Here is a 57,671-nt window from a genome sequence, read left to right as displayed (position 1 = left end):
AGCCTTACGCACAGCAGTGTGGCTAGTCTTATAAGACGTTTCACTCATATCAAAGGTTTGCTCACCCGCGCTGCTGCTCGCGATACGAGTAGCTTCAGCTTGTGCATCATTGGCTTGGGCGGTTTTTGCAGCGCTAATGGCGCGCTTGAGTTGGTCAGTCATAGGGGGTCAATACCTAAATTTTAAATAACTATTATTTTAAACAAGTATCTTGGCGCAAATAACAAGCTTGGCAAAGACAGCAAGTTGTAAGAAATAGTATAAAAGTTGTTAAATAGTAGACGACTGGCAGGCTGTGACAGTCAGATATTAAAACGGTGCTTTATAGAACTGTTTATAGTGCTTTGTACTATCATATTGGCGCTGCGGTCTATATCAAAAGTGACATCAGTCGCAGCGCCAATTAAATAACGAATAAAGCTTTATAAAATGAAGATTTAATTATGCGTCATCATTATTATCATAGTCATCAGCAATGTCTAACTGTGATAGAACCGCTAGCATCTCAAGCACAACCATCGCTGCTTCTGAGCCTTTATTACCGGCTTTGGTACCAGAGCGCTCAATCGCTTGCTCGATGCTGTCAGTGGTCAATACACCGTTGGCAACAGGGATATTATAATCAATTGCAACGCTGCTTAAACCTTTGGCAGATTCGCTCGCCACAAAGTCAAAATGCGGCGTGCTACCACGGATAATCGCACCTAACGCAATGATGGCATCAAAGCGATCAGACTCAGCGGCGCGCTGAGCAACGAGTGGCAACTCAAAAGCACCCGGCACGCGAATCACGGTAATGTTGCTACCCAATACGCCATGGCGAAGTAGGGCATCGATTGCGCCATCTACCAATGACTCAACGACAAAACCGTTAAAACGACCGACGACGATACCAATGCGCGCATCTTCATTTTGATGTAAATTGCCATCGATATGGGTAATATCATTGCGCTGCTGTTGTAAATTTGACATAAGAAAATCCTTTGGGTAAGTAGCGTTTAAAACAAAATTTTTATGTAAAATCTCGATTGTTTTCAATAGTTAACTGAAAAAAATAAATAAGTAGCGCTATGATACCATTTTTTGCATAGGCATTGATATTTTAGCAATCTTAAAGACGCATCTGTATGCCTTGCGCGGCCATATATGCTTTGGCCTCTTGCACGGTATATTCGCCAAAGTGAAAAATGCTGGCCGCAAGTACGGCATCGACTCCGCCTTCTAATACGCCTTCTGCTAAATGTTGTAAGTTACCAACGCCGCCCGAAGCAATGACGGGCACATTCACACGGCTGGTAATCTGCTTCATTAAAGCCAAATCATAGCCTTTTTTGGTACCGTCACCATCCATTGAGGTGACCAGCAATTCGCCAGCGCCGAGAGCAGCCATTTTACTTGCCCAAGCAACCGCATCAATACCGGTTGGCTTACGACCACCGTGGGTGAAAATCTCCCAACGCGGCATGATGATGCCATCAACTTCAATATCTTCAACGCGTTTGGCATCGATAGCCACGACGATACATTGATTACCAAATTTCTGTGCCGCCTCCCCAACGAACTCAGGGGTAAATACCGCTGCTGAATTAATCGCTACTTTATCCGCGCCTGCATTGAGCAAATTACGAATATCAGCGATTTTACGCACACCGCCACCAACTGTTAGTGGTACAAACACAGTTTCAGCCATACGCTCAACGGTATGATAAGTGGTGTCGCGCTCATCATTGGTCGCCGTAATGTCTAAAAAAGTAATCTCATCGGCGCCTTGCTCGTTATAGCGCTTAGCGACTTCGACAGGGTCGCCGGCGTCTTTGATGTCGACAAACTGTACGCCTTTGACTACACGGCCATTATCCACATCCAAACAAGGAATGATACGCTTTGCTAACATAGGGGTTTTCGCCTTATAATCAATTCATTCTTTTACGCACTAGTCTAGCAAAATCACCGCCATATCAGGCAGCTTTTCGCAAGATTATTATGCTTTTAACCAAAGTTTGCTCATGCGCGGTACAATCACTGTCATTACCGTCGATATTTATCCTATTTACCTTCTTTTAATTGCCATAAGTGAGATGTCATGTCCGTCTATACCCAGTTAACCGATGACCAGTTTGCCGCTTTTTGCCAGCGTTTTGGCGTCTCATTTGCGCGTGCCATTCCGATTACCCAAGGTATCAAAAACTCTAACTGGTTTATTCAGACGACTGATGATGTAGATGGCGCGCACTCTTATGTATTTACTTTATTTGAAGAGCGTCCACCAGAAGACATCGAAAAAATGGCGGTTATCCTTAATCAACTGGATGGTAAATTGCCAGTCGCTGCGCCGTTAGCATTGCTTGATTTAGGCGCTGATAGCGCAGAAAAAGGCTATGTCATACGCTACGATAATAAAGCGATTACCCTCGTGCCTTGTCTGGCTGGCGCGCATCCACAGCAGACGACGCAAGCGATGTGTCACGAAATTGGCGCCGCTTTAGCCATGCTGCATGAGACCTTACAAGCACTGCAACCTGCGGAAGAATATGGCGTGCCTTTATACCCATGGGCGGAAGTACGCGACCGTGAAATGCAGTTTATGCCGGGTGACGAAGCCAAGCTCATGAGCGATATTTGGCAGTCATATAGCGAATTACCGCTTGCGACGTTGCCAAAAGGCTTATGCCATTTAGACATGTTCGCTGATAATACCTTATGGGACTTATCGTTAAGTAATAGCCAAAAAGGCGCAGCGCGTTTAACGGGATTGTTAGACTTTACCGAAGTCAGCGTCGAGCATTATGTGATGGATATTGCCATTACCATTAATGATTTTTGTACGACTTGGGGCGATGCCGAGCAAGGCGAAACCGTCAATTTTGATCGCAGTAAAATGGCGGCTTTTTTGCAAGGCTATGAGTCAAAACGTCAGCTTGGCGAAGATGAAAAACGCGCTTTACCAGTGATGCTCGCCAAGGCGGCGGTGATTTTTTGGCTATTGCGTTTAAACGTTATCCACTATAACCGTACCGAAGGTCGCACTGGCGATAATATCATGGTCAAAAACCCTGACCTGATGAAACGCTTAGCGGCTTATCATTGGTCACATGTTGAAAAAGAACAAAATACGGTTTTTGTATTGTTAAATAATCAATCAGCGGCGCAAAAAAACACTCAGATAATCGGTATTTTTAGCAATATCACCCAAGCTGAGCAAGCACGTGATAAATTAAGTAATAGCAGTGATTTTGCAATTAAAGAATATACGCTCGACCAATTAGCATAGATTGTTATTGTTCGACCATTCCTGTATCAAAACCATAAAGGCGGATCCCATGACCGATCAAGTTGATAACTGGCACAAACTGGCACGCTACGATACCAATATGCAAGGCGAGCTGCATGCCAATCTGCTGCGTAACAACGGCATTACGGTGTCACTGCAACCGCTGAGTGCCATGCCCGGTATGAATTCTGGGATTGTGCTGTGGATACAAGATATAGATTTGGCGCATGCGCAGCGTATTTTGGCGAATATCGATACCGATGGGGCAACGCCTTATGAGATGTTTGATGAAGTGTCAGAAGCTACTCTAAACCCTCCTTTAAATTCTGCAAAAGACAACAACGGCGGTGAAGTATAAATGTGTCAACTCTTAGGAATGAACTGTAATACCCCAACCGATATTGGTTTTAGTTTTGCAGGCTTTCGTCGTCGCGGCGGCATGACCGACAGCCACGAAGATGGCTTTGGTATTGCGTTTTTTGAGCGCAGTGAATGTGCCAATAATGATAAAACAGCCAACGCTTCGACTGGTTTGCGACTGTTTCATGACAATCATCCGAGCCATCTATCGCCCGTGGCTGATTTGGTGAATAATTATCCGATTAAAGCCATGAACGTCATCGCCCACATTCGTAAAGCGACCCAAGGGCAGAATTGCTTGGCCAATACCCATCCTTTCGTCCGCGAAGTCTGGGGCGAGCAGTGGGTTTTTGCCCATAACGGACAGATGAATAGCGAATTTATCAAACGCTGTCAGCGCCTGCAAGACAATGGCAATGCCTCACATTGCCAGCCAGTCGGTAATACCGATTCTGAAATGGCGTTTTGTTATCTCGTTAATCGCCTAAAAAGCAGCTTTAAAACTCGCCCCGATGATCAAACGCTGTTTAATTTTTTAACCACTCAATGTCGTTATCTATCCGCAAACGGTTTGTTTAACTGCCTAATTTCAAACGGTCGGTGGCAGCTGGCTTATGCTGGTAGCTTATTGTTTTATCTCACGCGTAAAGCACCGTTTGGCGAAGCAAAGCTTGCTGATGATGATTTGGCCATTAACTTTGGTGATGTGACTACCGACAGCGATAAAGTTACGATATTGGTCACCGTGCCATTGACTGAAAATGAAAAGTGGCAACAGTTAGCCGTCAATGAATGCCTGATATTCCAAGATGGCGATGTCATTTATAAAGACAGTCCAAGCCAGCGTAAGTTTTTAACCATTGACGAAGGCATTGCGGTAGCACGGGCGGTTGGGGCGAGTGTTTAGAATTGGCAAGTATTTAATGTTGATTAAATATCAGTTAGATATAAGCGCCACAACAGCGCTTAAATTTCTCACCCGAGCCACAAATACAGGGCTGTTTCTGGCTGACGGACATAGAAACAGTTGGGTCGAGGAAGTACCAACGCGCATTATTACTGTTTTTGTCTGTTACTTTTACAAAGGCAGATAACTCATGATGTGCTTGCAAGTTCTCATTGGTCTTAAAATAAGCTTTAAATTCAACCTGCGCATGACGTTTACCCAACTTCGGCGTGTGCGTAATGATTTCCAATCCTGCCCAAACCGTCTTTTTTGCCCAAGACTCAATAGCCTTGATATCAAGTAATGCTTGCTGTGCGGGTAGCGTTGTCTTGACGATGTATTCTGGTTTAATCAAGACAAAGGCGCTATAACGCGACCGCATAAGACGTTCAGCAGAGTCAGGCTTTGCGCCATTATCTTTATCAGCTTCGTTATTTAAAAGCCCGTCATGATAAGGCTGGCAGCAATCTTGATAAAGTAGCGGTGCGCCAATAGCATTTGCATTTGAGACTGGGTTAATTTGGCAAGGGCAGATTGGTAGGGAAAGTGACATTATTTACTCGTGTATTATTCATTTTTTAACGGTTCTATAAATTTTAATTGAGCCAGTTTTTTATCAATTCTGGCCATAGTCCCAGTTTAAGCTTTGCCCAAGGTTCGGGGTCACGCAGCTGCTGCCAAAACTCAGCAAATGGCGGCGCAAAATATACCAAGAGCGCAAGGATGACGTACAGGAGCAGATACCACCATTTATCTTTATGCTGATAAAACTTCATCGCTGTACCCGATGAGCGCTTCATTTTCATATTGGACAAATTCACACTATATAGCTCATCCAATGCCAAATGTACCATGGCGCCGCCAAATAAGAACAAGCCGTAAAACCAGCTAACCGTCAACGGTAAGTTTAAAATATCGTAGCTGATATAGGTCATCCCGAGTCCCATTATCGCCATGTAGGGTACCGAATGAATGACGCCGCGGTGCACGGTCATGTTGGTAAAAATCGAAAATACCACATAACGCATAAAGCCGTAGCCCGCCAGCCACAATGCAATGAGCGCCAATAAACTCAGCTCACTGCGCCAATGCATCACCAGACCAAAGGCAAACATAAACGAGGTAATATTAAACCCAAGCTTAATCGGCGTCGAATTATCAGAATCCAAATCAGGCAACAGTCCTCCGATGGTACCGAGTGCCGCGCACATCAAAAACCCTGAATCATCAATCAAGCCCGCTTTATAAACCGCAAGACTCATCGTACCACTTGCCATGAATGCAACATTTAAGTGGGTGTTAAAATTAGCCATAAAAACTCATCAATAAATAGCGCACGAAATTTGTATTTCAAGCGGCTTGTCTAGCCGTAAAAAAGCGCTCCATGATACCATAGCCACGCCAGTCGTCTAATAGAGATAATGAACATGACCGCCACCGATTTACCTGCCAAGCTTTATCGAAATGCTACTTCTGATGCATCTATTAATAAACCATTTGCATGCGCCAGCAAGCTTGATGACAGCTTTGCTGCTATTGACTGGCAAGCGCCATGGCTGTGTCATTTAAACCAGTTAGGCTATATAAGTAAATCCATTACACCGCTAAGCGGCTTAAAAAATGACCCTGCTCAGACAGATAAACTCGAACAGACGCCTGATATCATCGCCAAGGTTTTAAATAGCGCATTACAGAAGCATGCTGATGATTTACAACAGCCATTACCGCAAACCAAACCTGCGCTAAACAATCAAGCGCACACCTTACAATTCGTTTCACAAAATGAGCTGCCAGAAGGCGAAGCGTACGAGCGCTTTATCGGCACCACCGGTAATATCCCCACCCGTGATAATTTGCATGATTTATTTAACGGTAGTATTTGGCTCACCTTTCCCAAGACTAAAGCCCTGCTGAATTATTATCATATGCTTGAGATTAAGGAGCAAGGTATTGGCGCCAGTCGCGGCCGTGTCCGCGATACCATTACCGTCTTTGATGAAAATGGCGCGATATTGGTCACCGCTGAGTCTAGTATCGGTAAGGCGTTGATTGATTTTAATTGGCAGGAAAGTTTGGTTGCACCGCGTGACAAATGGGACGAGCCAAAGCAACTTAATAAACAAGCTCAAGCAGCAGTTTATATTTTTGGTCATGCACTGTTAGAAAAGCTACTGTACCCACGCAAAGCATTATGCGCCCATAGTATCGTGATAAATGTCACGCAAGAATTTTTTGCCCTATCGCTATCTGAGCGTATCAATCATTTGGATCAAAAAGTGGCCGATTATATGGACGCGCTTTTATCACAGCCGGATGTCACCCCGCGCAAACTGTCGCCATTGCCCATTTTGGGCGTGCCATACTATTGGGCAGAAAATGTCCAGCCGAGCTTTTATGATGATAGCCACGTCTTTCGGAGCGGTCGTCGTAGTCAAAGTTAAAAGATATGGGCACACCTTGTCCGGTAAACGTTGAATTTTAACTGCTAAAGCATTGTCGTGGTTACGATTGTGCCACGATTCAACACCATCTAGTCGTTAACAAAGTGCTGCTTATTTGTTATGGTAAAAGGACGTTACAGTTAAACGCTAAACAGATGCATATATCTTTTGTTAATGGCGATTTTGTTCACCTCACCGTTATCAATAAACATTTATTCAAATAAAAGCACCGTTAACTACTGTACTTAGCACTTGTTAAAAACGAGCGCTTATTAAAAAATAGGTGTCGCCATTCGATTTAAGCACATTCATTTAAATTAAGAAGAAATAAGCCACCAGTTATCAGCATAAATTGCCATGCATTCACAATCGTATTAATGGCATAAGGATTTATGCTTAGGATCTATAACAACGATAAGGAAGCTACCATGAGTGATATTTTTAATGTAAAAGACACGATTGCAGTCGCTGGCAAGGAGCATGCTTATTATAGCTTGCCAAAGCTGACTGACACTTACGAGAACATTAGCAAATTGCCATTTTGCATGAAAATCGTCTTAGAAAACCTACTGCGTAATGAAGACGACGGTCAATCTGTCGGCAAAAACCATATCGAAGCCGTTGCCAATTGGGATGCTGGCGCAGAAGCGTCAAAAGAAATCGCCTTTATGCCAGCGCGTGTGGTCCTGCAGGATTTCACTGGTGTACCATCAGTGGTGGATTTGGCAGCGATGCGTGATGCGGTCGTTGAGCTTGGCGGTCGTGCCGAGCAAATTAACCCCTTTATTCCAAGTGAGTTGGTGGTTGACCACTCAGTACAGGTCGACGCTTATGGCCGCGAAGATGCGCTAGACTTAAACGAGAAAATTGAGTTTAAGCGCAATAATGAGCGTTATGAGTTTTTACATTGGGGCAAGAACGCCTTTAAAAACTTTGTCGTTGTGCCACCAGCAACCGGTATTGTGCATCAGGTTAACTTAGAATATTTAGCGCGCGTGGTAATGGCTGCTGAAGTAGACGGAGAGCTGACCGCGTATCCAGATACGGTATTTGGTACAGACAGTCACACGACGATGATTAATGGTATTGGCGTACTCGGTTGGGGTGTCGGCGGTATCGAAGCGGAAGCGGCGATGCTTGGTCAGCCATCCTCAATGCTCATTCCACAAGTGGTCGGTTTTGAGCTCAAAGGCAAATTGACCGAAGGCGTGACCGCAACGGATTTGGTACTACGCGTGGTTGAGATGTTACGTGCTCACGGTGTGGTAGGTAAATTCGTCGAATTTTATGGCGAAGGTTTACACAGTATGCCACTCGCTGACCGTGCAACCATTGCTAATATGTCACCAGAATACGGTGCGACTTGCGGTATTTTCCCGATTGACCAAATGGCGATTGATTATCTGCGTCTGTCAGGTCGTGAAGAAAGTCAGATTGAGCTGGTTGAAAAATATGCCAAAGCACAAGGCTTATGGCACGATGCCGATACCCCAGCGGCGACGTATTCAAGTAAGCTTGAGCTGGACTTATCATCGGTGAAACCAGCCCTTGCCGGTCCTAACTTGCCACAGCAGCGTATCAATTTGTCTGATATGCATGAGAAGTTTGGCGAAACGCTAGAGAAAATGACCAAAGACCGTAAGTCAGAAATCGATGGTAAGGTGCGCTTTGACCAAGAAGGTGCGCAGCAAGAGCAAGCCGATAGACTATATGCCAAGCCTAATGTCTTCTCTGACGTTAATATCGATGATAAGAGCCACAAACTGCGTGATGGTTCGGTGGTTATCGCCGCGATTACCTCTTGTACCAACACCTCAAACCCGGCGGTGATGATTGGTGCTGGTTTGGTGGCGAAAAAAGCCGCTGCCAAAGGTTTAAAAGCCAAGCCTTGGGTAAAAACCTCATTGGCACCAGGCTCAAAAGTTGTTACCGATTATCTTGAAAAAACCAAACTGATGGATGAGCTAGAGAAAACAGGCTTCTATTTGGTTGGTTATGGTTGTACCACATGTATCGGTAACTCAGGCCCACTCTTAGAGTCGATTGAACAAGGTATCAAAGAAAACGATTTGGTTGCCGCTGCGGTGTTATCGGGTAACCGTAACTTTGAAGGGCGTATTCACTCGCACGTCAAGGCCAGTTACTTGGCGTCGCCACCGCTGGTGGTTGCTTATGCGCTGGCAGGGACGGTTGATATTGACTTGACCACCCATCCGCTAGGACAAGACCAAGACGGTAACGATGTCTACCTAAAGGATATTTGGCCAACGTCTGATGAAATTAATGAATTAATTGCCAATAATATCGACGCCGATATGTTCCGTAAAAACTACGGCGAAGTATTTGACGGTAGTGCTGCATGGAACGCCATTAGCTCAGCCGATAGTCAGCTGTATCCATGGAGCGAAAAGTCTACTTATATCAAAAACCCACCGTTCTTTGATGGCATGACCATGGAGCCAGAAGGTATCCCTGATATCGAAGGCGCGCGTATCTTGGGTCTATTTGGCGATTCAATCACCACTGACCATATCTCGCCAGCTGGTAATATCGATGCTAATTCTCCTGCGGGTAAGTACTTGCAAGAGCGTGGTGTGATGCCAGCCGACTTTAATAGTTATGGCTCACGCCGTGGTAACGATGCGGTCATGACCCGCGGTACTTTTGCCAATATCCGTATCAAAAACCAGATGATGGGCGGTAAAGAAGGCGGCTATACTTACTACTTTAAAGGCGACAACGCCACACTCCAAGACGGCGAAGAAATGCCCATCTATGACGCGGCAATGAAGTATAAAGAAGATCAGCGCCCACTTGTGGTACTTGGCGGTGCAGAATATGGGTCTGGATCAAGCCGTGACTGGGCAGCGAAGGGTACGATTTTGCTCGGCGTAAAAGCGGTATTGACCAGCTCGTTTGAGCGTATTCACCGCTCAAACTTAGTTGGTATGGGCGTGTTGCCATTAACCTTTAAAGATGATGAAAACGCCGATACTTATCACCTAGACGGTTCTGAAGTGCTAAGTATCACAGGCCTTGATAATGGTGAGAGTAAAACCGCAACAGTGACGGCGACCCGTGCTGATGGTTCAACTGAAACCTTTGAGGTAAACGTCATGCTACAGACGCCAAAAGAGCGCGAATACGTGCGTCATGGCGGCGTATTGCACTATGTACTACGTCAGCTGGCTGCTGAGAGCAAAAACGCAGCGTAATATTTAATTAAAGTGAGAATAAGAAAAGCCCGGTCGTGATGACTGGGCTTTTTTATGCGCAATACTTTTTAATTCGTTATTTTTACCTTTAACCCTTCTCAGTCAATAGCTTAATACCTAAGCCAATAAACACCACTCCACTAATTTTATTTAAAATAGATTCGATAGCTGGATTCTCTCGCAGCTTTTCACTGAATTTTGACGCCAGTAATGCCAAACATAAACACCATATAAAACCAGTGATGGCAAAGGTTAGTCCCAAAAGTAAAAAGGACAAGGTGCTATTCGCATAGTTAGGATTGATAAATTGCGGAAAGAAAGCCAAAAAGAATAGCGCGACTTTTGGATTAAAGGTATTGGTGAGCATACCTTGCTTATATATTTGCCAATAATCTAAAGTCTTAGCAGAAGAAGGTTTTCCGTTTTCTTGTAAACTCGCGCCTATCAAAGGCTGCTGTTTACTCATAAGCATTTTGACGCCTAGATAGCACAAATAGCTAGCACCTATATATTTAACAATCATAAATGCGGTAGGAGAGTTGGCCAGTAAAACGGATAAGCCCAGCGCCGCCAATAACGTATGTACTAAAATCCCTGAGATAATACCAAGCACGGAATAAAACCCCGCCGTTTGCCCCTGTGAAATACTGCGGGTGATGATATACATGCTATCGCTGCCAGGGGTCAGGTTTAACAAGATAGCCGCCAAGACAAACCCTAGGTAATTCTCGATACCAAACATCGTAAATCCCTTTGTTTTAATAAACCTAATTATCCATGTGTAATGTAATAAAACTTTTATACATTTTATAAAATTATTACAGAGTAGATAGCATTGGCTGTGTTAGCAATAGAGTAAATTACTCAATAAATACTAATTTTAGAAAGCATAATACACATTCTACACTCAAGCTCTGTGAAATGGATAAAATGTAAATATATTATGAAAATCGCAAAAATTGCAGTTTGAACTCTGATAATATATCAGAAGTAAATAAAACTTTTGTTGATAACAAGGATTTGAGATGAGAAGTTTGGCTTATACCGTTGCTTTATCTATTTTTGCTACGACTGCTGGGTTAAGTGCCGCGCATGCTGAGAGAGTTTGCGAAGTAACAGATCCGACTGAAACACCGTTAAATATCCGCGATGAACCAAATGGTAAGATTATCAATAAACTACGTAACGATCGTGAAGTTTATATCACAGAAACCACTTACGATAATAAAGACCGTCCTTGGGTGTATCTAGAAGGGTACTATCAAGGAGAATACAGACAATGGGGTTGGGCGATTAGAGAATTTGTCTCTTGCTATGATCGTTGATATAGTAACTTCAGCTTATCCAAACCATAATAAACTGACTATAACAAAACTAACAGACGTAAAAAATCCCAGTCACCGTATGATGACTAGGATTTTTTATTGTGCGCTTATTAGTCTAATCTGATGCTTAAAGGCGCTAAGCAAAAGTGCTAATCATTGACGCCGAATAGTGGCGTCCCCAGGGGGATTCGAACCCCCGTTACCGCCGTGAAAGGGCGGTGTCCTAGGCCNNCTCTAGACGATGGGGACGCATAGAGTATCATAATCACTATTTTACAATAGCATTACAACAGTACTTCACAATATCAGAGTGCTTATCTATTAATAGATCAAGCCTTGCCTAGGTGCTGATATCGTCCTACTAGCGAGTATTTATCAAAGTGTCAGTAAACTAAACGTTGCGATAAATAGTATGGTGGAGCTAAACGGAGTCGAACCGTTGACCNNGCTCTACCAACTGAGCTATAGCCCCTCGCTAAGAGTGTGCGTATTTTAGGTAAGACCAGCAGTCTTGTCAACCGCTATTTTAAAAATAATGCATAAATTTGCAAAAAAAGTTAGTAAAAGTATTTAAATGGCTAATTATGGGCACTTTAGTACGGAGATGAATATAAAAAAAGGCCAGTAGTAGCCTGACCCTTTTTTATTACTTATGCATGCTACTCTTAATTAACCAGTACAAGGTTATTTAGCAGCCAAACTATTCAGCCGCCAAGAAGTCTGGCAATTCTGCCGCTTGTTTCTCAAGTTTTTTCAGCTTCTTTTTACCAAGGCCACCTAGGACATCAACCGCATGGCGCAAGCGTGTCAGCGTCATATCAGCACCAATAATCGCCATAGAGTTCATGACAGGCGTCGATGAGGTGCTACCAGCGATAGCGATAAAGAACGGCGCCATAAAGTCGCGCATCTTGATATCAAGATGTGCAGCAAGACCTTTTAGGGTGGCATAGATGTTTTCTTCCGTCCACGTCGGCAAGGTTTCTAGCTGCCAAAGCGCCAGTTGTAGCATCTCGGTAATTTGTTCAGGCGTCAGCGACTTATGGGTAAAGCTCTCAGCGGTGATAGCAGGCAGATTTTGGAAATAAAAGCCGCCCCAGTTAACCGCATCAGACAGCAGTTCAATACGTGGTTGAATCGCGGCGGCAATCGCGGTCAGTTTATCGCTGTCACTTGCCCACTCAAGGATTTTATTCTTTAGCTCTTCAGGGCTAAGCGCACGTAGCCATTCCGCATTTAGCCAGTTGAGTTTTTCGATATCGAAAATAGGGCCGCCAAGCGATACACGTTGAATATCAAAGCTGGTAATCATTTCCTCTAAGGTGAATTTCTCCGCTTCATCTGGCATTGAGTAGCCCATACGACCGAGATAATTTAGCAGGGCTTCAGGTAGCACGCCAGCATCACGATAGTAAGTGATAGAGGTTGGGTTTTTACGTTTTGACAGCTTTGATTTATCAGGGTTACGCAGTAGCGGCATATGGCAAAGAACGGGCATCTCCCAACCAAAATACTCATAAAGCAGCTGATGCTTCGGTGCCGAGTTGAGCCATTCTTCACCGCGCATAACATGACTGATTTCCATCAAATGGTCGTCGACGACGTTGGCTAAATGATAGGTTGGCATGCCATCAGTTTTTAGCAGCACTTGCATATCGACTTGCGTCCAAGGAATCTCAACCGTACCGCGTAGCATGTCATGTATCTGGCAGACGCCTTCGGTTGGCACGCGCATACGAATAACGTGCGGTTTGCATTCAGCGACTAATTGCGCGGTTTTTTCTGGCGCTAAATGTGCGCAGCGACCGTCATAGCGCGGCGTTTCGCCATTAGCCATTTGCTCAGCGCGCATGGTATCAAGCTCTTCAGGGGTACAAAAACAGCGGAATGCATGGTCATTTTCTATCAGCTGCTCGGCATGTTTTTTATAAATATCACTACGTTCACTCTGACGATAAGGTGCGTGCGGCCCACCGATATCTGGTCCTTCCGCCCAGTCAAGACCGACCCAACGCAGCGCATCCAAAATCATTTGTTCAGATTGCTCGGTTGAGCGTGTTTGATCGGTGTCCTCAATACGCAAAATAAACTCGCCGCCATGGGCTTTGGCAAAGGCTAAATTAAATAGGGCGATATAAGCGGTGCCGACATGCGGAAAACCAGTTGGAGATGGCGCAATACGCGTACGAATAGAGCGCTTGCTATCAAGGTTGGCTTGGGATGATGTTTGGGTCATAAAAATCTCAGAATATGCTGGTGAATGAATAAAATGGCGAGAAAAGTTAAAGCTCAAGGCGAATAGAGAAATTGAGTCAAAATACGGGTGAAACAGTCGCCGTCACGGTAGAAAAATAGCGTAAAATATAGCGCTAGTATAACAGAGAGCTGAGATATTTTTAACGAAAAGCCTCTCTAGCGCTTGACTCGCCGTATATCCTTGCGATAATAATGCTAGGTGAGTCATAACTTGTTTATTTTCATCTGATTTTTTACTATTACTGGCCAAAAAGGTCATCATCTACTGAGTCGTTTGTGTCCATATCGAATCCAAAGTCAAAAAACACGTTAAATTCTAAAGAAAACCCTTTTTCAGTCATTGATAGTTCTGAGTCAGAGGTCAATTCGTCTATTGTTGAGAATGATTCTGCTCATCAGTTTTCTCAAAAGCCCGTCATAGAGCAAGCGGGTGCTGATGAATTAAGTTTTGTCCATGACGCCGTGCTACTACAAGAAACGGTGGCGGCGGTATTGGGTGTCAAATCGCTGCCCAAACAAACAGATGACAGCCGTCAGAATAGCTTACAAAAAAGTGGCATTTATGTGGATGCAACTTTTGGGCGCGGTGGGCATAGCCGCCTGCTATTAAGTCAGCTTGCCGATGATGCAACTTTGATTGTTTTTGATAAAGACCCAACGGCCATTAGCGTTGCGCAAGAATTAGCAAAGTCTGATAGCCGCGTCAAAGTGGTGCATGACAGCTTTGCAACCTTGACCGATAGCCTAGCGGAGATGGGTATCACGAAAGTAGACGGCCTGATGGCAGATTTGGGTATTTCATCGCCGCAGATTGATGACGGTAGCCGCGGTTTTAGCTTTATGCGTGATGGTGCGGTCGATATGCGCATGGATACCAGTCGCGGGCAGTCGGTTGCCGAGTGGCTCGAGACAGTCGACGATGAGACCTTGGCCAATGTGCTTTATGAGTTTGGCGAAGAGCGTCACAGTCGCCGTATTGCCCGTGCGATTAAGCAGATGGATAGCTATGAGTCCACGCTTGCGCTGGCAGAAGTGATCAAAGCGGCGCATCCAAATTGGCAGCGCGGTAAGCACCCAGCGACGCAAAGTTTTCAAGCCATGCGTATTTTTATCAATAATGAGCTTGGCGATGTCGATGACTTTTTAGAACAAAGTATTCCGATTTTAAAGTCGGGCGGTCAGCTGGCAGTGATTAGCTTTCATTCGTTAGAAGATCGCCGTATCAAGCAGTTCTTGCAGCGCCATAGTAAAGGGCAGTACCCAGAAGATGAAAACTTACCGATGCCGCCCAAGCGTCCGCGTTATTTTAGTAAGCCAAAACGCGTCGGCCCTAGCCAAGCTGAGATAAGCAATAATCCGCGCGCGCGTAGTGCGTGGCTGCGTATGGCGACTCGTAGCGATACGGATTATAAAGCAGATGATAATTCTTAAGCTAAGTCTTAAAACTAGCTATTCAGTTATGTGGGTAAAATATGACTGAATGTTTTAATGATTACGCGGCTGTTAAAAAGCTGTAAACATTCTCTGCTAGGCTCAGCAGTTACTTTTTGCTTGGTTATGTGTTTTTTGATAGTTATTTTTATTGATGGTGCTGATGGCTCATGAGGGTGTGTTCACTCGCAAATCTTAGCGCTTTTTTTATTTTGAAGTTCACTTTTTTGAGATCGTCATGGCAATATCTGACAAACCTGTAAACCGCCGCGCCGCAATGCCTCCTAATACTGATGTTGGCGAATTATTCGTGCGCCGATTTAACGTAGTCAGTATATACGTGGTCATATTAGTGTTACTGGCGGCGGCTATTATCTGGAGCGGCATCAAGACGGCAGAGGGCGTGCAGCAATATCATCAGGATTATAAAACCTTGCAAGACATGAAAAAACAAGAGCGTAAGCTACAAGTTGAGCACCAACGTCTATTGATTGAACAGCAAACCTTTAGTGCGACCCCGCAAATTGCCAGTCGCGCCGTTGCTGAATTGGGTATGTTTTCGCCAACCCTTAAAGATAAGCTGATTATTCAGCCGGGTGCGGCAGTTGCCGTCGCGCCAGTGCTCGAGGACGATGGCACAGATGCTGCCGCTGCCAATGAAACAGATTTTTTTGAGGCAGATGCTAACGCTGCGGAGGCAGGACGATGACTGATAAAAAGCCCACTGCCAAAAACGATAAAGCGGCCAAAAATAACAGCAAAAAATCCGCCAGCGGCAAAGTCACTAAGCCGCTACGCCGTGCCAGTGTTGCCAAATCTGGACAAACAAGCGGCAAAGCTGACAATAAAGCGGCCGATAACCGCAAAGCTAAGCTATTTAGCCGCCTAAAAAAGAACGAAGAGCAGGGCGCTTATACCAGTGTAAAAACCCAAAAAAGCAAAAGAGCCTTTTTGGGTAAAGCCTCTGGGGCATCGTCGCGCGGCGGTGTTGAGCTAGACAAAAACCGCTTTCGCACGATTTGGGCAATATCGTTAGTCATTTTAGGCTTATTAATTGGCCGTGCTTATTATATACAAGTCGCCAATGCGCAGTTTTATCAAGATAAAGGCAATGAGCTGATTACCAGCGTGCGTACGCAAAAATCCTATCGCGGTATGATTACCGATCGTAATGATTTGCCTTTAGCTGTCAGTGCGCCGCTTGCGACCGTGTCGTTTAGCCCGCACGATTATGCGCGCGAATATTATGAGCTGAAGCGTATTATCTTGACCAACCCTGATAGTCCTCAGCTTGTCGCGCGTATGCAAAAGCGTCTAGATAATATGGATTTAACCACGCTTGCAGCAGCGGCCAATATCTCAGTTACTGAGCTGAAAAAAGTCACAGCTATCGATGACAGTATTGACGTCACCGATGAAGAAGCGGTGAAGGCGGCGTTGCCATCGGGCGCAGGTTCACATTATCTGCCACTCCTTAATAAAGTCACGCCTGAGATTGCCCAAAGCGTCAGCTCGCTCGATTTCCCGGGTGTCTATGAGAAAAACTTCTTTCAGCGCTATTATCCGCAGCCGCAACCAAACTCGCAGCTATTAGGTTTTATGGGGCAGAACGCCAATGATCCTGAAGGCGGTTATGAAGGCCGTGCTGGTATTGAGCGTCAGTATGAAACGGCGCTGGCGGGTGAAGACGGTAAGGTGCTGGTATTAAAAGACGCCAAGCAAAACAGCTTAAAAGAAATCAAGCAAGTCGAGCCAGAAATACCGGGTAAAGATGTCGCCTTAACGATTGATTCGCGCTTACAGTACTTGCTTTATAAAGAGCTTGAAAAAGCCGGTCGCCTGCAAAAAGCGCGCTGGTCGACCGGTATGATTGTTGATGTGCAAACGGGCGAAGTGCTAGCGCTATCGACGTGGCCATCCTTTAACTCTAATAATCTGAACGAGATGACGGGTGAAAACCAGCGTAACCGTGCGTTGCTCGACGTCTTTGAGCCGGGTTCGGTCATGAAGCCATTTACCGTGGCAGCCGCATTGGATTCCGGTAAATACACGACGACCTCATTGATTGATACCAATCCAGGCTCTATTCGTGTGCGTGGTTATACCATTCGTGACCACAATAACTTGGGACGCATTACGCTTGCGACATTGCTACAAAAATCTAGTAACGTCGCCTCAACCAAGATTGCGTTATCCTTGCCGCCTGATGCCATTACCAATATGCAAAGACAGTTTGGCTTCGGGGCAAAAACTCCGCTGCAATTCCCCGGTGAGGGCAGTGGACTTGTGGTCACGCCAAAAGAAAAAGAAACGTCAAGACGAGCAACGGTCAGTTATGGTTATGGTCTACAAGTGACCTTAGCGCAGGTCGCACAAGCGTATTCGGCGCTTGCCGCTGGCGGGGTGATGCATCCATTAACCTTAATTAAAGACGACAAAAAACAGCCCAGCAAACGTATCATGGCGCACGAACAAGCTATGTCTATCGTACAGATGCTAGAAAGTGTCACCGAGCCGGGCGGTACCGCCAAAGCCGCGGCTATTGATGGCTATCGTGTGGCGGGTAAAACAGGTACCTCACGCCGTATCAACCCAAAAGGCGGCTACTATAGCGACCAGTACCGTAACGTTTTTGCCGGTATGGCGCCCGCGTCCAATCCTAAGCTGGTCGGGGTGATGCTTATCGAAGACCCACGCGGTCAGATTTATGCTGGCTTAACGGTAGCGCCTGTCTTTCATAACGTCATGAAAGAGGCGCTGCGTTTATATAATGTGCCGTTAGATAAGCCATTAAAAACCGAAGAGCCGTAGCTAAAAAGTAAGTTCCATGGTTAAGTTTTATGACTAATTTTCATGACTAATTTCCATGACTAAGCTCCATGTTTCAGCTGTTAACTATTTGATGCGTTTTAACCGTTTAGGATTTGCCAATGTCTCTGTCTACCTCGCCAAAAAGCAACGCCGCAGTCACCTTACAACAGCTGATTGAAACCAGTAGCAACGATAGAGATAGGCAAAGCCATAGCTTAACGCAAGCATTAACAACGCTGGTAAGCGCATCTAGCAGTCAACTACCGAAAGCAAAAACTTCGATTGCTCATATTCCCTTTGAGCAATTCTGCTTAGACAGCCGTCAGTTAGCAGCAAACGATGTCTTTATATTATTAAAAAGTCAGACACCAAATTGCCAAAAAAGTCGCGACTACTTATATCAAGCCGCTGAGCAGGCGGCGTTTATCCTGTCGGAAATTGATCCAATCGCTTTGCTGTCTACCGCTAATGTGCCGCCACACGCCAATATTTCCTTCACAAACGATAGTGATCGCTCTAAAGCGCAGCAGCAATTAGCAGCACTGCCTTGTCCAGTAGTATACGTACCCCATATTCGTGATTTTTTAGGTGACTTGATTCAAGCGCGCTTACAGCATCAGCAGCCTGTGACCTTACCGACGGTCGTTGCGGTGACTGGTACCAATGGCAAAACCACCATCAGCCAATTGGTGGCGCAGTTGACGCAGCTGACGGGTATGAGTAGCGCGGTGATGGGAACAGCAGGTAATGGTAGACTCGGCGCGTTGGTGCAAGCCAGCCATACCACCGGCGATGCCTTAGCGGTGCAGCAGTTTTTATATCAAATGGGTTTGGAGAAGGCGCAATTATTGGCCTTAGAAGCAAGCTCGCACGGTCTCGATCAGCAGCGTTTACAAGGTATGCCAGTGTCGGTGGCGATTTATACCAATTTGAGCCGTGACCACCTCGATTATCATGCTGATATGGCAGAGTATGCGGCGGCAAAAGCCAAGCTGTTTGATAAAGCGCGTTTCCCCGAGTTAACCCACGCCATTATCAATATCGATGACGAGCATGCCCAGATTATGCTTGATACGGCGCATGCCAGTGGTTTGACCGTTTGGAGCTATAGTTTAGACCCAGCAAAATCTGCAACCTTTGTTGCCGCTGATATCAAGCCAAGCTTGCAAGGAGTTGAGATTGCGCTGTGTACGGATTTTAAAAATAAAGAAACCAAGAGCATTAATATCATTAGCCCATTACTCGGGCATTTTAACGTTGCCAATTTACTGGCTGCTATCGCCACTGTTATGGCTTTAGGAATTAACCTTGAGCGTATTGCTGATGTTATCCCGCAACTGCAAGGGGCGGTAGGGCGCATGCAGCGTGTGCCCTCCAATGATGGCTGTTTTATCGTCGATTATGCCCATACGCCCGATGCATTAAGCCAAGTACTTGCCAGTCTAAAAACCCATTGTAAAGGTCAGCTGTGGGCAGTATTTGGTTGCGGCGGTGATCGTGATGGCGGCAAACGTCCATTAATGGCGCAGGCTGGATTGGCGGGCGCCGATAAAGTGGTATTGACGGCGGACAATCCGCGTACCGAAGACCCAAATTTAATCTTGCAAGATATGCAAGCGGGCATGACCAACGAGCAGTATCAGCGTACCCATATCGAGCCTGCGCGCAAAACCGCCATCGAATATGCGGTCAAGCAAGCAGCGCCTGCTGATATCGTTGTTATCGCGGGCAAAGGTCATGAAACCTATCAAGAGATTAACCACGTGCGTTATGATTTTGACGACAGCGTTATTTTGCGACATGCCCTTAAGCAAGCCGGACGTTTATAGTATTTATAGCTAAGTAATAGCGCCTGCCATTCATTTTTTGTACGTTTTAAAAAACGTACGCTGAAAAATATCAAAGATAAGTAGTCATCATATATAAGGTAATCATTATGACAGCCGACAACGATAACAGCATTCAGTCGCAAGGGCTGTATGTTTGGCAAGCAGACAATCTGCTTGCGGCAACCAAAGCAGTGGGTAGCCATTGGCAATTTGGGGCAGTACCTATAGAGCCAAACAATAACGCAAACAAACCCATTAGCAGTACACGTATCGCTACCGATACGCGTACTATAAAAACCGGTGATATCTTTTTAGCCTTAACGGGTGATAATTTTGACGGACATGATTATCTGGATATTGCTATAGAAAAAGGTGCGGTTGCGGCTATCGTTTCGCGTCCGGTTGCTGCTGATATTGCGCAATTGGTTGTCGATGATACGCGTTTGGCGCTCGGTCAATTGGCGGCCTATCGACGGCAGCAGCACAAAGATTTGACCGTCATTGCCATTACAGGCTCAAGCGGCAAAACCACCTGTAAAGAGATGCTCGGTAGTATCTTTGGCAGATTGGCACCAACACTGATTACCCGTGGCAACCTCAATAATGACTTAGGCGTGCCGATGATGCTACTCGAATTATCTGATCATCATCGCTATGCCATTTTGGAGCTGGGCGCAAACCATATCGGTGAGATTGCTTATACTGCTGAGATTGTGCAGCCTGACGTGGCATGTATCTTAAATATTGGTACCGCGCATTTGGGAGAATTTGGCAGCCGCGAAGGCATTTGCCAAACCAAAGCTGAAATTTACCATACCTTACATGATAACCAATTTGCCATAGTTCCTGATAAAGATGATTTTACCAATCAATTGCGCCGTATCGCTGAAAAGCATACCCCAAACGTTATAGGCTTTGGCAATACCGATGTCAGTGCCAGTCATTTAGATGTCGAGCCTGAGCGCAGTGAGTTTAAGCTGCATATTGGTAGCGAAGTCCATGATATTAATTTGCCATTAGCGGGCGAGCATAATGTCAATAATGCGTTGGCTGCTGCTGCTTGTGCCCATGCGTTAAATATCGATATTAGCGATATTGTCGTCGGGCTTGAAAACGCCCGTCCTGCAAAAGGGCGTTTGAATAGTCAGCTCCTTGGTATGCATCGCTTGATTGATGATACGTATAACGCCAATCCGCATTCGGTGCGCGCAGCTGCTAAAGTGCTGGCGGCGCAAACGGGTACGCAGGTGATGGTACTTGGCGATATCGGCGAGCTAGGAGAGGCAGCAATCAGCGAGCACCAAAGCTTAGGCCGTACCATTGCGACCACTGGCATCAATGTGCTGCTGTGCGTTGGTGAATATGCGCCTTATACGGTGGCGGGAGCGCAAGAGATTTCTGCTATTAATGCCCATGCCTTTGCTGATAAAGACAGTTTATTGGCCTATTTGCAGTCTTATTTACAAGCACAGCAGGCGCAGCCTTGTACGGTGCTGTTTAAAGGCTCACGTTCCATGGAAATGGAAACCCTTATCAATGCGCTAGTCGAGGAGTAGGCGGTGTTAGTTTGGTTGTTTGGCTGGCTTGGTCAGTATTATACGCCGTTTTCTGCGGTTTCTTCGTTGACGCTACGGGCGTTGTTGGCGGTTATTACTGCGCTGGCGTTCAGTATGGTGTTTGGCAGTCGCGTCATCAATCGCCTGCGTGCATTGAAATACGGTCAGGCGATTCGCAATGATGGTCCGCAGTCGCATTTGGTCAAAACCGGTACACCAACCATGGGCGGGGTGCTGATTCTAAGCGCAATTGGGGTATCGACTTTACTGTGGGCGCGATTAAACAATCCCTATGTGTGGATTTTGCTCATCGTGATGATTATCTTTGGCTCGGTTGGCTGGGCGGATGATTGGCTTAAAATTAAGTATAAAGACCCCAAAGGTCTGATCGCCCGCAAAAAATACTTTTGGCTGTCGATGGGGGCGTTATTCGTCGGGATTTCTTTATATTATATTGCTACCTTGCAGCCAGATATAGCGACCACGCGTGAGATGCAGGACTTGCTATTACCGATTTTTAAAGATTGGATGATTCCTTTTTCGGCAGTGCCCTTTGGAATTGGCTTTATTATCTTTACCTATTTTGTAATTAATGGTGCCTCAAACGCCGTTAACTTAACTGATGGCTTAGATGGTTTGGCGATTTTGCCCGTGGTCTTGGTGGCGGCAGGTCTAGGCGCCATGGCTTATGTGTCGGGTGATGTGCGCTTTGCCGATTATTTGCATGTGCCTTATATTGCTTATAACTCAGAAGTGATTATTGTTTGCGGCGCGATGATTGGCGCAGGGTTAGGTTTTTTATGGTTTAACGCTCATCCAGCGCAAGTATTTATGGGTGATGTTGGGGCGCTGGCATTGGGCGCGATGCTCGGTACAATTGCGGTTATGACCCGTCAAGAGATTGCCTTTGCCATTATGGGCGGTTTATTTGTCGCCGAAGCTTTGTCGGTGATGCTACAGGTTGGCTCGTATAAGCTGCGTAAAAAACGCGTCTTTCGTATGGCGCCACTGCATCATCACTTTGAAGAGATTGGTTGGAAAGAAACCCAAGTGGTGGCACGATTTTGGATTATTGCCATTATCCTTGTGATTCTTGGGCTGATGACCTTAAAACTGCGTTAAGTCGTCAAATAGGTTTAAATCAAAAAAATTTCAAATCAAAAGCCATCTTAAAATCTAAGATGGCTTTTTTTAGGTCTTATGCGAACTTCTTTTTGTTGCGGCATTTATCCCTTACTTAGCCGGAACTTTGTTAAAATGGCCGCCATATTGCGCTAACGTTGAGATACTTGTGAGCTTATTTATTTGTCCCCTTTGCCAATCACCTCTGCAGCCCGCCGACGATACGTGGCGCTGTGATGGTAGCTTAAATCCTAAGCAAACCACTCATCCATTTGATGTGGCGCGTCAGGGTTATATCAACCTATTACCGGTGCAACAAAAAAAATCCAAAGCACCGGGCGACAGTCAGCAATCCATTGAGGCGCGCAAACGGTTTTTAAATGCCAAGTATTATCAGCCACTAAATGACTTAATTTGCCAAAAGATGACAGCGTTATTGATGGCAAAAAAAGCCAGTCTTAAGCAAAAAAATAAACCCATTAATTGGCTGGATATTGGCTGCGGAGAGGGCTATTACACGCAGGCAATGGCGCAAACAGGTATGGATATGCTTATCGCTGCCGATATCAGTAAACCTGCTGTTGTAGAGCTGGCGAGAACCAGTAAGGCTTTAGGTCGTCTTTGGTATCAAGGGGCTGAGGAGGCTAAGGAAGATGGGACTTATGCAGCAGCTATTTACCCGCTGGTGACTAGCGCGGCGCATTTGCCGCTACGCGCGCATAGTATCGATGGTATTAGCAGTATCTTTAGTCCCATTTTGCCAGAAGCATTTAATGAAGTGTTAAGCGACGAGGGCTATTTGATCATTGCCAAGCCCGATATCGGGCATTTGGCAACGATGCGTGAGGCGTTATTTGATGACGTCCGTGAGCATGATTCTGATAAGTTTTTGGACGAATTAGCGCCTTATTTTCAGTTGTTAGAGACCCATCATGTCAGTAGTAAGCTCAGTTTAGCGGCAGAGGCATTGGCAGATTTAATGACCATGACCCCTTATGCCTATCGGGCCCGTAGCGAAAAAAGGCAGCGGCTACTAGCAGAGGGGGCAGTACAACCTTTTGCGACAGAAGCTAAGTTTGTTGTCTATATTTTGCAAAAGAAGCTGGCTCATTAATGAGCTTAATTTGCTAAAGGTCAACTTATAAAACGGGTCCCATAGTGGCAACGATATTATTCCAAATCCGATACGGTAACGGCCAGTTATTAACCTCTTCAAGCGTTACTTCATCAGAATCAGCGATATACTGATATTGGCGCTCCATAATATCGGCGGTCAGTTTGTTATCACTAAAGACGATGTTATTTTCATAATTCAAATGAAAACTGCGTAAATCCAAATTGGTTGAGCCAATCAGGCTGATTTCACCATCGACGGTCAGGGTTTTGGCGTGTAGCAGCCCCGGCCTATACTCGTAGATTTTTACGCCAGCCTCAAGCAATTCCCAATAGTAGCTATGACTGGTCGCAGCAACGATAAAGGAGTCATTTTTTTTCGGAAAAATCATCGTTACTTCAACCCCGCGATAGGCGGTCGCACATAGGATACTGACCAGCGAATAATCAGGCACGAAATAAGGGGTAGAAATTATCAGGGTATGCTGGGCTTGGCTAATTAAAGCACCCAAAAACTGCGGGGTGTTACCATGACGCTGGGTCGGTCCATCAGAGAAAACTTGCGCAGCAAAATCATTGAGCGGCAGGTTTGGCTGTAAATCGGTGCTATACGGAAAGCTGTCGAGCGGCGTATCAGGGTTTTCAGTTAGCCAATCACTGGCAAATAGCATCTGATTTTGCGCAACGATGGGCCCTTCGATACGCAGCATAATATCGACCCAAGGGGCGTATTTGGGCTTTACGCGAAACTCAGGGTCGGCGCAGTTACGGCTACCAAAATAGCCGATTTTGCCATCAATCACGGTAATTTTGCGGTGATTGCGCAAGTCAATACGGCTAAAGAGCATAACCTTTATGATATTGGTTAATGGTAGCGCCACACTGAGCTGCACACCCGCGTCTTTCATTTCTTGCCATAACTTTGAGCTGACCATTTTGCGCGAGCCCATGCCATCGACCATCGCTCGGCAGGTGACGCCGCGCTTTGCTGCCCGAATCAGCGCTTCTGCGGTAGCCGTACCCATGCCATCGACCAGCCAAATATAATACAGCACGTGGATATGGTTGGTTGCCGCATCAAAGTCGTCAATCATACGTTTGCGCGTCTCATTGGCATCTGCCATTAGCTTAGCGCGATTGCCAACTGTCGTCTGAAAGCCAGTGGCTTTTGCTGAATAAGCAAAGGCTGCGCGGTACTCAGGTTTAACGGCATGTAATAACGCCACATTGCTACCAAGTACCTCTGGGCGATGGCGATGTAATTTATCGATAATTTTCTGACGTTCGCGTGTGAAGTTGCGTCCTAAATGTACCTCACCGAACATCCAATAAACTAGGACGCCAAAATAAGGCAAGAGAAATAAAATCACCAACCAAGCCAAACGCGCCGGCGCCGTTAAGTCATGGCGCGCAAGGACGCGCAAGGATATCAGCACCAATAATATAAAGTGAATGGTTAATAAAATATCGACGAGCATAGCGGAATCCGTTGTTATTATATTTATGAAGGCTATAGTCGTTCTTAGTTATATTGCAGGACTAAATTATTGGCCGAGTTGCCTTATTGATGGCCTTTATCATTAATACTCACCAAACAGCCAACCACTAACGAAGGCAAAATACTCACGAAACCAAGCATTGTAGCGAATCGATAGCGGCGTCGGGCTGGCGAGCAAAATAGGTCGCTGATAGCCTTGATGCTTGGCAATGGCAGCCACACGAATGGTATGAAAATCACTGGTCACAATGGCAATAGGCGCCGTGATAGGCACTTCTTTTGCTGCCAAAATGACTTGGCTATAAATTAAGTTTTCGGCGGTACTAGTGCTATTACCTTCTTGCAAAATGTGCTCAAGAGCAATGCCATGCTTCTCATGTAAATAGCGCGCCATAATACTGGCTTCGCTATGTGTCTGCCCCATACCAATGCCACCACTGGTCAACGCTAATGCCTCGGGCTGTGCTTTAATCAGCGGTGCCGCCGTATCTAAACGCTGAGCAAGCGTCGGTGTTGGCTTACCGGCGATAGTACCTGACCCTAATACAATAATCGCCGCGACCTCCGATACAGGCTGCGAGCTCTTTTTAATTTGCTGCTGCAATGAGAAAATAAATAACCCAAAGCTTATCAGCCAAATAAAAAATAGCAGCCATAGCGTGTACCAAAGACGATTGCGAAATGGGTTTTGCCTAGTAAACTTGCGGATGGCATGCCAAAATATCCCATGGGCGACAAATGCGCTGCCCAATAAAAACGGCACGACAGTACCAAAGTTAATTTTGCCAACCGTCATTAACACGGCACAATCAACCATGATAACGGCACCGATAACGACCAATCCAACTCGCGTTATAATGAGTAGTTTTTTTGCCATAGTTTTAAATTTATTATGTTTAGGTAAAAATGCTGTAGTTTAGGGTTTATTCAATCAAGTGCTTATTTATCTATTAATTATACGTTGTTTTAATTGCATGGCGGTTTGGTCATATCAAGACATACTAAATCTAATCCCTTTAACGTAAAGAGGAAAACCTTATGACGCCAATGATTTTTCATAATCCAAAATGTGGCACTTCTCGTAATACCCTTGCCATTATGCAGGCCTCAGGTGAGACGCCAGATGTGGTGGAATACCTAAAAACACCGCCATCTCGTGAGTACTTGGTTGAGCTGTTGGCATTGATGCAGAGTACCCCGCGCGAGCTTTTACGCAGTAAAGAGAGTATTTATACCGAGCTTGGTTTAGACAATCCAGCATTGACGGACGCGCAACTGATTGATGCCATGATAGCGCACCCTATTTTAATCAATCGTCCTATTGTTGTTACCGATAAAGGCGCGGTGCTGTGCCGACCGGCAGAGCGAGTGTTTGAATTACTGGAAAATCCGGTCAGTAGTTTCACAAAAGAGAATGGGGAAGTGGTGAAGCATGTTACAGAATAAAGAGACAGAAGTCTTAATAGTAGACGGTCTTAGTAATAAAAGTACTAGTAATATTGACGCTACTGATTTGCCCGCTGCTGATTCACTTAATAACGATTTACCCAATGTTGATTTTGATCAAATACAAGCCATTGATATTGAGTCTTTGGTCGGTAAAGATGACCCACGCCATGCGCCAAGAATATTGGTGTTATATGGCTCCCTGCGAGCGCGCTCATTTTCTAGATTAGCCGCTGAAGAAGCAAGCCGTCTATTGCGTTGGTACGGCTGCGAGGTGCGCATGTTTAATCCATCAGGTTTGCCACTGCCAGATGACGCAGATAGCGACCACCCAAAGGTGCAAGAGTTACGCGAGCTGGCACAGTGGTCAGAGGGCATGCTGTGGGTCAGTCCCGAGCGCCATGGCAGCATTACCAGTATTATGAAAGCGCAAATTGACTGGATTCCGTTGGCGCTAGGCGGCGTACGCCCGACCCAAGGTAAAACGCTGGCTATTATGCAAGTCAGTGGCGGCAGCCAAAGTTTTAATACCGTCAATCAGTTGCGTATTCTTGGGCGCTGGATGCGCATGATTACCATCCCTAATCAATCCTCTATCCCAAAAGCGTTTTTGGAATTTGATGATAATCATCGCATGAAAATGTCACCATTATATTTGCGAGTCGTCGATGTTTGCGAAGAGTTGGTCAGATTTACCTGGCTTACCCGAGGTCGTTCGGCGTATCTGACCGATCGCTATTCAGAACGGGTCGAAAGCGCTGCGGAAGTCTCCCAACGCGTCAATCAAAAAACGCTCTAAGGTCATTGTTTTATTATTGCTTCAATTGCTCAATTAAGGTTACTTCATGCTCGCATTCGCTATTTTTATCGTGACTTTGGTCTTAGTCATCTGGCAGCCAAAAGGGCTTGGCATTGGTTGGAGTGCGATGGGCGGCGCTTTGGTTGCCTTAGTATTTGGTGTGGTGCACTGGTCTGACGTTGGTATCGTTTGGGATATCGTTTGGGACGCCACTTTTACTTTTGTGGCATTGATTATCATCTCCCTTATTTTAGATGAAGCGGGGTTTTTTGGCTGGGCGGCATTACACGTCGCTCGGCTGGGCAATGGGCGGGGGCGTTTGCTATTTCCGATGATTGTGCTGCTAGGAGCGTTTATCTCCGCCTTCTTTGCCAATGATGGCGCGGCCTTACTGCTGACGCCAATTGTGATTGCTATTCTACTGCGCCTTGATTTTCCCCCCAAATCTGCTTTAGCTTTTATTATTGCCACTGGTTTTATTGCTGATACCGCAAGCTTGCCATTAGTGACTTCTAATTTGGTTAATATCGTCAGTGCCAATTATTTTGATATTGGTTTTGGTCGCTATGCGGCGGTGATGGTACCGGTAAATATCGTCTCTGTTCTAGCGACGCTATCGGTATTGTGGCTTGCTTATGCGCGGTACATTCCGAGGCACTACTCAACGGCAAATCTTAGCGCACCTCAATCGGCTATCAAAGATCCTCTGGTATTTCGGGCGGCTTTTCCACTATTAGCATCATTATTAGTGGCGTATTTCGCGACTGAATCGCTCGGGCTAGTTATCTCTGTAGTAACAGGTGCAGCGGCGCTTCTCCTAATGGCCATAGCTGGACGCTGGTGGCAAGGCGGGCGTGATGCTAAGTTTTCTATCGTCAATATTCTTAAAAAAGCACCGTGGCAAATTGTATTGTTTTCAATCGGTATGTATTTGGTGGTTTATGGTTTGGGCAATGCAGGGCTTACCGCCTATGGCGCACGAATACTTAATTGGTTAGGTCAACAAGGCGCGCTCGTTGCGACGGTTGGCACAGGGTTCTTGTCCGCCATCGTAGCGTCTGTGATGAATAATATGCCGTCGACGCTGATAGGCGCGCTGGCGATTGATAGTGCCCAAGTGCCCGCTGCTACACGAGAGTTGATGATTTATGCCAATGTCATCGGCAATGACTTGGGACCAAAATTCACGCCTATTGGTAGTTTGGCGACGCTATTGTGGTTACACGTATTGGCTGAAAAGGATTATAAAATCAGCTGGGGGCAATATATGAAGGTCGGACTGCTGATAACGCCGCCGGTATTATTAGCCACGCTATTGGCGTTGGTATTTTGGCTACCTAAATTGCCGAGTGTTTAGGGAATTTATGAAAGAGTAGAAAAACTGCAGGCTTTGATTAAGCAATATAAGATTGGCGGTGAAGGAGGAAGTCTAACTGCAAGTATAAGTTATTGATTTATATAAATTTATTTAATTAAATAACCTTGTTAGACCAACAATTAGACCAACAGCGCAACAGTATTAGAGGCAAGGCAAATAATGGGATTTTCCTCATAATAATTTGTAACTAAATATTTATGAGTCATAATGCGGTTTCAGGTACATACTATCACTAGAAAATCAGTTTTAGCAATCTAAGCTTTTTATATTATCTTACCGTTTAAGTTTTCTATCCTTGCTTTCGCTTGTTGTTAATACTTTTTAGGTAATGAATTATTAATAATAAGTCAAATTAAAATGTTGACTTGCCTTTCTTCAATTGCTTACAGACCTCCAAATTCATTTTCACAAATCCGTCCCAATCATATAAGTGCGATAGATACCTCTCATGATATTCTTCAATGCGACATATCAGCGGACGCTGCTCGTATATAGTGCAAAGTAGACTGCTATCATCGAAATGACGGCATGTGCCGTCACCTCGATTTAGGTATTTAGTCTGTTCACTTAAATGGACGTTTTTGCAGCATTGGCCACAGCTTGTACATGGAAATGGTAGTTTAGACATTTTCTATTTTAGAAAAACCGTCGTTAATACTAAAGTCAATTTTAGCTAAATTTGCAGAGGCACTACCATACAGTCTGCCTTCCTCATCAAGTATCGGGGTATCGATAGCTACTTTAAGGACTTGAATAATCTTGACGTTTTTTAAGACGGTCATCTTTGCTTCTTCATTATATAGCGAATAATCAGTACCTTGTATCTCGATTACTCTTTCTAGACTTTTCAAGTTACGACGCAGATGTTTACGTAAAGTAGAAATAATATCTGAGGCTTTGTAAGCGACTTCTTCTATTCCCGTTGTCAGAGCTATAGCTTGATCTACATCAGCAGCAAATTCTTTAGCCTTAGCAATATTACCATGAGCATCGTTTAACTTGGTCTTAGCTTTACTGCCCATATACCAGCCAGCGATGAGTAGTCCAGGTCCTGCCGCTAGAGCATTAAGAGCTAAAGCGCCACCGGCCATTCCCATACCACCAGATGCTAAGCTGCCACCACCTAGCCAAGCAAGGGTTGCGTTAGTAGCGGCTACACCGCTTAATGAGCTAATAGCAGTACCTGTACTTGCAGCAGCAAACATCATGGTGCCATTATATGCTCCGAAAGCTGTTAGAGCTCCCGCCATAGCACCTCCACCAGCGCCCAGGCCAGAGTCAATAACAAATGAAACGTCTTGCTTTAGCTCTTTAAGTACAACATTGCTAAATTCTTTAACTGTTAAGTTTCCTAAATTACCATCATGTTGGAAGTCTATATTTTTGATCTTTCCGAAAGTAGTAATAAAGGTACTTACATGGTTTGCTAGAGTATCTGCTTTTTTCGCCCCTAAATCTGCAAGAGCTTCTTGACACTTCTCACGAGATTCTTCTAAGCTCCATTCTGCACGTCTGGCTATACCTTGGGCGGTATCGTTAGCTTCGCTTGCTTTTTTATTATCATAAAATGCTTTGCCAGTTTTTGCTGCTCCAGCGACACCAGCAGCTACTCCTATTATTAGCGGAATTGGCATGATTCTCTCCTATTCATTTATCAAGTTTGTTAAGTTTTTATTTATAACGAAAAGACTTCCTGTAATTTCTAGGAGTTCTTCGAGATATTCACTATCTATATTTATTAGATTGCATACACGTAAAAGTAATATTTTTTTATTATCGTCAAACTGACCACTAATATATCCTGATTGGATCAGTTCATATAAAAATGCTTTCTTTTCTTTACTATCCAAGATGTTAGAATTAATTTCTCTATTAGCAAAAATACCATCAATGGTACGAATTAGGATATCTTGTCTGACGTTCTTATTCTTCAGCATTAAGTCTTTTATTTTTTTACGACTTATAATATGCGAGCCACCGTCTTTTAAAGAAATTTCCTGAATTACTTCTTGTCTAAAATGCTCTAAATTATGGCATTCCTCTAACACTGATTCTGTTTGGTTAATAAGAATATTTATTAAGTAAAAATCCCCATACTTGCTAAATATTTTTTCTGGAATATTGTTGTACATATTACTACTATTATTGAAACCTGTGTAGCAATTTACATTCATTTCCATAGAGTTTTTCAATAATAAGTCTAACTCATTATCTCCAATATTTTGCCAAAAGCTCTGAATTTGCTCATCGATATTTAAATTTTTTATTTTATAAGATGTATTTTTTTTATTATCTTCAGCCATCATTATTAGTGCTGACAACTCTAAGAAAAGCACCTTGACAGAGGGTTGTTTTAAACATTCTAAAAACATATTAATTACCTTAAGTTTTTATTTATTCTACAATATTTATGTGTTTACTTTTATCTTAAAAAGATACAGAGAGTTTAAGGACAGCTTCTTGTAACTCAAGCAGAATAAGTAAGATGAAATTGTTAGAATTCTACAGGCTATATAATTGATTTCTACTATTCATTTATTAGAGTTTCTAACTCTATATTTATCGAAAAAAGCCTTTCTGAAATCTCTATGAATTCATCAATATAGTCGATTTCAATATCTAATGACTTACAGATATGTAATAGTAGTGATTTTCCTCTATCCTCAAAATATCTACTACTATAACCTGCTCTGACTAATCCAAATAGTACTATTTTCTTTTCTTTGCTATTTAAGTGACTAATACTTTTTTTTCTGATAGAGATTAACTCATCAGCAGTACGTTCAAGAATATAATTTTTAACATTAGTTATCGTTGATCTGAAATCTTCACCTAACTGATCATACTTAATTAAGAATGCAGCTATTTCTTTTTCCAAAACATTCATCAACTCGAATACATTGTTTCTACTGTATAATGGAAACAAGTCGTCAACATAATTTATTTCTAATTCCTTTGCATAAGTATCTAGAGTATTCATTTTATTTTCATCTATATTTTGTAGAAATACATATCTTTTACCTTCTGATTCTAATGTTTGAAAACATTTATATTTTTTACTTTCTGAATCTAGTTTTGGAATAATTGCATATCTTTTACTTTGAGGTTCTAGTCTTTGGATCTTTTCAGAAGTCATGGATTGACTACCTTCAGCCATCATAATAAGTGCGGCTAACTCCAAAAACAGGATCCTTTGTGGTTTTTCTTTTAAATCCTTTAAGAACATAGTGTTACCTTATATAGTTAGCGGTAGATCAGAGAGCATAGCTTTATCTAGCTCAGCCATATTTTTAATAGAAATTTTTGTACCGAGTTCTTCAGCGAAGCGATTCATTTTTGTACAAAATTCATCAGAAGAAATATCAGGTGACTCTAGAGCGTCGAACATGATATTGCTATATGTCTCTAGCTCTTTAAGACGATAAGCAAACAACTCCTTAATTTTTAATTCATATTCTTTTGAAAGCATTCTTGCAGCTTCACATTGCATTTCTATAAGCTGTCTGCGTTCGGTCGATAATTTAGCCTCTTTCAAAACATCGAAGAAGCTTTGATACACTGTGTTGGTAAGTGCATAACCAACCATACCGCCAATTAATGCACCCAAAACTGGAATAGGTATGGCGACTTGACCAATAGCGGCAAACATAGAAGACGACATCATGCCCGTAACTGATAAACCAATCTCTTGAGCAAGCTCGGCTTCATCAAGTTCTCCAATAGCATATTTTTTTATACTTTTACCTGTTGATAAGCAAGCAGTAACTACCATCGCAGGCATATTGCTTTTAGATATCCCACGTATCATTTCTTTTGATGACTGTGCCATATAGGTTTTTATGGCAGTACCTGAAGCGGCAGTAGCGTAACCAGTTGCACCTGCAATGAGAGTGTCCTTACTTGTATCCAATATAGCTTCTGAGAAATCTTTATTGCCTGAATAGACGGCTATGATGTTATTTACAGCAGAGATAGAACCGCCAATTGCAGCTCCAAACTTCAAGCCTTCTAAGCCAGCCGCATGACTTACTTTTCCAATATCCCTTACCGTCACAGCTTTAGGGTTAAGTCTGTATTGAATGGCTTCTTCAGTTGTTAATCCAGAATCTGTTACTTTGCCCTCTAAACTTTCGTAGTTCTTGGATTGTTTTAGTTTTATATCAGCTAGCTCAGTTTTGCCTAATTTTCTAAGGGCATCACTTTGTTCAGCTAGTTTTTTAGCTTCTTCTTTACATATAGCTTTCATTTCCTTGACTTGTTCCGTTGGAACTTCAAGTTTATCGACACTAAGATAACGTGAGAAATCTTTCTTTTTACCTTCTCCACAAGCAATATCTTTTAATAAGTCTTTCGGATTTTTTACAAACTTCATCTGTGAGGTGATTTCGCTATCATCTAATAGTTCTACAATATCTACGACATTATGATTTTTTCCATAACCTGTAATGTCTTCACTTCTAGAAAAACGAGATGACTCCTTATTGATAATAGCTTGAGCGTTACGTTTTGAAACGCTTGCAACTTCAGCTGAAAAACCTGCTTGTTGTTTCACATTTTGATTAACGTAATCAGGATTTAAGTTGCCTTGACTTATTTTTAATAAACTTCTATCGAAAACTTGTCCTGTTTCATGATTAATACCGCGAAGCCCAATTAAAAATTGACTTCCTGCTGTACCATAACGTTGAATCAGTTCGTGTTCTGCACTTGCGATCGCAATATTTCGTAAATCAGAATCCGTACTTTTTTGCTGCTTATATTCTTTGACTACAGTATTCATTATCAACCTCTTAAATATCAGTTATTTCCTCTAATCCAACGGCAATTAATAGTAAAACCATTATCCTGATCTTGCTTATGAAGTCTCTTTATGCAGACAAATAGCTTTTCAAACTTCTTTCCATTTTCTCCTGAACATTAGAAGGGCTAATAATTCTGATATGAGGCAGCCAATATTGCACGATGGGTGTGACTTCACGTGGATGAACGTGACGACAAGTTAGCAACAGATCGCCATTATCTAGTTTGCGAATCAGTTCTTGATTAGGTAGTAGGTCGCGCCGCTCAAAATAGCCTGCCACTTTTGCCCTGACCTGCAACACAATCTCATTGATATGATTGTCAAAAAATAAGCTATCTGTATTTATCAGATCAGCCTTAATTTCTTCATCACAGTCAAAAGTCTTGTCAGTGATACACAGATTAGACATTTGAGTAAAGCAAAAATTACGGGTTTTTCCATCGCGTCTGCCTACCACATACCAAATTCCATTTTTATTAAGCAGATGATACGGTGCAAGATAATAGTGCTTTTTTGGATTCTGAGTATCTTGATTAGTTTGCTGTCTGATCTTTTGATAATCAAAGCTGATTATTCGGCAGTTTTTAATAGCTTGTTTGATAAGATTGAACTCTTGGGTTCGCGCCTGAATATTTTCATACTCAAAGCCTTTGATCACAATACTTTGATTCAGTTTGTCATAAAAAAAATCTCTATCAATCTTAGGCAATAAGTCCTGCACACTTGCAAAATTTGCAAAACGTCTTATCTCGGTTAGGTTTAAATATCCAATCCGACTGGGCGATAGCTGATAAAAAACAGGACCTGAAACACTGAAATCAAGCGTAGCTAATCGTTCTTGAAAGTCACGTTTAAGCGTACGGGTGCAAACTTGATAATCTTCGGCTAGCGAATTGATATTAAGACGTTCACCGTTATTTAAGCGGATAATAATATCTGATAGCCTATAGGCTAAACGCTCGTGTTTCTTGTCACCCATTATCGTACATATCCTATTTTGTTGTCATATATTATTTTTTATTACAATATTGTAATTATCAGCTTTAAAAAATTATTGTCAACGAAAATAAAACAAAGATTTGGTATCGCGTCTTATTGAGTCTGCTTTTTCTTTGTTATGGTAATGAGTATAAATGGCAGTAATGACAGGTTGTGTCTAATAACAGGTTAATTTCATTCAATAATACTTAACCCATAAAAAAGCTCTCAATTAGTGAGAGCAAGTTTGAAGGTAAGGTGTACGTAAAAGGAAATTAACCGCCCCGTAATGGTCGGAGACTCAACTTTCTGAGAGAATACAACAATGAAAACACGGAACTATACTCCTGCGATAAAAGTGTGAGCCGTCTACAGGCTTATTGAAGCCAAAGACGACTACCCATCCACATGGTCAGCCATTCAAGCCGTTGCCCCTAAGATTGGCTGTGTGCCACTTTTTAAGTTTGAAAAATGTTATTACAATAGTTTAATCCTGTCAGGCATTGCTGCTTGACTTAAGTAAGTCTGTCTTTGATATCCTCGGAGCAATTTACCCAGCATCTAAATAAACGCCTTTATCTTCAAGCTTGCTTAAGGTCTTATTGATCAGATCAACTTGCCTATCTGTTGGTGTCTTCAATGATTTTCCAAGTAGAACGTTAGGTACCAGCGACAAAACCTGCTTGTCAGTTTCGTTTAACACGCCCTTTTCTTCCGCATTTTTTATTAGATCTAACCATCTAGCTGGAGGAATTTTACAGAGGTCTATTAAGCTACTTACAGCTTTAGTCACTGTTTTAGTTTGTTGAGCAGAATCTTGGCGTTTTTCTTCAATGACACTTTTAAAAACTAATTGCGTTTTGAACATCATGTCTAGTGAGAAGTAATCTGTTTTATCAATTATCGACTGTACTTTAATTAAGTTTTCTTTAGACTTGGCCATAGATAGTACTGCCTTCCCAGTTTCTTCGCTCAACTGATTTAATAAGGCGTTTAGCTTAATTGAAGTATCTACAAATTGATCATAATAAAAATCATTTACGGCTTGCTCTTGCCAGATTTTTGGATAATTAAAATCAAGGTCTTGTTTATCCATTAAAGCTTTAAGAATATATATCGTGTATGCAGTTAAAGTTGCCTTAGTATTGCCAACGAAATCATCTTGCTTATACACCGCTTTTTTACAGGCATGCCAAATTACAAACTTTGCTACCAGCTCTTTAAAGAAATAGTCATTTATTGTCTCAGAATTATTGTCCCAAACCTTTTCTATTGACTGTGCAAATCCGTTAAATGCGATTTGCGCACCTTTGATAGCATCATGAGGTCTTTTGTCAAAGATAAGATAAATCTTAGCTAAATCTGTTTTTATAATTAACTGTTCTTTAGGATGTTCAGATTTAAACGCTCTTTTTTCAGCATCTGTCAGCTTACTTTGAGCATTTAAATAAGACCCTCTCGCTCTTTCATAATACCAACGCGTAGGCTTGATTCTTTCTTTTGATGTGGGAGCTAGTATCTGTCTTGATAGCCTTTCAAGAGTCCGATGGAAAGGATGATTAGAAAAGAAATCTGAATCTTTGATAGCATTCTGAGAGTTCGCAAAGCGAGAGATATTACTAATAAGCTCATCTGACTTTGCTTCACTCACCACATTAAGTTTCAACTGCACCTGTATCTTACTTAGATCGGCTCTATCTTTCTTTTGGGTCATCAATAAAGAAGCCGTAGTTTGCCCCCCATTCACAATCTGTAAGTTATTTATCTTTGTAATAATCTGTTTGCTTTTATCATATTCTACATCTGATGCTGTAGCAGTTAAACCATTGTTATAGCTAAAGAAATACTCAGGTTCGGTTTTTATCGTTTTCCTGATGCCTTTATTGATTTTGCCACGGAACTGCAAAAAGCTTCTGACATTTGCCTCTAATAATCTTGCGCCGTACTTATCATAAAGAGCAGCAATCGTTTGTCCATTGACAACGCATAAATAGCTTGTTAATTCCTCTGACTCTGTTGCCTGTAACGAAGGTATCGGACCTCCCCATTCTCTTAAGTCAATTTCGATGGCTTCAGACTTTGTTTGGCTACTCTCAAGATCATAAATTCGTTTGATATCCCAGATATCGATTGTTAAGGGTAGATCTATATCGTCATCAATTTCTTTTTTATCGGCCACTAGCTTACTGATTTGAGCGTTTGTGAGGATAATAAGCTTAATAGACTCAATGCGTTTATACTTTTGAAATATTTCTTTAGCAGCTATATAACCGTCTGAACTTTCTTCCAAGCTCTCAATGAACGATGATTTTAATGCGCTGTTAAAGAAATTGATCCCTGCTTTTTTTAATTGCTCAATACGACTATTTGTTAAAGACTTGATACTATCATCATGAACAAAATCATTAATGAGCAAGACCAGTTCTAACTGGTCTAGTTCTGGATCGTTGTAATCACCTTTAAAACCTAGACCATCAATACGGCCATATCGAGTACCTGGTTTATAAAAATGATATAAATCTAAGTCATCAACCACACCTTGTTCTTGAATATAAGGGAGAATCTTTTCAATGAATAAAAGCTCTTTGTAGTTGCCCTGTGACGTAGCACTATGATCGAGCTCATTCATTACATCAGTATAGTAATTTTGAAGATCATTGGGATTATTCATAACCTTCCTCCGGTTCATCTGATTCATCCTCTTCACCGAAGTAGTCTTCTATAAAGACTTTATTCACCACGTAACTTACAGGGTTGTGATTGCTGGATTTTGGAAAACTGATCGCATAGGCTGGTACGTCTTCGTATTTTGGATCTTCACTCTTCTTATCGCCTTCTTTTTTAGAGCCTACATAAAGGTTGAAGGATTTGAGTACAAGTAATGGTCGACTTCTATTTCTTCTATAAAATCGCGCAGTCTGTTTAACATTTGACTCATCTTTTTGTTTTTTTGCATGTGCATACTGCTCATCTGTTAAGCCAAATGCTTCCTCCCAAGGTCTCAAAATACGGCCACCACCGTCAGCTGTTTTGACATGGTCGAATCTATAACTGGATTTTGCAAAAGTACGAACCTGGGGTTGTGCATTTTCACCTAAATAGCTTTTATGAATAGCAATATCCCACGTTGGCAGCTCATCTCTACGCTCTTCAATGTAAGATATCAGAGCCTGCTTTCTACCACTATCGTCGATTGAATGTTCATATTCATTAAACAGGTTAATCACCTCGTCAATGCTGACTCTTTGAATCAGATGAAACCGCTTGTCATTTTGTGCTTTGACATGATTATAAACTGGTTTAAAACCATATGCATGAGCAGACTTAAGCGCGAAATCAGCAAAGACTTGACGCTGTCTATGTAAGTTATCTAATGATATACCGCGCAGTGAAAAAGCCTCTTCTGAAAAGCTTTCTGATAGGGTAACCGTTTCGGTATGATGCATTTTGTTGCGAGCAGTGATTAATAGTCCGGTATTACTGGTTCTCACTTTTAGACCGAACTCAGCAGGCGTTAGGCCATTTTGCTCCATAATAGAAAATTCTGAGCGTAACTCTTCAATAGACTGAGCGATAAAGGCATACCATTCAAAGGAAGCATCAGGTATATACAATTTACAAAGATCACTATATTGATCTCGATAACCAAACCAACGTCCCATTTGTAATAATGTGTCTGCCATAGCCGTATTGCGTATTAAGTAGCTGACAGTTAATCCTTCTAGCGTAAATCCACGAGATAAACTATAGCCTCCTATAGCGATGACGTTTAGACCATTCTCATAATTGTCGTAATCTAACTTGTCTTTACTAGCACTATTGATCATTCTTACTTTTACTGAATCAATAACTTTCTGTAGCTTAGTAAAAAACTCATCAATATTACATTCATCCGAGTGAGGTAAAAACTTATGATACAGGCCTTCTAAGTGCGAGTTTCTCATCCGCTCTTGATGTGGTTTGGCGCCATGGAACTTTACTGCCAAGGCAATCTCTTCCATCTCTTGGCTTATCAGATATCGCGCCTCAGCTTGTTCTTGGGTTTTATGAGAAATATTTATCAGCATGGAAGTGTGTTTATTGCTCACTGGTCGTAAGCCTTTGATCACGATACTGACTAAGTACTCGTAAAGTGCCAACGTTAAACTCTTAGGAAGCTCAGTTAAAATAAAGTCTGTAGGCTTTTTTAATGGAATGCTGTCCTCATTATCTTGAATAAATTCAACGTAAGGAGAGTCGTAATTTGGCTCGTCATCATCGCCTAAAAAGAATTGAGTTGCTCCTAGATAGTTCGATGGTGGTACTAGCGTAAATATAAAGTCCTTAGGAAATAGGTCACCTGCTACCGCATCACTATAGCTAACAGGGTCTATAAAAATGTTTGCGAAAGGGGTTGCGGTATAGCCAACATATGAACCTTGAAGAAATAAATCCAAAGTCTCCCGTATTTGGCCGTTAATTCTGGTCGTTTCGTTAGGCTTTTTACTGGTATTAATTGAAGCGTTATCAGCCTCGTCGTCAATAATTAATACAGGCTCATTAATAAAGCGCCTACCATCGTCATTATTCCTCAGCCACTTAATGACATTATCTAAAGTATGGTAGTTTTTCTTGATAACCATAATGACTGGGTTTTTAGCACTGCCCAGTCGAACTGCTGTGGTCTTACGTATCTTGCCATTAAAGTCTTCCGTCAAGCTGGTAAAGCAGTGCGGCTGCTTTGCGTCAATAATTTCCTGACGTGCAGGATCGTTGGTTAAACCCACCCCTGTGTATTTTTGTTCATCGCTGTGATAACCGATAAACCCCTTATTCACACGTTTCTGGGTTTGAGATCTTAGGTTGTTATGAATACCTGTAATTAAGATGATTAACTTATAACCGTAGTCAGCAGCTAAATTAATTAGGGATAAATAATTGGCTGTTTTACCAGACTGAACATTACCAACGACTAGACCTTGTCGTCTAAACGGTTTATCTATGTAAGGGTTGCCCAAGCGCTCTAGAATATCTTCATTAGTGCGCTTGATAACATCGATAACTCTAGCTGGCAACTGTTCTTCATTCTGCAAATAGGTGTGATAGCGATCACTATAATATCTATCACTATTTACTGTGTGTATCCAAGGCACTATTTCTTGATCATCTAAAACGTGCGCTTCTTCTTGTTTAGTATCAAAAAAAACAGTTAACTTGTTAATCAGTATCTCAAAAGCCTCTTTCTCTTCTTGAGCCTTGAAGCCGAATATGGATAGCGCAAACGTTATTGCCTTTTCTTTAGATAGCTCGTCGTTAGACGACATGGCGTTGACACAAGTATCATAGATTTTGTTTAAGGTATTTACATCCATTACACTATCCTTCAATTTGGTTCAAAAAGTTCATCCATTCACCCTTGTAATCACTGTATGGCTCGTTCACCTTAAAAAATGCAGCGACCATATCAATATTAGCTCGCAGGTCTAGATCAGCAAAATCTTTAAGATAGCCAAGTGCTAACTCTTCAAGCTCTTTATCAGTGTGCTTGGTTTTAAAGTCTTTAGGAGAAGAGGCGTATTCTACATGCAGTTGATCAATCGGAAAGCTTTCCTCAATCAAACCTAATATTTGTCTAAGCTGACTGCTTTGTTTGTCATCTAGCCCTTCCATAAATTGCGTAATCAGAGGATAGTCTTTATTAATTTGGTAAGAACGTAAGTTTTTATTCGTATACATTTGCCAGATAGGAGTGGTCTCACCTTTATGTCTATAGCCTTTAGAGTTATAGACACGCTTAGACCCCTTAATATAAGTATCAATATATTGCTTAAGTTGATCGCGTATTTGCTCTGGTGGTTTAGCATGTGATTTTTTAATATCAATATGCCATTCACTATCAAAATTATTAGGTAAGTCGATTTCGACTCTGGTTAAAGCGGTTAAGTCTGATTTTGGTGCCAATCGAAACCAGTCGCCTGCGATGAGGAGCCTATTTGCTCGGTAGACGTAAAATCCCTGACGGTCCCTATAGCTGCCTAAAGAATACTTTTCAAACTCTTCCTGGGTGCATTTTGTATGGTGGGGTAGAGTATAGCCTTGTACTTTGATATATGCGTCTTTGTATTTGATGGTTTCAAGATTATGCATTTGCGTGGCGGGTTTATGACGAAAAAAGGGATCTACAAAACCTATTTGCCTGCCATTTATAATAATATCTAGATTCGATACCGCACTTGGTGATTTGTCTAAAAATCGATGAAAGATTAACCCAAGATATTTTTCAGCATTATCGAATTTTTGTAATATATGATTATCGTTAGTACGATTTTCATCACCTTGCAGGCGGTCACAGTTCTCCCAAACTACTAGAGTACCTGTATCTTCCAACTGATCAAACTGATAAACATCAGCCATCTTTTCGTCGCTAAGCTGTATTAGCTCCCAACAATTGGACTTAGTAACTTTATCCAAGTCCCAACACATCGCCCACGTATGATCAAATTGTCTAGTAACTACCGTCAAACGTTTACACTGTGAAAAAGTAGCTGTTTTTAGACCCAAACCAAATCTGCCAAGGTCTTTAGTAGAACGCTCTACTAGAGGACTTTTTGATCCAATTGTCATCGCTTTTATAAGCTCATCTCTGCTCATGCCATCGCCATTATCTAAGATAGCGACTTTAATCACAGGATCGGTCTCAAAGGTTATATTGACCTTGCTTGCGCCTGCGGTGATACTATTATCAATGATATCTGCTAAAGCCGTATCTAACTCATAACCGATATCTCTGAGTGAATGCATCAATGCTGCTGCATTTGGTGGACTATCTATAGTCAAAGACATATTTAACGTTTTCCATTTTGGACACTGAATGACTAATTAAGATAATTAATGACATAATTGGCACGATCTAACAAAGCTAAAATTATTGTTTTGGTAAATTGAGATAAATAGTCCTGTATAGCTATCCTACACAAGTTTGGTAAATAAATCACCAACTATAGCCTTTGTATACTTGTGGTTAAAAAAACCGATAAGAAGATGACAATATGATAGCCAATAATGATGGCGAATTATGAATGATCTGTCTATTCGCCTTAAATGACGGCTTTATACCAATGATAGGGTCAGAAAAAAGCATGATACGAATTATGCGTCGTACTCTAACAGTGTCTACCGTAATCGAGTTTTTAAGCAATGACATCTGCCAACTGCTTTAGACCCTGCTATCATTACCACACTATAAAAACTCTTACCTTCCAAAGTATTTAGGAACTATAAATGCCAACCAGCGCACCTAATAGTATTAACCAAATCAATCAAGACGATATCAACAAAGCCGTATGGAACGCCTGTGACACCTTCCGTGGCGTCATCAGCGCTGATACCTATAAAGACTTTATTTTGACCATGCTGTTTCTCAAGTATCTATCCGACGTCTATCGTGATGAGTACAACAAACTGGTTGAGCAGTTTGGCGACAACCCAGAACTGATCCATGCCATGATGTCCAAGCAGCGTTTTGTCTTACCTGAGGGCGCAAGCTTTTGGGATCTATACGAGCAGCGTCATCAGCCAGGCAACGGTCAACGTATCGATGAAGCGCTTCATGCGATTGAGGAGGCTAACGGTACTAAGCTCAAAAACGTCTTCCAAGACATTAGCTTTAACACTGATAAACTCGGTCAAGAAAAGCAAAAGAACGAATTACTGCGGCATTTATTAGAAGACTTTGGCAAAGATATTCTTAACCTAAGCGTTGAGCGCGTTGGTAGCTTGGACGTGATTGGTAATGCGTACGAGTTCTTAATCAAGCACTTTGCCGCCAGTAGTGGCGCAACGGCTGGTGAGTTTTATACACCGCCCGAAGTATCGAACTTACTGGCGACTATCCTTGAGCCTGTGGAAGGCGATGAGATCTGTGATCCTGCTTGTGGTTCAGGGTCGCTGCTCATCAAATGCGGGGCGATGGTACGCAAAAACTCAAATTCTAAGAAGTACGCGCTATACGGTCAAGAAGCCATTGGCTCGACATGGGCACTGGCCAAGATGAATATGTTCCTACACGGTGAGGACAACCACCGAATCGAATGGGGCGATACCATCCGTAATCCGCTGCTACTCGATAAAGACGGTCACTTACTCCAGTTCGATGTGGTCACTGCCAATCCGCCGTTTTCACTAGATAAATGGGGTTATGAAGATGCCAGCAGCGATCCCTATGGTCGCTTCCATCGCGGTGTACCGCCCAAGACTAAAGGCGACTATGCTTTTATCAGTCATATGATTGAAACGCTTAAAGCAAGTACTGGTCGTATGGGCGTGGTCGTACCGCATGGCGTGCTGTTCCGTGCGTCGTCTGAGGGCAAAATCCGTCAGCAACTCATCGAAGAAAACCTGCTCGATACAGTGATTGGTCTGCCTGAAAAGCTGTTCTTTGGAACGGGGATTCCAGCGGCTATTTTATTATTTAAAAAGAATAAGTCTGACGACAAAGTCTTATTTATCGATGCGAGCAATGAGTTTAAATCGGGTAAAAACCAAAACCAGCTGACTGAAGACAATATTGCTAGGATTATTGAGACGTATAAAGCGCGGGAAAGCGTTGATAAATATGCATATCTAGCGAGCTTTGATGAAATTAAAGAAAATGACTTTAACCTAAATATCCCACGCTATGTCGATACCTTTGAAGAGGAGGCGGAGATTAATTTGGAGGCGGTTCGTGCTGAGCGTTTGGCGCTTAAAGCCGAATTAAACCTGTTAGAGGATGAGATGGCAGGATATTTAAAGGAGTTAGGTTATGACGCCTAGTGGTTGGGAGGTTAAGAAGTTAAATGAGCTATGCGAAATAAATCCTAAAAAACCATCAAAACCTAGTGATGAATTAGTTTCATTTATCTCGATGAGTCAAGTCTCAGAAGATGGTCAGATTATTTCTACAGAAACGAAAACATATGATGAAGTCTCTAAAGGCTTTACATCATTTAAAGACAAAGATGTCTTAGTCGCTAAGATAACACCTTGTTTTGAAAATGGTAAAGGCGCTTTAGCTCATACTCTTGTTAATGGTATAGGATTTGGGAGTACAGAGTTTCATGTATTGCGGGCTAAAGAAAATACAGATCCTAAGTTCATTTATTACCTAACTAGAACTGATGCCTTTAGAGCTAAGGGCACTATGAATATGCAAGGTTCAGCAGGTCATAGACGTGTAACTACCGATTTTATTCAGATTTATAAAATAAATACTCCACCCCTTCCAGAACAACAAAAAATCGCCAAAATCCTAACCACTTGGGATAAAGCGATTAGCATAACCGAGCGTCTAATTGAGAATAGTACGCAGCAGAAAAAAGCCTTGATGCAGCAGTTGCTGACGGGTAAAAAGCGTTTACTTGATGATGAGGGGGAAAGGTTTGAGGGTGAGTGGGATAGGGTAGATTTAGAAGATGTTTGTGATGTCAAAGGCGGAAAGCGTTTACCTAAAGGCAATGCACTTTCTGAAGCCAAAACTTCTAATCCATATATTAGAGTTGCAGATATGTACATGGGAGGAGTTGACCTTTCAGATATTAAGTATGTTCCGGAATCAATTGCACCATTAATTAAAAATTATACTATCAGCAAAGATGACTTGTTTATAACAGTTGCTGGCACACTAGGTATTGTTGGCAAGATTCCTAATGAACTTGATGGAGCTAATCTAACTGAGAATGCTGACAAATTAACAAATATAAAATGCGACAAAACGTTCCTTCTGTACGTAATGATGTCTAGTATCATTCAACGTTATATAGAGGCTGAATCTACACAAAATGCTCAACCAAAATTAGCGTTAGCAAGAATCAGAGGTTTCAAAGTTCCTTTACCAAATCTAGAAGAACAACAAAAAATCGCCACCGTGTTAACCAATGCCGATAAGGAAATTGAATTGCTTGAGCAGCAATTGGCTGATTTGCAGCAAGAGAAAAAGGCGCTGATGCAGGTGTTGTTGACGGGCAAGAAAAGGGTTTTGGTTAAAAGGAAGGTCGCTTGATGGAGATAAATAACCCACTAGTACAGTTAGCTTTATTAGAGTCGTTTAAGGCAGATAAATTTGTTGACGAAATTGATTTGTTTCTACCATTCATTGCAGTGACCCTATCAAATTTAGGTGAACTAGAAATTACACCTTTGATGTTACAAAAAGAGTTAGAACAATCGTTTGGATTCAAACCTCCGATTTCAGCAATCAAGGTCTTTATGACCAGAGCAAAAAAAAGAAAGTTACTTCAACGTGAGAACCATGTTTTTATTCCCAACACTCAAGAAATTAATAAGTGGACAAATGGTTATCACGAAAAAAAAGACGATGCAACTACTTCCCTTGAAATTCTTAGACGAGATTTCACTAGCTTTGCTTCATCTGAATTCAGTAAAAATCTTGTTCCTGAAGAGTGTGACTCTCTTATCATGGAGTTTATTGAGAAAAATATATCAAGTGTAACTGATAATAAGCGTTATGAAAAAAACGAGTTGCATGAAAAAATTAAAAATACAGATTATGTAACAGCTTCCTTTATCAGCCATATTCATAAAACAAACAATGCAACATTGAAACATTTTGAACGCTTTGTTAAAGGTATGCTATTAGCTAATTATCTATGTTTTGCCGATAAAATAGGAAAGAAGAAAGACTATAAGTCTATCACGGTATATATAGATACCCCTATTATTGTAGGATTACTGGGCTTTAACGGTAAACAGACTCAAAGTTCACAACAAGAATTTATCTCACTACTTTCAGATATTGGTATTAATATTCAAGTATTTGATATTACAGTTAAAGAGACGGAACAATTACTTTGTGCATGGAGAGATGATCTTAAAAAGAAGAATTTCAGAAGATTCAATACTAAAACGTTAGAAATGTTGCGACGTTCAGGCTATGACGCAGAAAGACTTGATACTGAAGTTAAACTTCTCACATCCTCAATAGAAAAACTTGGTTTTGCTATACAGTATGGATTTAGAGTTAATCAGCGATTTCAATGTGATGAAGTTGCACTTGAAGAATCAATAGCTTCTAGTTTTAAAGAATCTAAAAATCTTACACACGATACTATCTGTATATCAAGAATACATAATATGCGTGAAGGTAAGTTGGCAAAAGATCTAGACCAAAAGCTACCAATATTTGTCACACCTAATACAAGATTAGTAAACGTGGCGAATAAATTTTTTAAAGATGAAATCCCTGAAAGTTTTATTCCTTTAATAGTTTCTGAACAATGGATGACTGCAATGTTTTGGCTTAAACGTCCAGAATTATTCGGAGATTTACCAATGGAACAGGTCATTTCATCAGCTTATGGTCTTTTATATAAAGATGATAATTTTTGGGCTAGTTTTGTTAAAAAGTTAAAAGGTTTAGAAAAACAGGGGAAAATTACAGAAGATGATTTTGTTCTAGTTCGTTGGGATTCTGACTTACTTACTATGGTGCATGATGTTTCTGTTGATGTTGGTGAAGATTTTTCAGAGGAAGATATTTTTGATATTGTTGAGAGCATAAAGAAGAAGAATATTGCAGAAAAAGATAAAGAGATTGAAGATATAAAGAAAGAGAAAGATAACGAAATCGCTGCTCTGAAAGAACAGAGTGATAGTGAGATATTGAGGGTGCAAGGAGACTCTAATATAAATCAACAAAAGCTAGTTAGGTTAGAGACTAAGCATAAAAAGATAGCTGATATTATAGCTTTAATGTTCGCTGTATTAATTGCTATAGTCGTATTTGTAGCTGTTGTTTGGACTACTTTCATTAACCTACCTTCCAGCATATTACCTCAGGATATAAAAGAGCCTTATACTAAATACTTGCTGACAGGTTATGCAACTGGACTTGCGACTACTATAACAATAGTGTTAGGTATTCTAGGTAACTTCTTTGGTATCAATCTATTTGGTATATTCAAGTGGATAAGAAACAAGCTTTCGAGTTGGTTGTTTACTATTCTACAGGACTAATAATATGACCAATCCCAGCATCAACTTCCAAGAAGAATTCAGCTCAAAAATCCCTGCCTTAACCTTGCTCACCACGCTAGGCTATCAGTTTATTCCGCCAAGCCAATGCAGCTCCATGCGTAGCAATAAACTACTAGCTAATCAGGCGAATGCAAATAAAGCCACCAACCAAGTAGTTTTACTGCCAATCATGCGTGCGTTTTTGGCCAAGCAAACTTTTATGTTTGAAGGCGCGCCGCATCATCTATCAGACAGCGCCATTGATAAGATCATGCATGAGCTAAACCCAGCTATGAACTTAGGCTTGCAGCTCGCCAATGAAAAGCTCTATAACGCTATGCTTTATGGTGTGACGGTGACCGAGTTTATCGACGGTAAAAAAACCGCGCAAACCATCAGTTTGATCGATTGGAATAATATCGATAATAATAGCTTTCACGTGACCGAAGAGTTTGTCGTACAAAATAGTGAAGGTACGAACAGTCGTAAACCTGATATCGTCTGTTTTGTAAATGGTCTACCGCTGGCAGTGATTGAAGCCAAACGTCCTGATTCCAGTAGAGAAGGGCAGTCGACCAATGCGCAAGCGGTGTCCCAGCATATTCGCAATCAAAAGCCAAAAGAAATCCCGCATTTATTTGCTTATAGCCAGTTACTAATAGCAGTCAATGGTAATGACAGTTTATACGGGACTTGCAAAACGCCTGAGAAGTTTTGGGCAAAATGGGTCGAAGAAGAAATCTCTGAGCCTGAGTTCAACCGTCTAAAAAATCAAACGCTTAGTAACGATCAGATCAATATTTTATTTGATCATCGTCCTGCTTCTGCTAAGAGAGATTACCTATCGCTGATTAATGGCGGTGACCTGCAAGTTACTGATCAAGACCGCTTAATCATAAGCTTATTAAAGCCTGAGCGTCTGCTTGAGATGATGCGCCTGTTTACCTTGTTTGATAAAAAGGCGGGGAAAATTGTTGCCCGTTATCAGCAAGTATTTGGTATCAAAGCTCTGATTAAACGTATCAGTAGCTTTGACGAAAAGGGCAGTCGTGAGGGTGGAGTTATTTGGCATACCACAGGTAGTGGTAAGTCTTTCACTATGGTGTTCTTCTCTAAAGCGCTTATTTGGTTAAAGGAGCTCGCGAAGTGTCGCATTATTGTCGTCACGGATCGTGTCGATCTGGAAACCCAATTGAGCAATACCTTTAAGTCTGGTGGTGTCATCACCAGTAAGCGCGATAGTCAGGATGCCATGGCAACCTCTGGTCGTCGGCTGGCTGAGCAAATCGGTCGCGGTAACGAGCGTGTCATTTTCTCCATTATTAATAAGTTTGGCTCAGCCGTTAAGTATGATGAATGCTATAACGACAGCCCGAATATCATCGTCATGGTCGATGAAGGTCACCGCAGCCAAAACGGTGAGAATAATATTCGCATGAGCCAAGCCCTACCAAACGCCGCCTTTATTGCTTTTACGGGTACGCCACTGCTTAAAGACGATAAGACCGAAAACAAATTCGGTAGCATCATTCACTCCTACACCATGCAGCAAGCGGTCAAAGATAAAACCGTCACCCCATTGCTCTACGAAGAGCGTATCCCTGAGCTGAATACCAACGATCAAGCCATCGATGCATGGTTTGATCGTATTACCCAAAAGCTCACCAATGATCAAAAAACCGACCTAAAACGTAAGTTCTCCCAAAAAGGTCAAATCTATCAGGTTGAAGGACGTATTGAGCTGATCGCTCATGACATCTCTGATCACTTCCAAAACTTTAAACAGCAGTATCTAAAAGGTCAACTGGCTTGTGATTCTAAAGCCTCAGCTATCCGCTATAAAATGGCATTAGATAAGATTGGCAAAGTGACCTCAGTGGTCGCTATGTCACCACCTGATACCCGTGAAGGGCATGACACCGTCGATGGCGAATCAAAAGACATCGTACAAAGATGGTGGCAAGATAATGTCGCCGCAGACTTCGGCGGTGATGAAAAAGCGTATACCAAAGCCATCATAGAAGCCTTTAGTCAGGACGATGGTCCTGACATTATGATCGTCGTTGATAAGCTATTAACGGGCTTTGATGAGCCCAAGAACACTGTGCTATATATAGATAAGCCATTAAAGCAGCATAACCTCATTCAGGCGATTGCACGCGTGAACCGCTTGCATGAGAAAAAACGCTTTGGTTATCTGATTGATTATCGTGGCATCCTAAAAGAGCTGGATATCACCATTGAGAAATACCAAGACTTAGCGGAACGTACGCAAGGTGGCTTTGATATCGAAGACCTCAAAGGTTTATATAACGCCATGGACACCGAGTACAAGCAACTGCCAAGACTACATAGCGAGCTATGGGCTATCTTCTCATCGGTCAAAAACAAACAAGATGGGCAAGCATTAAGGCAGGTGCTTGCGCCAAAGATGCAGGAAGTAGATGGCAGAGTAGTCGATACCAAGCTTAAAGAGCGTGACGACTTTTATGCGGCTTTGACCGCATTTTCTAACGCCATGAAGATTGCGCTCCAATCAGCATCTTTCTTTGAAGACAAATCATTTGATAGTAAGCGTGATCGCTACAAAGCCGATCTAAAAGCCTTTATTAACCTACGTAAGCAAGTGCGCGAAGACGCTGATGAGACCATCGATTATGATGAGTATGAAGCGGATATTCGCAGCTTACTCGATAAGCATATCGCAGGGCTTGAGGTTCGTGAGGCAAAAGGAGCTTACTTGGTCGGCAATTTAGGTAAGGATGTTAAGCCTGAAGAATTAAGTGATGATGAAGCACGCAACCAAACCGATAAAATTACAGGTCGTGTGACTAAGATGATTGAGCAAGATCTGGCTGATGATCCGTATGCGCAAGAGTACTTCTCTAAGCTCCTAAAAAACGCCATTGAAGAAGCTAAGGCGATGTTTGATGCACCCGTGAAGCAGTACATGATGTTTGCTGACTTTGAGCAAACGGTAAAAGATCGTGATGTCGCTGATGTGCCGAATGACTTTATTGATGATAATGGCAAATTAAACAAGCATGCTCAGGCTTATTTTGGTTTGTTTAAGCATTTATTTGATGCTGACTTCTTAGCGGATAAAGAGCTAGATAATGACAAGCTGGTCGCTTACGCCTTTGAGATTGATGAAGTAGTGAAAACCAATGTGGCGGAATATTCCATCAATGCCAGTGAGATTGAAAATGCGATTAATAGACGATTACTGCCAATGTTGTTTGCTGACTTAGGTATTGATAAAGCGCAACAGCTCATTGAAGAAGTGCTAAAGATCACCCGACTTGGGCTGTCGAGAGAGACAAGTAGCCCACGAGCAGCAAGAGGGTAGTAGGCAATGACTGAGAGAGGTGACTTTTATTATGGTGAAGATAAGATCCATTATGAAGTAGTGCGTAAAGACACAAAAAATAAGTCTAAAAGCGATAAGCTAGTTACTAATGATACCAAGCCTCGCAAACCCCGAAAAGTGGTCATCAAGGTACATCCTGATCAGCGCGTAGTCGCCACAGCGCCTGTTGATGCTAGTGATGAGATGATACATGACGCTATGATGAAACGTGCTCGCTGGATATGGCAAAGCCTACAAGACTTCACCAAGCAAAAAGAATATGTATTGCCTAAGCGTTATATCAGTGGTGAGACCCAGTTTTATTTGGGTCGTCGTTATGTCTTAAAAGTAGTAACTGATGTAGAGATTGAGCCTAGTGTGAAGCTCAGACGCGGTAAGTTGAATGTATTTTTGCAGCCAAATAATGACCAAATAGATCATAAAATACAAGCTGAAAAAGTGAAAAATATGGTGGATAAATGGTATCAAAACAGAGCTAAAACCGTCTTCAGCGCCAGACTAAAAGCCTTACTACCAAAGGCTTCGTGGGTAAAAGACGTTCCGTTATACAAAGTTTTAGTAATGCAAAAACAATGGGGCAGTTGCTCTACAAAAGGCAATCTAATACTTAATCCTCATTTGGTTAAAGCACCAAGAGAATGCATTGATTATGTCATCCTGCATGAGCTATGTCATATAGCCGAATATAATCATAGCGAGCGCTTTTGGCGCTTACTGACGCAGGTGATGCCGAACTGGAAAGAAGTAAAGGCTAGGCTTGATGGAATGGCAGAGCTATATTTGAATGAGTGAGCAAATAACAATATTTATGATTAAAAGGTAAAAAATAGGAACTCCTAAGAGTTCCTATGCTAAGGAAATAAAGCGTATTTCATTATGACGCTTTTTTTAGTAGATCTTTCTTTTCAGCTTTAACTGGTAAGTTGAAAGCGCTATGGCTCTCTATCCTATCTGCTTCTTTGTTTAAGCTTTTATAAAGAGTGATACACATGATAAAGAGAAAGATGGAGATTGGAAAACCTGCAATAATAGAGGCGGTTTGCATGGCTTTTAAGCCTCCTGCATAGAGCAGACCACCGGCAATAATAGCAATTAATACTCCCCAAACGACACGCATCTTTTTAGGGGAAGTCTGTGCCCCTTCGGCGTCAAGAAAGCATAAAACATAGGTTCCACTATCTGCAGAAGTTATTAAGAATGTGGCTAGCAAGATACAAGCTAAGATACTTAGAAGCTGCCCTATTAAATCACCACCAATATTATTGAACATTGTGAATAGAGCGAAAGTTGCGTCTTGCTGTACCGCTTCAACGACGGGGCCACCCATAAATGCTTCTTGAGCAGGTGCGCCAGTTTCTACGAGTGCTGTTGCCTGAGTTTCATAGGCGTGTCGAGCATCTTGTTCAACTTTCAAAGCGGAACCGCCAATAACCGACATCCAGATAGCAGTAATTAAGGTAGGTACAAGTAGTACTCCTCCAATCAGTTCACGGATAGTACGCCCTTTCGAAATGCGAGCGACAAACATACCGACAAACGGCGCCCAGGTCATCCACCATGGCCAATAATAAGCCGTCCACCAGTTTTGCCACCCAGAATCTTTTTGTGCATCACTCCATAAACTCATTCCTATGATATTTTGAGTATAGTTGCCTGTGGTTTCAAGTAAAGTATGCAGAATATAGCGAGTTGGGCCGATAAAAAGAAGAATAACAATCAACGAGAGCGCCAATAACATATTGAGATTGGATAAGTACTTCATTCCTTTATTAACGCCTGTCACCGCAGAGTAAGTGGCAATCGTACACAATACTGCTAATAGGATAAGCTGATTGGATAACCCGTTCTCAATACCAAATACTTGACTTAAACCCGTATTCACTTGCAGCACGCTCATTCCAAGAGATTGAGCAATGCCAAAAGCTGTGACGACAATGGTGCAAATATCAATAATGTGTCCAATAGGCCCATAAATACGATCACCAATCACTGGATAAAGTATAGAACGCAAACTGAACGGCAATCCTTTCCGATAACTAAAATAAGCCAAGGCTAACGCAGTGATACAGAATATCGCCCACGGATGCAATCCCCAATGAAAAAAAGTGAGCTGCATAGCCATACTGGCAGATTCGTCACTTAAATTAGCAGCAAAAGGATTGCTCATATAATGGTTAATAGGTTCAGCGGCAGACCAAAACACCAAACCCACCCCCATACCACCAGAAAAAAGCATTGAGATCCAACTAACAAAGCTAAATTCTGGATCTTCATTATCTTTGCCTAAACGTATATGTCCGAGACGGCTGAACATAACAAAGAATAAAAACCCCACAACGCCCGTCATCAAGAAAATATAAAACCATTTGAAATTTTGTAAGAGCATCGTTGAAATGCTTTCAAAGGCAACGCCAGCTTGTTCTGCCTGAAGAGCGCAAAATAATACAAAAGCTATCACTAATACTTTTGAGACCACCGTTATGGTTGGGTTTAATCCCTTAAAGATGCCTGTTGTAGCTAGCATGACTCCTCCTTGAGTATATTACGACAACTTACTATCCATAATTAGCTGTACGTATGAGAGGTTTAGAGTAGTGCTAACTGCTAAGGCTTATCAAACTATTTATTCTCATGGATACGTGAGCTTTAGTCATAGAAGCGCGATATTAAAAATAAATTTAATAATCCATGATAAAAACTCATATATACCTAGCAAAAAAGTCGTTTGTCAATCTCTGCGATCTCTAGCAGAATCTCTACTAAGCAGCACACAGTGCTAATGAATGGCTACAGCCAACGCAGGGAAGTCATGCGTCATTCACCTACAGGGAGTAATTTACATGAAAAACGCCAACCAAAAACTCATCTCTATTCAGCAAGTCGATAGCGTCTTAAATCCTATTACCGAAGCACACGGTATGCCTAATACGGTTTATATCAGTGAAGATTACTTCAAGTTTGAACGCGATAACATTCTAAGTAAAACTTGGGTCTGTATTGGCTTCGCCTCTGATCTTATTAAAAATGGCTATATAAAACCTGTTGAGTTTATGGGTCTTCCATTACTGATGATGCGCAACAAGGAAGGCGCGGTACAGGTGTTTCATAATGTTTGTAGTCACCGTGGTATGCAATTAGTTCATGAAGAAGGCGTGGTGCAAGGCGTTATCCGCTGCCCGTATCATTCTTGGAGTTATGATCTAGATGGTAATCTTAAAGGTACACCACACGTAGGTGGCATAGGCAAACATAAAGATGAGCGCTTCAAATGTGAAGACCATGGACTGCGAGCATTGCGTTCCGCTATCTGGATGGATATGGTATTCATCAATATCTCTGAAGATGCCGCGCCTTTTGAAGAACATATCGCTCCATTAGAAGAACGCTGGAAGCCATTTTGGGGTGAGAATGGTTTAGATCAAGTGCGTCGGGTCAATATGAGTGAAGGTATAGAAATAGAAGTGGAAAGTAACTGGAAGCTGACCGTTGAAAATTACTGTGAGGCTTACCATCTGCCTTGGGTGCATCCTGCATTAAATACGTATTCTAAGCTAGAAGATCACTATAACATTATGTTTGAGGAGCGCTTTGCGGGTCAAGGCAGTTATAAATACAATCTGTCAGATACTCAAGGAACTCACTTGCCAAAGTTTGAAAGTTGGCCTGAGGACAAATTGCGCCATGCCGAATACGTATCTCTATTTCCAAACGTACTATTAGGTATTCAGGCTGATCACGTGTTTGCGATGATGATTGATCCCATTAGCGCAGAAAAAACGACGGAAAGACTACGTTTGTATTTTGTAAGTGATGAATCCGCTAAAGACGATTATGCGGCCTGCCGTACAGCGACGTTGGAGTCCTGGCGTGTAGTCTTTAGTGAAGATATTACGGCAGTTGAAGGCTTACAAAAAGGCCGCCATTCTCCTGGATTTGGAGGCGGCGTTTTCTCACCTGAGATGGATTTACCAACCCACTTCTTCCAAAAATGGCTCGCTACACAAGCCAAAGCAGCTTTAGAGAAGGTGGCATAAGATGCAACACTACCTCAATTATATTGATGGACAATGGCGGGATTCGTCCCGTCAATTGGAGGTTATAAACCCAGCCTCTGGCGAGGCCTACGCCACAGTTGCCCAGGCAAGTATAAAAGATGCGGATTTAGCCATGACTGCGGCAAGACGCTGTGTTAATCAAGGCCTCCTAACTAATGTACGTCCTGCACAGCGTGTGACATGGATGCTTAAAGCAGCAGAAGAGATTCGACAAATTACCGAAGAAGCGGCTTTGATACTGTGTTTAGAGAATGGCAAAAACTTGGATACCGCTCGTGATGAGCTCATTGAGTCCGCGCGTTATTTTGAGTATTACGCAGGAATCACCGATAAAATCGAAGGGATTTCCGTCCCTTTAGGCAAGGATTATATTAATTTTACGCAATATATCCCTATGGGAGTGTCCGTACAAATTGTTCCCTGGAACTTCCCTGTATCTATTTGTGCACGCTCATTAGCACCCGCTTTAGCCGCAGGGAATGCAGTCGTGGTGAAGTCTCCTGAGGTTTCGCCACTTGCGATGACCTTACTGTTCAAGGCGATTGAAAGAGCAGGTTTTCCACAAGGCGCAATAAACTTGCTGTGTGGTACAGGCTCAGAGATTGGTAGTCACTTAGTCAAGCATGCAGAAGTCGATCAAATTGTATTTACCGGTTCTGTCGCGACAGGGCAACGTATTCTGAAGGATGCCGCAGAGCGTGCTACCCCTTCCGTTATGGAGTTAGGCGGCAAGTCGGCAGCCATTGCGTTAGCTGATGTAGATTTGGATACTTTGCTAAGCAGTGTCAAGCTCGGTATTTTTTATAATTCTGGGCAGGTTTGTTCAGCAATGTCACGCTTATTGGTGCACCGCAGTCGTTACGATGAGGTTAAAAAAGCTGTAGTAGAGTTGGCGAAGAGCTTAAAGATTGGTGACGGCGCACACAATTCAGAGCTTACACCTTTGGTATCCGAAAGTCAGCAACAGCAAGTATTAACGATGATTGAAGCTGCTCGTCAAGAAGGAGCCACCATATTGACAGGTGGAGAGGCGTCAGAGCTAAAAGGGTATTTTGTCGCACCAACTATTATTGAAGCTGACCAAGATATGAGAATCACTCAACAAGAGGTTTTTGGCCCAGTCTTAGCCATAATGCCGTTTGATGATGAAGATCAAGCAGTCGAGATGGCCAATGGTACAGACTTCGGTTTAGTTGCGGGCGTGTTTGGAGAAAGTCTGAATCAAACAATGCGGGTAGCCAATAAGCTCATCGCTGGGCAAATATTTATTAATGAATGGTTTGCAGGTGGAGTGGAGACACCATTTGGCGGCATTGGGTTATCAGGTTTTGGTCGAGAAAAAGGGCAGGAAGCCATCTACAGTTATGTACAGACGCGCAATATAGGTATTCGTCTGAATCATCATAAGTAGTTATAAGCAGTGATACGGTAAGGGAGTAAGTAGCATGAAGACTTGGTTATGTGTCGTCTGTGGCTTGATCTATGATGAGGCTAAAGGTTGGCCTGCTGATGGCATCGAGCCCGGTACAAAATGGGAAGATGTTCCTGATGATTGGCTGTGTCCTGATTGCCAAGTAGGTAAAGCTGACTTTGAGATGTTAGACATTACTGATGAGCTTGATGAAGAAGCAGACGCTATCGATGCTGACGCCCTTGAGCCAGCAGTGGCTAATGTTATAGAACCCGTCGTGATTATTGGTAGCGGACATGCTGGCTATCAACTAGCTTCAGCGTTACGTAGCCAGTCACCAGACTTGTCTATTACTTTATTTACTGCCGATGATGGTGCTGTCTATAGTAAGCCTGCTTTATCTAATGCCCTTGCTTTAGGTAAAAGCTGTGATGACCTAGTTAGAGAATCAGCGCTCAGTTGGGAGCGACGTTTGAATATCCGTGTGTATGCACATACTCGTATTGAGCGCATTGATCGTTTACACAAAAGGCTCTATACCACCATTGGTGAATACACTTACGGTCGCTTGGTGTTAGCGACGGGCGCTACACCAATTGTCATTCCTGTTGAAGGTGAACAATCTGCTCTCTTAAGTGTTAATGATTTAGCAGGCTATAAAAACTTCCGCACACAGTTAACTGATAAAAAACATGTCACGATTTTAGGTGATGGTCTTATTGGTTGTGAGTTTGCTAATGACTTAGCAGCACATGGTGTGAATGTAACGGTCGTGGGGTTAGGCGAATGGGCTATGGAGAGACTAATTCCACAGCCGTTAGGTAGAGCTCTGCAACAAGCTTTGAGTGGAATTGGTGTTGAATGGAAGCTGCAAAATAGTATCAGTTCGGTACAAACATTCAATGACCGTTATCAATTAACTCTACAAGATGGGCAATGTATAGAGACTGATATAGTGCTTAGTGCAGTAGGTTTGCGACCAAGTATTGCGCTAGCTCAGTCGGCAGGGTTAATTACAGGCCGAGGCATTCATACCGATCTAAATCATCGAACCAGTGACCCTGCAATTTATGCATTGGGTGATTGTGCTGAAGTGGATGGTCAGTGGGCACCTTATATTAATCCTATTAACCAGGCGCTTCCTTCTTTGGTAAATAGTCTATTAGGCAAACCAACGCCGGCTACATTGAAAGTCACGCCCGTTATCGTCAAAACACCTATTTTGCCGCTCAGCATATTGCCGAGTGTTGGCACAGGCGAGTGGTATATCGAGCAGCATGGACAAGAATTATCGGCTGAATTTTATGATGAGGCAGGTATTTTAAAGGGGTTTGCATTACTGGGAGCTAAATTACAAGGTCAGCGTAATCAATGGCTTGAAAAGTTAAACCTAAATAAAACTGCGGCTTGAGGATATAAGAGATGGTTAATTTACCTAACGATGACAAAAGCTGTGGTTGGTATTCAGTTTTGCCCCCCGTAGCCCCAGCGAAAAAGTTAGTTGGTCAACAAAAAGCAGACTATGCCATTATTGGTGCTGGATTTGCGGGACTAGCAGCTGCAAGAAGATTGGCTGAGCTAAAACCGAATGCACGTATTATTTTAGTAGATGCTCAACGTGTCGCAGAAGGTGCATCAGGGCGTAACTCTGGTTTTGTTATAGATTCCCCGCATAAGTTTTCGTTAGAACATCCTGATCCTGAACTCAAACAAAAACTATTAAGCTTAAATAGAACAGCGATAGCCCAATTACAAAGCTTGGTAGAGAAATATAACATTGATTGCCAATGGTCAGCTGCAGGTAAATATCAAGGTGCAGTCGGCGCACGTGGAGAAGCACACCTAAATCATTTTGAACATCTAATGAAAAATTTAGGTGAGCCTTATCGCTGGGTAGAAAAAGCAGAGCTCACTAAGGTTCTTGGAACCGGTTATTATAGCCGCGCCATTTTCACCCCTGGCTCATACCTTATGCAACCTGCTGCTTTAGTTCAAGGTATGGGTAAGAGTCTACCTGAAAATATTGATTTGCTAGAAGAGTCGCCCATTCAAAATCTACAAAAATCAGATGGTCAATGGATACTTCACGGGGATCATGGAACGATTACAACTCCTAAATTATTATTGGCAACTAGCATTTTCACAAAAGAATTTGGCTACCTCAAAAATCGTCTATTACCTGTGATGACATTTGCCAGTTGGACTCGTCCGTTAACTGATGCAGAAATGAAGATATATAAAGGGGAATTAAACTGGGGGTTAACGCCA

General features: G+C 42.4%; 44 protein-coding genes and 2 tRNA genes (2 of these 46 cut by a window edge). 25 read left to right on the top strand and 21 right to left on the bottom strand.

Annotated elements, in window-relative coordinates; genetic code table 11:
* The 3 genes from nusB to hisF all read right to left on the bottom strand — a co-directional run.
* Positions 1-162 carry the start of a transcription antitermination factor NusB gene (gene nusB / locus B3R91_RS04730; protein ID WP_286796672.1) on the bottom strand. 864 nt of this gene lie to the left of the window's left edge, so only the first 162 of its 1,026 coding nucleotides appear in the window; it begins with the start codon at positions 160-162; its stop codon lies beyond the left edge, outside the window.
* Positions 163-441: 279 nt separating this feature from the next.
* On the bottom strand, positions 442-972 hold the full coding sequence (gene ribE / locus B3R91_RS04725) for a 6,7-dimethyl-8-ribityllumazine synthase (protein WP_102077446.1): 531 nt from the start codon (positions 970-972) through the stop codon (positions 442-444).
* Between the two features lie 139 nt (positions 973-1,111).
* Positions 1,112-1,894: an imidazole glycerol phosphate synthase subunit HisF gene (gene hisF / locus B3R91_RS04720; RefSeq protein ID WP_286796671.1), complete on the bottom strand. Its 783-nt coding sequence runs from the start codon at positions 1,892-1,894 to the stop codon at positions 1,112-1,114.
* 189 nt (positions 1,895-2,083) lie between these two features.
* Between hisF and B3R91_RS04715 the strand changes: the two genes are divergently transcribed.
* The 3 genes from B3R91_RS04715 to B3R91_RS04705 are packed head-to-tail and all read left to right on the top strand — an operon-like array spanning position 2,084 to position 4,538.
* Positions 2,084-3,271, top strand: a complete 1,188-nt coding sequence (locus B3R91_RS04715) for a homoserine kinase (RefSeq protein ID WP_286796670.1) — start codon at positions 2,084-2,086, stop codon at positions 3,269-3,271.
* A 49-nt stretch (positions 3,272-3,320) separates the two neighbouring features.
* Entirely contained in the window at positions 3,321-3,629 is a 309-nt protein-coding gene (locus B3R91_RS04710; RefSeq protein ID WP_286796669.1) for a hypothetical protein, read from the top strand.
* The gene (locus tag B3R91_RS04705; protein WP_191690645.1) at positions 3,630-4,538 is read left to right on the top strand and encodes a class II glutamine amidotransferase; all 909 of its coding nucleotides are present in this window, start codon (positions 3,630-3,632) and stop codon (positions 4,536-4,538) included.
* Positions 4,539-4,572: 34 nt separating this feature from the next.
* Here the strand turns inward: B3R91_RS04705 and B3R91_RS04700 are convergent, their stop codons facing one another.
* Both B3R91_RS04700 and B3R91_RS04695 read right to left on the bottom strand, forming a co-directional pair.
* Entirely contained in the window at positions 4,573-5,130 is a 558-nt protein-coding gene (locus B3R91_RS04700) for a YchJ family protein (protein WP_286796668.1), read from the bottom strand.
* Between the two features lie 43 nt (positions 5,131-5,173).
* Complete coding sequence (locus tag B3R91_RS04695) at positions 5,174-5,890, bottom strand: metal-dependent hydrolase (protein ID WP_286796667.1); 717 nt, start codon at positions 5,888-5,890, stop codon at positions 5,174-5,176.
* Between the two features lie 114 nt (positions 5,891-6,004).
* Between B3R91_RS04695 and B3R91_RS04690 the strand changes: the two genes are divergently transcribed.
* Together B3R91_RS04690 and acnA are read left to right on the top strand one after the other, a co-directional pair.
* On the top strand, positions 6,005-7,018 hold the full coding sequence (locus tag B3R91_RS04690; protein ID WP_286796666.1) for a DUF3025 domain-containing protein: 1,014 nt from the start codon (positions 6,005-6,007) through the stop codon (positions 7,016-7,018).
* Positions 7,019-7,446: 428 nt separating this feature from the next.
* Complete coding sequence (gene acnA, locus B3R91_RS04685) at positions 7,447-10,233, top strand: aconitate hydratase AcnA (protein ID WP_286796665.1); 2,787 nt, start codon at positions 7,447-7,449, stop codon at positions 10,231-10,233.
* A gap of 88 nt (positions 10,234-10,321) precedes the next feature.
* Here acnA and B3R91_RS04680 read toward each other — a convergent pair whose 3' ends face one another.
* A complete protein-coding gene (locus tag B3R91_RS04680; protein ID WP_286796664.1) occupies positions 10,322-10,975 on the bottom strand; it encodes a LysE family translocator in 654 nt (217 codons plus the stop codon).
* 283 nt (positions 10,976-11,258) lie between these two features.
* On the opposite strand from B3R91_RS04680, the gene B3R91_RS04675 reads away from it, so the two are divergent.
* On the top strand, positions 11,259-11,558 hold the full coding sequence (locus tag B3R91_RS04675; protein ID WP_286796663.1) for a hypothetical protein: 300 nt from the start codon (positions 11,259-11,261) through the stop codon (positions 11,556-11,558).
* 170 nt (positions 11,559-11,728) lie between these two features.
* Here B3R91_RS04675 and B3R91_RS04670 read toward each other — a convergent pair.
* The 3 genes from B3R91_RS04670 to gltX form a co-directional block, all read right to left on the bottom strand.
* Positions 11,729-11,807 (bottom strand) — tRNA-Glu (locus B3R91_RS04670).
* A 164-nt stretch (positions 11,808-11,971) separates the two neighbouring features.
* Positions 11,972-12,030: transfer RNA gene (locus tag B3R91_RS04665), tRNA-OTHER, on the bottom strand.
* Between the two features lie 228 nt (positions 12,031-12,258).
* Positions 12,259-13,794, bottom strand: coding sequence for a glutamate--tRNA ligase (gltX, locus tag B3R91_RS04660; RefSeq protein WP_286796662.1), 1,536 nt, complete (start codon positions 13,792-13,794; stop codon positions 12,259-12,261).
* 437 nt (positions 13,795-14,231) lie between these two features.
* Between gltX and rsmH the strand changes: the two genes are divergently transcribed.
* The 7 genes from rsmH to B3R91_RS04625 all read left to right on the top strand — a co-directional run bounded on the left by rsmH (position 14,232) and on the right by B3R91_RS04625 (position 23,677).
* Positions 14,232-15,245 (top strand): 16S rRNA (cytosine(1402)-N(4))-methyltransferase RsmH, encoded by a 1,014-nt coding sequence (gene rsmH / locus B3R91_RS04655; protein WP_286796686.1) that lies wholly within the window; start codon positions 14,232-14,234, stop codon positions 15,243-15,245.
* Positions 15,246-15,483: 238 nt separating this feature from the next.
* Positions 15,484-15,954, top strand: coding sequence for a cell division protein FtsL (gene ftsL / locus B3R91_RS04650; protein WP_068404308.1), 471 nt, complete (start codon positions 15,484-15,486; stop codon positions 15,952-15,954).
* Positions 15,951-18,056: a peptidoglycan D,D-transpeptidase FtsI family protein gene (locus tag B3R91_RS04645; protein WP_286796661.1), complete on the top strand. Its 2,106-nt coding sequence runs from the start codon at positions 15,951-15,953 to the stop codon at positions 18,054-18,056. Before ftsL ends, B3R91_RS04645 begins: the two co-directional genes overlap by 4 nt.
* A gap of 119 nt (positions 18,057-18,175) precedes the next feature.
* The gene (locus B3R91_RS04640) at positions 18,176-19,885 is read left to right on the top strand and encodes a UDP-N-acetylmuramoyl-L-alanyl-D-glutamate--2,6-diaminopimelate ligase (protein WP_068404305.1); all 1,710 of its coding nucleotides are present in this window, start codon (positions 18,176-18,178) and stop codon (positions 19,883-19,885) included.
* 107 nt (positions 19,886-19,992) lie between these two features.
* Positions 19,993-21,441, top strand: coding sequence for a UDP-N-acetylmuramoyl-tripeptide--D-alanyl-D-alanine ligase (locus tag B3R91_RS04635; protein ID WP_286796660.1), 1,449 nt, complete (start codon positions 19,993-19,995; stop codon positions 21,439-21,441).
* A gap of 3 nt (positions 21,442-21,444) precedes the next feature.
* Entirely contained in the window at positions 21,445-22,563 is a 1,119-nt protein-coding gene (mraY, locus tag B3R91_RS04630) for a phospho-N-acetylmuramoyl-pentapeptide-transferase (protein ID WP_286796659.1), read from the top strand.
* Positions 22,564-22,732: 169 nt separating this feature from the next.
* Entirely contained in the window at positions 22,733-23,677 is a 945-nt protein-coding gene (locus tag B3R91_RS04625) for a putative RNA methyltransferase (protein ID WP_349681528.1), read from the top strand.
* Between the two features lie 25 nt (positions 23,678-23,702).
* On the opposite strand, the gene cls is transcribed toward B3R91_RS04625, so the two are convergent.
* Together cls and B3R91_RS04615 are read right to left on the bottom strand one after the other, a co-directional pair.
* Positions 23,703-25,154 carry a cardiolipin synthase gene (gene cls / locus B3R91_RS04620; RefSeq protein ID WP_286796658.1) on the bottom strand — a complete coding sequence of 484 codons (1,452 nt, stop codon included), beginning with the start codon at positions 25,152-25,154 and terminating at the stop codon, positions 23,703-23,705.
* A 102-nt stretch (positions 25,155-25,256) separates the two neighbouring features.
* Complete coding sequence (locus B3R91_RS04615) at positions 25,257-26,051, bottom strand: YdcF family protein (RefSeq protein WP_068404296.1); 795 nt, start codon at positions 26,049-26,051, stop codon at positions 25,257-25,259.
* A 161-nt stretch (positions 26,052-26,212) separates the two neighbouring features.
* Between B3R91_RS04615 and arsC the strand changes: the two genes are divergently transcribed.
* From arsC to B3R91_RS04600, 3 genes are read left to right on the top strand one after another with little or no spacing between them, the layout of a single operon-like run.
* Positions 26,213-26,620: an arsenate reductase (glutaredoxin) gene (arsC, locus tag B3R91_RS04610; protein WP_286796657.1), complete on the top strand. Its 408-nt coding sequence runs from the start codon at positions 26,213-26,215 to the stop codon at positions 26,618-26,620.
* Positions 26,607-27,419, top strand: coding sequence for an arsenical resistance protein ArsH (gene arsH / locus B3R91_RS04605; RefSeq protein WP_286796656.1), 813 nt, complete (start codon positions 26,607-26,609; stop codon positions 27,417-27,419). Before arsC ends, arsH begins: the two co-directional genes overlap by 14 nt.
* Positions 27,420-27,465: 46 nt before the next feature.
* On the top strand, positions 27,466-28,776 hold the full coding sequence (locus tag B3R91_RS04600) for an arsenic transporter (RefSeq protein WP_144297481.1): 1,311 nt from the start codon (positions 27,466-27,468) through the stop codon (positions 28,774-28,776).
* 373 nt (positions 28,777-29,149) lie between these two features.
* On the opposite strand, the gene B3R91_RS04595 is transcribed toward B3R91_RS04600, so the two are convergent.
* From B3R91_RS04595 to B3R91_RS04550, 9 genes are all read right to left on the bottom strand, one after another.
* On the bottom strand, positions 29,150-29,425 hold the full coding sequence (locus B3R91_RS04595) for a YkgJ family cysteine cluster protein (protein WP_083328914.1): 276 nt from the start codon (positions 29,423-29,425) through the stop codon (positions 29,150-29,152).
* Entirely contained in the window at positions 29,418-30,431 is a 1,014-nt protein-coding gene (locus B3R91_RS04590) for a hypothetical protein (protein ID WP_071002763.1), read from the bottom strand. Before B3R91_RS04590 ends, B3R91_RS04595 begins: the two co-directional genes overlap by 8 nt.
* 9 nt (positions 30,432-30,440) lie before the next feature.
* Positions 30,441-31,169, bottom strand: coding sequence for a hypothetical protein (locus B3R91_RS04585; protein ID WP_286796655.1), 729 nt, complete (start codon positions 31,167-31,169; stop codon positions 30,441-30,443).
* A 155-nt stretch (positions 31,170-31,324) separates the two neighbouring features.
* A complete protein-coding gene (locus B3R91_RS04580; protein ID WP_286796654.1) occupies positions 31,325-32,023 on the bottom strand; it encodes a hypothetical protein in 699 nt (232 codons plus the stop codon).
* A 9-nt stretch (positions 32,024-32,032) separates the two neighbouring features.
* The gene (locus B3R91_RS04575; RefSeq protein ID WP_286796653.1) at positions 32,033-33,577 is read right to left on the bottom strand and encodes a hypothetical protein; all 1,545 of its coding nucleotides are present in this window, start codon (positions 33,575-33,577) and stop codon (positions 32,033-32,035) included.
* 88 nt (positions 33,578-33,665) lie between these two features.
* A complete protein-coding gene (locus B3R91_RS04570) occupies positions 33,666-34,577 on the bottom strand; it encodes a helix-turn-helix transcriptional regulator (RefSeq protein WP_286796652.1) in 912 nt (303 codons plus the stop codon).
* A 549-nt stretch (positions 34,578-35,126) separates the two neighbouring features.
* Entirely contained in the window at positions 35,127-37,247 is a 2,121-nt protein-coding gene (locus B3R91_RS04560; protein ID WP_286796651.1) for an AIPR family protein, read from the bottom strand.
* Positions 37,240-39,927, bottom strand: a complete 2,688-nt coding sequence (locus B3R91_RS04555) for a Z1 domain-containing protein (protein ID WP_286796650.1) — start codon at positions 39,925-39,927, stop codon at positions 37,240-37,242. The genes B3R91_RS04560 and B3R91_RS04555 overlap by 8 nt, the downstream gene beginning before the upstream one ends.
* 4 nt (positions 39,928-39,931) lie before the next feature.
* Entirely contained in the window at positions 39,932-41,398 is a 1,467-nt protein-coding gene (locus B3R91_RS04550; RefSeq protein ID WP_286796649.1) for an ATP-binding protein, read from the bottom strand.
* Between the two features lie 438 nt (positions 41,399-41,836).
* Here B3R91_RS04550 and B3R91_RS04545 point away from each other — a divergent pair, with 438 nt between their 5' ends.
* Genes B3R91_RS04545 through B3R91_RS04525 form a run of 5 tightly spaced genes read left to right on the top strand, consistent with a single transcriptional unit; the run spans position 41,837 to position 50,729 of the window.
* On the top strand, positions 41,837-43,369 hold the full coding sequence (locus B3R91_RS04545; RefSeq protein WP_286796648.1) for a type I restriction-modification system subunit M: 1,533 nt from the start codon (positions 41,837-41,839) through the stop codon (positions 43,367-43,369).
* Positions 43,359-44,594, top strand: coding sequence for a restriction endonuclease subunit S (locus tag B3R91_RS04540; RefSeq protein WP_286796647.1), 1,236 nt, complete (start codon positions 43,359-43,361; stop codon positions 44,592-44,594). Before B3R91_RS04545 ends, B3R91_RS04540 begins: the two co-directional genes overlap by 11 nt.
* Positions 44,594-46,567 (top strand): hypothetical protein, encoded by a 1,974-nt coding sequence (locus B3R91_RS04535; RefSeq protein ID WP_286796646.1) that lies wholly within the window; start codon positions 44,594-44,596, stop codon positions 46,565-46,567. Before B3R91_RS04540 ends, B3R91_RS04535 begins: the two co-directional genes overlap by 1 nt.
* A 4-nt stretch (positions 46,568-46,571) precedes the next feature.
* Positions 46,572-49,916: a type I restriction endonuclease subunit R gene (locus tag B3R91_RS04530; protein WP_286796645.1), complete on the top strand. Its 3,345-nt coding sequence runs from the start codon at positions 46,572-46,574 to the stop codon at positions 49,914-49,916.
* 6 nt (positions 49,917-49,922) lie between these two features.
* The gene (locus B3R91_RS04525) at positions 49,923-50,729 is read left to right on the top strand and encodes a M48 family metallopeptidase (RefSeq protein WP_286796644.1); all 807 of its coding nucleotides are present in this window, start codon (positions 49,923-49,925) and stop codon (positions 50,727-50,729) included.
* 82 nt (positions 50,730-50,811) lie between these two features.
* Here B3R91_RS04525 and B3R91_RS04520 read toward each other — a convergent pair whose 3' ends face one another.
* On the bottom strand, positions 50,812-52,461 hold the full coding sequence (locus B3R91_RS04520) for a BCCT family transporter (protein WP_286796643.1): 1,650 nt from the start codon (positions 52,459-52,461) through the stop codon (positions 50,812-50,814).
* Positions 52,462-52,777: 316 nt separating this feature from the next.
* Here B3R91_RS04520 and B3R91_RS04515 point away from each other — a divergent pair, with 316 nt between their 5' ends.
* The 4 genes in view from B3R91_RS04515 to B3R91_RS04500 are tightly spaced (at most 34 nt apart) and all read left to right on the top strand, a layout consistent with a single transcriptional unit that may run on beyond the window.
* On the top strand, positions 52,778-53,971 hold the full coding sequence (locus B3R91_RS04515; RefSeq protein ID WP_286796642.1) for an aromatic ring-hydroxylating oxygenase subunit alpha: 1,194 nt from the start codon (positions 52,778-52,780) through the stop codon (positions 53,969-53,971).
* A 1-nt stretch (position 53,972) separates the two neighbouring features.
* Complete coding sequence (locus B3R91_RS04510) at positions 53,973-55,403, top strand: aldehyde dehydrogenase family protein (RefSeq protein ID WP_286796641.1); 1,431 nt, start codon at positions 53,973-53,975, stop codon at positions 55,401-55,403.
* Between the two features lie 34 nt (positions 55,404-55,437).
* Complete coding sequence (locus B3R91_RS04505) at positions 55,438-56,814, top strand: FAD-dependent oxidoreductase (protein ID WP_286796640.1); 1,377 nt, start codon at positions 55,438-55,440, stop codon at positions 56,812-56,814.
* Positions 56,815-56,825: 11 nt separating this feature from the next.
* Positions 56,826-57,671, top strand: the 5' portion of a protein-coding gene (locus B3R91_RS04500) for an NAD(P)/FAD-dependent oxidoreductase (protein WP_286796639.1). The gene runs 471 nt beyond the window's last position; only the first 846 of its 1,317 coding nucleotides appear in the window; the start codon lies at positions 56,826-56,828; the stop codon falls past the right edge of the window.

This window comes from Psychrobacter sp. UBA6291 (genome assembly GCF_002439405.1).
Classification (GTDB): domain Bacteria; phylum Pseudomonadota; class Gammaproteobacteria; order Pseudomonadales; family Moraxellaceae; genus Psychrobacter; species Psychrobacter faecalis.
The sequence above is the reverse complement of the archived record's forward strand: the minus strand, read 5'-3'. Positions and strand labels throughout refer to the sequence as shown.

What these genes read in the sequence shown, in the direction of transcription:
- ribE (WP_102077446.1), bottom strand. Translation starts at nt 972, where the DNA reads ATGTCAAATTTACAACAGCAGCGCAATGATATTACCCATATCGATGGC.
- hisF (WP_286796671.1), bottom strand. Translation starts at nt 1,894, where the DNA reads ATGTTAGCAAAGCGTATCATTCCTTGTTTGGATGTGGATAATGGCCGT.
- B3R91_RS04715 (WP_286796670.1), top strand. Translation starts at nt 2,084, where the DNA reads ATGTCCGTCTATACCCAGTTAACCGATGACCAGTTTGCCGCTTTTTGC.
- B3R91_RS04710 (WP_286796669.1), top strand. Translation starts at nt 3,321, where the DNA reads ATGACCGATCAAGTTGATAACTGGCACAAACTGGCACGCTACGATACC.
- B3R91_RS04705 (WP_191690645.1), top strand. Translation starts at nt 3,630, where the DNA reads ATGTGTCAACTCTTAGGAATGAACTGTAATACCCCAACCGATATTGGT.
- B3R91_RS04700 (WP_286796668.1), bottom strand. Translation starts at nt 5,130, where the DNA reads ATGTCACTTTCCCTACCAATCTGCCCTTGCCAAATTAACCCAGTCTCA.
- B3R91_RS04695 (WP_286796667.1), bottom strand. Translation starts at nt 5,890, where the DNA reads ATGGCTAATTTTAACACCCACTTAAATGTTGCATTCATGGCAAGTGGT.
- B3R91_RS04690 (WP_286796666.1), top strand. Translation starts at nt 6,005, where the DNA reads ATGACCGCCACCGATTTACCTGCCAAGCTTTATCGAAATGCTACTTCT.
- acnA (WP_286796665.1), top strand. Translation starts at nt 7,447, where the DNA reads ATGAGTGATATTTTTAATGTAAAAGACACGATTGCAGTCGCTGGCAAG.
- B3R91_RS04680 (WP_286796664.1), bottom strand. Translation starts at nt 10,975, where the DNA reads ATGTTTGGTATCGAGAATTACCTAGGGTTTGTCTTGGCGGCTATCTTG.
- B3R91_RS04675 (WP_286796663.1), top strand. Translation starts at nt 11,259, where the DNA reads ATGAGAAGTTTGGCTTATACCGTTGCTTTATCTATTTTTGCTACGACT.
- gltX (WP_286796662.1), bottom strand. Translation starts at nt 13,794, where the DNA reads ATGACCCAAACATCATCCCAAGCCAACCTTGATAGCAAGCGCTCTATT.
- ftsL (WP_068404308.1), top strand. Translation starts at nt 15,484, where the DNA reads ATGGCAATATCTGACAAACCTGTAAACCGCCGCGCCGCAATGCCTCCT.
- B3R91_RS04645 (WP_286796661.1), top strand. Translation starts at nt 15,951, where the DNA reads ATGACTGATAAAAAGCCCACTGCCAAAAACGATAAAGCGGCCAAAAAT.
- B3R91_RS04640 (WP_068404305.1), top strand. Translation starts at nt 18,176, where the DNA reads ATGTCTCTGTCTACCTCGCCAAAAAGCAACGCCGCAGTCACCTTACAA.
- B3R91_RS04635 (WP_286796660.1), top strand. Translation starts at nt 19,993, where the DNA reads ATGACAGCCGACAACGATAACAGCATTCAGTCGCAAGGGCTGTATGTT.
- cls (WP_286796658.1), bottom strand. Translation starts at nt 25,154, where the DNA reads ATGCTCGTCGATATTTTATTAACCATTCACTTTATATTATTGGTGCTG.
- B3R91_RS04615 (WP_068404296.1), bottom strand. Translation starts at nt 26,051, where the DNA reads ATGGCAAAAAAACTACTCATTATAACGCGAGTTGGATTGGTCGTTATC.
- arsC (WP_286796657.1), top strand. Translation starts at nt 26,213, where the DNA reads ATGACGCCAATGATTTTTCATAATCCAAAATGTGGCACTTCTCGTAAT.
- arsH (WP_286796656.1), top strand. Translation starts at nt 26,607, where the DNA reads ATGTTACAGAATAAAGAGACAGAAGTCTTAATAGTAGACGGTCTTAGT.
- B3R91_RS04600 (WP_144297481.1), top strand. Translation starts at nt 27,466, where the DNA reads ATGCTCGCATTCGCTATTTTTATCGTGACTTTGGTCTTAGTCATCTGG.
- B3R91_RS04595 (WP_083328914.1), bottom strand. Translation starts at nt 29,425, where the DNA reads ATGTCTAAACTACCATTTCCATGTACAAGCTGTGGCCAATGCTGCAAA.
- B3R91_RS04590 (WP_071002763.1), bottom strand. Translation starts at nt 30,431, where the DNA reads ATGCCAATTCCGCTAATAATAGGAGTAGCTGCTGGTGTCGCTGGAGCA.
- B3R91_RS04585 (WP_286796655.1), bottom strand. Translation starts at nt 31,169, where the DNA reads ATGTTTTTAGAATGTTTAAAACAACCCTCTGTCAAGGTGCTTTTCTTA.
- B3R91_RS04580 (WP_286796654.1), bottom strand. Translation starts at nt 32,023, where the DNA reads ATGTTCTTAAAGGATTTAAAAGAAAAACCACAAAGGATCCTGTTTTTG.
- B3R91_RS04575 (WP_286796653.1), bottom strand. Translation starts at nt 33,577, where the DNA reads ATGAATACTGTAGTCAAAGAATATAAGCAGCAAAAAAGTACGGATTCT.
- B3R91_RS04570 (WP_286796652.1), bottom strand. Translation starts at nt 34,577, where the DNA reads ATGGGTGACAAGAAACACGAGCGTTTAGCCTATAGGCTATCAGATATT.
- B3R91_RS04560 (WP_286796651.1), bottom strand. Translation starts at nt 37,247, where the DNA reads ATGAATAATCCCAATGATCTTCAAAATTACTATACTGATGTAATGAAT.
- B3R91_RS04555 (WP_286796650.1), bottom strand. Translation starts at nt 39,927, where the DNA reads ATGGATGTAAATACCTTAAACAAAATCTATGATACTTGTGTCAACGCC.
- B3R91_RS04550 (WP_286796649.1), bottom strand. Translation starts at nt 41,398, where the DNA reads ATGTCTTTGACTATAGATAGTCCACCAAATGCAGCAGCATTGATGCAT.
- B3R91_RS04545 (WP_286796648.1), top strand. Translation starts at nt 41,837, where the DNA reads ATGCCAACCAGCGCACCTAATAGTATTAACCAAATCAATCAAGACGAT.
- B3R91_RS04540 (WP_286796647.1), top strand. Translation starts at nt 43,359, where the DNA reads ATGACGCCTAGTGGTTGGGAGGTTAAGAAGTTAAATGAGCTATGCGAA.
- B3R91_RS04535 (WP_286796646.1), top strand. Translation starts at nt 44,594, where the DNA reads ATGGAGATAAATAACCCACTAGTACAGTTAGCTTTATTAGAGTCGTTT.
- B3R91_RS04530 (WP_286796645.1), top strand. Translation starts at nt 46,572, where the DNA reads ATGACCAATCCCAGCATCAACTTCCAAGAAGAATTCAGCTCAAAAATC.
- B3R91_RS04525 (WP_286796644.1), top strand. Translation starts at nt 49,923, where the DNA reads ATGACTGAGAGAGGTGACTTTTATTATGGTGAAGATAAGATCCATTAT.
- B3R91_RS04520 (WP_286796643.1), bottom strand. Translation starts at nt 52,461, where the DNA reads ATGCTAGCTACAACAGGCATCTTTAAGGGATTAAACCCAACCATAACG.
- B3R91_RS04515 (WP_286796642.1), top strand. Translation starts at nt 52,778, where the DNA reads ATGAAAAACGCCAACCAAAAACTCATCTCTATTCAGCAAGTCGATAGC.
- B3R91_RS04510 (WP_286796641.1), top strand. Translation starts at nt 53,973, where the DNA reads ATGCAACACTACCTCAATTATATTGATGGACAATGGCGGGATTCGTCC.
- B3R91_RS04505 (WP_286796640.1), top strand. Translation starts at nt 55,438, where the DNA reads ATGAAGACTTGGTTATGTGTCGTCTGTGGCTTGATCTATGATGAGGCT.